Origin of the sequence: Streptomyces sp. NPDC047917 (assembly GCF_043204345.1) — a bacterium.
Lineage (GTDB): Bacteria > Actinomycetota > Actinomycetes > Streptomycetales > Streptomycetaceae > Streptomyces > Streptomyces sanglieri.
Genome location: NZ_JBIDCA010000009.1, coordinates 340,464 through 397,818, shown reverse-complemented (window position 1 = coordinate 397,818; position 57,355 = coordinate 340,464). Strand labels below are relative to the sequence as shown.

48 protein-coding genes and 1 pseudogene (1 of these 49 running past the window's edge) are annotated in these 57,355 nt (G+C 71.3%); 29 read left to right on the top strand and 20 right to left on the bottom strand.

Annotated elements, in window-relative coordinates; translation table 11 throughout:
* Window positions 1–1,190, bottom strand: partial view of a 3-oxoacyl-ACP reductase gene (locus tag ACGF8B_RS23810; RefSeq protein WP_392741883.1) — the 5' portion only. Its footprint begins 130 nt before the window's first position; only the first 1,190 of its 1,320 coding nucleotides appear in the window; it begins with the start codon at window positions 1,188–1,190; its stop codon lies off the left edge, out of view.
* Window positions 1,191–1,261: 71 nt separating this feature from the next.
* Here ACGF8B_RS23810 and ACGF8B_RS23805 point away from each other — a divergent pair, with 71 nt between their 5' ends.
* The 6 genes from ACGF8B_RS23805 (at window position 1,262) to ACGF8B_RS23780 (ending at window position 8,302) form a co-directional block, all read left to right on the top strand.
* Window positions 1,262–2,530, top strand: a complete 1,269-nt coding sequence (locus tag ACGF8B_RS23805) for an acetyl-CoA C-acetyltransferase (protein WP_392741880.1) — start codon at window positions 1,262–1,264, stop codon at window positions 2,528–2,530.
* Between the two features lie 232 nt (window positions 2,531–2,762).
* Window positions 2,763–4,676 (top strand): AMP-dependent synthetase/ligase, encoded by a 1,914-nt coding sequence (locus tag ACGF8B_RS23800; RefSeq protein ID WP_392741877.1) that lies wholly within the window; start codon window positions 2,763–2,765, stop codon window positions 4,674–4,676.
* Entirely contained in the window at window positions 4,673–4,849 is a 177-nt protein-coding gene (locus ACGF8B_RS23795; protein ID WP_392741874.1) for a hypothetical protein, read from the top strand. Before ACGF8B_RS23800 ends, ACGF8B_RS23795 begins: the two co-directional genes overlap by 4 nt.
* A gap of 495 nt (window positions 4,850–5,344) precedes the next feature.
* Window positions 5,345–6,208: an oxaloacetate decarboxylase gene (locus tag ACGF8B_RS23790; RefSeq protein ID WP_392741871.1), complete on the top strand. Its 864-nt coding sequence runs from the start codon at window positions 5,345–5,347 to the stop codon at window positions 6,206–6,208.
* Between the two features lie 140 nt (window positions 6,209–6,348).
* Complete coding sequence (locus ACGF8B_RS23785; RefSeq protein ID WP_392741868.1) at window positions 6,349–6,786, top strand: hypothetical protein; 438 nt, start codon at window positions 6,349–6,351, stop codon at window positions 6,784–6,786.
* Window positions 6,787–7,168: 382 nt separating this feature from the next.
* A complete protein-coding gene (locus ACGF8B_RS23780; protein ID WP_392741865.1) occupies window positions 7,169–8,302 on the top strand; it encodes a PP2C family protein-serine/threonine phosphatase in 1,134 nt (377 codons plus the stop codon).
* Window positions 8,303–8,380: 78 nt separating this feature from the next.
* Here ACGF8B_RS23780 and ACGF8B_RS23775 read toward each other — a convergent pair whose 3' ends face one another.
* Both ACGF8B_RS23775 and ACGF8B_RS23770 read right to left on the bottom strand, forming a co-directional pair.
* Window positions 8,381–9,187 carry a hypothetical protein gene (locus ACGF8B_RS23775; protein ID WP_392741862.1) on the bottom strand — a complete coding sequence of 269 codons (807 nt, stop codon included), beginning with the start codon at window positions 9,185–9,187 and terminating at the stop codon, window positions 8,381–8,383.
* Between the two features lie 231 nt (window positions 9,188–9,418).
* Window positions 9,419–9,637: a VOC family protein gene (locus ACGF8B_RS23770; protein ID WP_392741859.1), complete on the bottom strand. Its 219-nt coding sequence runs from the start codon at window positions 9,635–9,637 to the stop codon at window positions 9,419–9,421.
* A gap of 112 nt (window positions 9,638–9,749) precedes the next feature.
* On the opposite strand from ACGF8B_RS23770, the gene ACGF8B_RS23765 reads away from it, so the two are divergent.
* From ACGF8B_RS23765 to ACGF8B_RS23735, 7 genes are all read left to right on the top strand, one after another.
* Window positions 9,750–10,694, top strand: a complete 945-nt coding sequence (locus ACGF8B_RS23765; protein ID WP_392741856.1) for an LLM class F420-dependent oxidoreductase — start codon at window positions 9,750–9,752, stop codon at window positions 10,692–10,694.
* A gap of 10 nt (window positions 10,695–10,704) precedes the next feature.
* Window positions 10,705–11,502 (top strand): SDR family NAD(P)-dependent oxidoreductase, encoded by a 798-nt coding sequence (locus tag ACGF8B_RS23760; RefSeq protein WP_392741852.1) that lies wholly within the window; start codon window positions 10,705–10,707, stop codon window positions 11,500–11,502.
* Window positions 11,503–11,610: 108 nt separating this feature from the next.
* Window positions 11,611–12,732, top strand: a complete 1,122-nt coding sequence (locus ACGF8B_RS23755) for an LLM class flavin-dependent oxidoreductase (protein ID WP_392741849.1) — start codon at window positions 11,611–11,613, stop codon at window positions 12,730–12,732.
* A gap of 164 nt (window positions 12,733–12,896) precedes the next feature.
* Window positions 12,897–14,636 carry an amidohydrolase family protein gene (locus ACGF8B_RS23750; protein ID WP_392741846.1) on the top strand — a complete coding sequence of 580 codons (1,740 nt, stop codon included), beginning with the start codon at window positions 12,897–12,899 and terminating at the stop codon, window positions 14,634–14,636.
* A gap of 14 nt (window positions 14,637–14,650) precedes the next feature.
* On the top strand, window positions 14,651–16,111 hold the full coding sequence (locus ACGF8B_RS23745) for an aldehyde dehydrogenase family protein (RefSeq protein WP_392741843.1): 1,461 nt from the start codon (window positions 14,651–14,653) through the stop codon (window positions 16,109–16,111).
* A gap of 247 nt (window positions 16,112–16,358) precedes the next feature.
* Window positions 16,359–17,924: an APC family permease gene (locus ACGF8B_RS23740; protein ID WP_392741840.1), complete on the top strand. Its 1,566-nt coding sequence runs from the start codon at window positions 16,359–16,361 to the stop codon at window positions 17,922–17,924.
* A 328-nt stretch (window positions 17,925–18,252) separates the two neighbouring features.
* Window positions 18,253–19,434: a macrolide family glycosyltransferase gene (locus tag ACGF8B_RS23735; RefSeq protein ID WP_392741837.1), complete on the top strand. Its 1,182-nt coding sequence runs from the start codon at window positions 18,253–18,255 to the stop codon at window positions 19,432–19,434.
* Window positions 19,435–19,456: 22 nt separating this feature from the next.
* Here the strand turns inward: ACGF8B_RS23735 and ACGF8B_RS23730 are convergent, their stop codons facing one another.
* Together ACGF8B_RS23730 and ACGF8B_RS23725 are read right to left on the bottom strand one after the other, a co-directional pair.
* Window positions 19,457–20,200 carry a siderophore-interacting protein gene (locus tag ACGF8B_RS23730; protein WP_392741834.1) on the bottom strand — a complete coding sequence of 248 codons (744 nt, stop codon included), beginning with the start codon at window positions 20,198–20,200 and terminating at the stop codon, window positions 19,457–19,459.
* Between the two features lie 70 nt (window positions 20,201–20,270).
* Window positions 20,271–20,840, bottom strand: a complete 570-nt coding sequence (locus ACGF8B_RS23725; protein WP_392741832.1) for a DNA polymerase ligase N-terminal domain-containing protein — start codon at window positions 20,838–20,840, stop codon at window positions 20,271–20,273.
* A 267-nt stretch (window positions 20,841–21,107) separates the two neighbouring features.
* Between ACGF8B_RS23725 and ACGF8B_RS23720 the strand changes: the two genes are divergently transcribed.
* Genes ACGF8B_RS23720 through ACGF8B_RS23710 form a run of 3 tightly spaced genes read left to right on the top strand, consistent with a single transcriptional unit; the run spans window position 21,108 to window position 24,152 of the window.
* Window positions 21,108–22,451: an MFS transporter gene (locus tag ACGF8B_RS23720; RefSeq protein ID WP_392741829.1), complete on the top strand. Its 1,344-nt coding sequence runs from the start codon at window positions 21,108–21,110 to the stop codon at window positions 22,449–22,451.
* A 43-nt stretch (window positions 22,452–22,494) separates the two neighbouring features.
* Window positions 22,495–23,112, top strand: coding sequence for a TetR/AcrR family transcriptional regulator (locus ACGF8B_RS23715; protein WP_392741826.1), 618 nt, complete (start codon window positions 22,495–22,497; stop codon window positions 23,110–23,112).
* Window positions 23,109–24,152 (top strand): DMT family transporter, encoded by a 1,044-nt coding sequence (locus tag ACGF8B_RS23710; RefSeq protein WP_392741823.1) that lies wholly within the window; start codon window positions 23,109–23,111, stop codon window positions 24,150–24,152. Before ACGF8B_RS23715 ends, ACGF8B_RS23710 begins: the two co-directional genes overlap by 4 nt.
* A gap of 315 nt (window positions 24,153–24,467) precedes the next feature.
* Here ACGF8B_RS23710 and ACGF8B_RS23705 read toward each other — a convergent pair whose 3' ends face one another.
* On the bottom strand, window positions 24,468–25,973 hold the full coding sequence (locus ACGF8B_RS23705; protein ID WP_392742039.1) for a CehA/McbA family metallohydrolase: 1,506 nt from the start codon (window positions 25,971–25,973) through the stop codon (window positions 24,468–24,470).
* Window positions 25,974–26,163: 190 nt separating this feature from the next.
* On the opposite strand from ACGF8B_RS23705, the gene ACGF8B_RS23700 reads away from it, so the two are divergent.
* Both ACGF8B_RS23700 and ACGF8B_RS23695 read left to right on the top strand, forming a co-directional pair.
* Window positions 26,164–27,009, top strand: coding sequence for an LLM class F420-dependent oxidoreductase (locus ACGF8B_RS23700; protein WP_392741820.1), 846 nt, complete (start codon window positions 26,164–26,166; stop codon window positions 27,007–27,009).
* A 297-nt stretch (window positions 27,010–27,306) separates the two neighbouring features.
* Entirely contained in the window at window positions 27,307–28,788 is a 1,482-nt protein-coding gene (locus ACGF8B_RS23695; RefSeq protein WP_392741817.1) for a peptidoglycan D,D-transpeptidase FtsI family protein, read from the top strand.
* A gap of 103 nt (window positions 28,789–28,891) precedes the next feature.
* Here ACGF8B_RS23695 and ACGF8B_RS23690 read toward each other — a convergent pair whose 3' ends face one another.
* Window positions 28,892–29,767, bottom strand: coding sequence for an alpha/beta fold hydrolase (locus ACGF8B_RS23690; RefSeq protein ID WP_392741814.1), 876 nt, complete (start codon window positions 29,765–29,767; stop codon window positions 28,892–28,894).
* On the bottom strand, window positions 29,764–30,588 hold the full coding sequence (locus tag ACGF8B_RS23685) for a class I SAM-dependent methyltransferase (RefSeq protein WP_392741811.1): 825 nt from the start codon (window positions 30,586–30,588) through the stop codon (window positions 29,764–29,766). The genes ACGF8B_RS23690 and ACGF8B_RS23685 overlap by 4 nt, the downstream gene beginning before the upstream one ends.
* A 319-nt stretch (window positions 30,589–30,907) precedes the next feature.
* Between ACGF8B_RS23685 and ACGF8B_RS23680 the strand changes: the two genes are divergently transcribed.
* The 5 genes from ACGF8B_RS23680 (at window position 30,908) to ACGF8B_RS23660 (ending at window position 41,080) form a co-directional block, all read left to right on the top strand.
* A complete protein-coding gene (locus ACGF8B_RS23680) occupies window positions 30,908–34,429 on the top strand; it encodes a hypothetical protein (RefSeq protein WP_392741808.1) in 3,522 nt (1,173 codons plus the stop codon).
* 382 nt (window positions 34,430–34,811) lie between these two features.
* Window positions 34,812–38,321 (top strand): hypothetical protein, encoded by a 3,510-nt coding sequence (locus ACGF8B_RS23675; protein ID WP_392741805.1) that lies wholly within the window; start codon window positions 34,812–34,814, stop codon window positions 38,319–38,321.
* 744 nt (window positions 38,322–39,065) lie between these two features.
* On the top strand, window positions 39,066–39,536 hold the full coding sequence (locus ACGF8B_RS23670) for an ArsR/SmtB family transcription factor (protein WP_392741802.1): 471 nt from the start codon (window positions 39,066–39,068) through the stop codon (window positions 39,534–39,536).
* Between the two features lie 154 nt (window positions 39,537–39,690).
* Window positions 39,691–40,116 (top strand): hypothetical protein, encoded by a 426-nt coding sequence (locus ACGF8B_RS23665; protein WP_392741800.1) that lies wholly within the window; start codon window positions 39,691–39,693, stop codon window positions 40,114–40,116.
* A 256-nt stretch (window positions 40,117–40,372) separates the two neighbouring features.
* Window positions 40,373–41,080 carry a hypothetical protein gene (locus tag ACGF8B_RS23660; protein WP_392741797.1) on the top strand — a complete coding sequence of 236 codons (708 nt, stop codon included), beginning with the start codon at window positions 40,373–40,375 and terminating at the stop codon, window positions 41,078–41,080.
* A gap of 123 nt (window positions 41,081–41,203) precedes the next feature.
* On the opposite strand, the gene ACGF8B_RS23655 is transcribed toward ACGF8B_RS23660, so the two are convergent.
* A complete protein-coding gene (locus ACGF8B_RS23655) occupies window positions 41,204–41,851 on the bottom strand; it encodes an HAD family hydrolase (protein ID WP_392741794.1) in 648 nt (215 codons plus the stop codon).
* Between the two features lie 163 nt (window positions 41,852–42,014).
* Between ACGF8B_RS23655 and ACGF8B_RS23650 the strand changes: the two genes are divergently transcribed.
* A complete protein-coding gene (locus ACGF8B_RS23650) occupies window positions 42,015–42,548 on the top strand; it encodes a hypothetical protein (RefSeq protein WP_392741791.1) in 534 nt (177 codons plus the stop codon).
* 56 nt (window positions 42,549–42,604) lie between these two features.
* Here the strand turns inward: ACGF8B_RS23650 and ACGF8B_RS23645 are convergent, their stop codons facing one another.
* The 3 genes from ACGF8B_RS23645 to ACGF8B_RS23635 form a co-directional block, all read right to left on the bottom strand.
* The gene (locus ACGF8B_RS23645) at window positions 42,605–43,555 is read right to left on the bottom strand and encodes a helix-turn-helix domain-containing protein (protein ID WP_392741788.1); all 951 of its coding nucleotides are present in this window, start codon (window positions 43,553–43,555) and stop codon (window positions 42,605–42,607) included.
* 339 nt (window positions 43,556–43,894) lie between these two features.
* On the bottom strand, window positions 43,895–44,200 hold the full coding sequence (locus tag ACGF8B_RS23640; protein ID WP_392741786.1) for a DUF397 domain-containing protein: 306 nt from the start codon (window positions 44,198–44,200) through the stop codon (window positions 43,895–43,897).
* On the bottom strand, window positions 44,197–45,054 hold the full coding sequence (locus ACGF8B_RS23635) for a helix-turn-helix transcriptional regulator (protein ID WP_392741783.1): 858 nt from the start codon (window positions 45,052–45,054) through the stop codon (window positions 44,197–44,199). The genes ACGF8B_RS23640 and ACGF8B_RS23635 overlap by 4 nt, the downstream gene beginning before the upstream one ends.
* Before the next feature lie 134 nt (window positions 45,055–45,188).
* Between ACGF8B_RS23635 and ACGF8B_RS23630 the strand changes: the two genes are divergently transcribed.
* Window positions 45,189–45,608 (top strand): ATP-binding protein, encoded by a 420-nt coding sequence (locus tag ACGF8B_RS23630; RefSeq protein WP_392741780.1) that lies wholly within the window; start codon window positions 45,189–45,191, stop codon window positions 45,606–45,608.
* Between the two features lie 263 nt (window positions 45,609–45,871).
* The gene (aac(6'), locus tag ACGF8B_RS23625; RefSeq protein ID WP_392741777.1) at window positions 45,872–46,345 is read left to right on the top strand and encodes an aminoglycoside 6'-N-acetyltransferase; all 474 of its coding nucleotides are present in this window, start codon (window positions 45,872–45,874) and stop codon (window positions 46,343–46,345) included.
* A gap of 49 nt (window positions 46,346–46,394) precedes the next feature.
* Here the strand turns inward: aac(6') and ACGF8B_RS23620 are convergent, their stop codons facing one another.
* The 4 genes from ACGF8B_RS23620 to ACGF8B_RS23605 form a co-directional block, all read right to left on the bottom strand.
* Window positions 46,395–47,198: a MerR family transcriptional regulator gene (locus tag ACGF8B_RS23620; RefSeq protein WP_392741774.1), complete on the bottom strand. Its 804-nt coding sequence runs from the start codon at window positions 47,196–47,198 to the stop codon at window positions 46,395–46,397.
* Entirely contained in the window at window positions 47,191–47,745 is a 555-nt protein-coding gene (locus ACGF8B_RS23615; protein ID WP_392741771.1) for a VOC family protein, read from the bottom strand. Before ACGF8B_RS23615 ends, ACGF8B_RS23620 begins: the two co-directional genes overlap by 8 nt.
* A gap of 456 nt (window positions 47,746–48,201) precedes the next feature.
* On the bottom strand, window positions 48,202–48,426 hold the full coding sequence (locus ACGF8B_RS23610; protein ID WP_392741768.1) for a hypothetical protein: 225 nt from the start codon (window positions 48,424–48,426) through the stop codon (window positions 48,202–48,204).
* A gap of 54 nt (window positions 48,427–48,480) precedes the next feature.
* The gene (locus ACGF8B_RS23605) at window positions 48,481–48,930 is read right to left on the bottom strand and encodes a hypothetical protein (protein WP_392741765.1); all 450 of its coding nucleotides are present in this window, start codon (window positions 48,928–48,930) and stop codon (window positions 48,481–48,483) included.
* A 202-nt stretch (window positions 48,931–49,132) separates the two neighbouring features.
* Between ACGF8B_RS23605 and ACGF8B_RS23600 the strand changes: the two are divergent.
* Window positions 49,133–49,357, top strand: a pseudogene (locus ACGF8B_RS23600) (helix-turn-helix domain-containing protein); the annotation flags it as partial.
* Between the two features lie 87 nt (window positions 49,358–49,444).
* Window positions 49,445–52,027: a bifunctional FO biosynthesis protein CofGH gene (locus tag ACGF8B_RS23595; RefSeq protein ID WP_392742036.1), complete on the top strand. Its 2,583-nt coding sequence runs from the start codon at window positions 49,445–49,447 to the stop codon at window positions 52,025–52,027.
* 171 nt (window positions 52,028–52,198) lie between these two features.
* Here the strand turns inward: ACGF8B_RS23595 and ACGF8B_RS23590 are convergent, their stop codons facing one another.
* Together ACGF8B_RS23590 and ACGF8B_RS23585 are read right to left on the bottom strand one after the other, a co-directional pair.
* Window positions 52,199–52,597, bottom strand: a complete 399-nt coding sequence (locus ACGF8B_RS23590; RefSeq protein WP_392741762.1) for a hypothetical protein — start codon at window positions 52,595–52,597, stop codon at window positions 52,199–52,201.
* Entirely contained in the window at window positions 52,594–52,878 is a 285-nt protein-coding gene (locus tag ACGF8B_RS23585; protein WP_392741759.1) for a hypothetical protein, read from the bottom strand. The genes ACGF8B_RS23590 and ACGF8B_RS23585 overlap by 4 nt, the downstream gene beginning before the upstream one ends.
* Before the next feature lie 201 nt (window positions 52,879–53,079).
* Here ACGF8B_RS23585 and ACGF8B_RS23580 point away from each other — a divergent pair, with 201 nt between their 5' ends.
* Entirely contained in the window at window positions 53,080–54,195 is a 1,116-nt protein-coding gene (locus tag ACGF8B_RS23580) for an ADP-ribosylglycohydrolase family protein (protein WP_392741757.1), read from the top strand.
* Window positions 54,196–54,373: 178 nt separating this feature from the next.
* Here the strand turns inward: ACGF8B_RS23580 and ACGF8B_RS23575 are convergent, their stop codons facing one another.
* Window positions 54,374–55,978, bottom strand: coding sequence for a sodium:solute symporter family protein (locus ACGF8B_RS23575; RefSeq protein WP_392741755.1), 1,605 nt, complete (start codon window positions 55,976–55,978; stop codon window positions 54,374–54,376).
* A 537-nt stretch (window positions 55,979–56,515) separates the two neighbouring features.
* Entirely contained in the window at window positions 56,516–57,298 is a 783-nt protein-coding gene (locus tag ACGF8B_RS23570; RefSeq protein ID WP_392741753.1) for an SDR family oxidoreductase, read from the bottom strand.
* Window positions 57,299–57,355: the final 57 nt, after the last annotated feature.

The window sequence follows — 57,355 nt, the reverse complement described above, 5'->3', positions numbered from 1 at the left end:
ATCCGGCGGCCCGCCTCCCGGATGAGGAGGGGGACGGCCGCGGTCATCTTCGTCTCGATGAAGCCGGGGGCCACCGCGTTGACCGTGACGTCGTGGTCGGCGGCGGCGCGCGGGGCCAGTGCGCGGACCAGCCCGATGATGCCCGCCTTGCTCGCCGCGTAGTTCGTCTGGCCGTTGTTGCCCGCGATGCCGGCGATGGACGCGGTGGCGACGATCCGGCCGCCGCGGTTGACGGTGCCCGCCTTGAGCAGGGCGTCGGTGGTGCGCAGCACGCTGTCGAGGTTCACGTCGACGACCGAGGCCCAGCGTTCGGCCGGCATGTTGGCGAGGCGGCGATCGCGGGTGATGCCCGCGTTGTGGACGAGGACGTCGAGGCCGCCGGGGGCCGCGGCGGCGATCCGTTCCGCGGCGTCGTCCGCGGTGATGTCCAGCGGCAGCGCGGTGGCGCCGAGCGCGTCGGCGGTCCGGGCCAGTTCGTCCCCGGTCCCCGGGACGTCCAGGCAGATCACCCGGGCGCCGTCGCGGGCCAGCACCGAGGCGACCGAGGCGCCGATGCCGCGCGCCGCGCCGGTGACCAGGGCGGTGCGCCCGGCGAGCGGGGCGGTCCAGTCGGCGACCGGGCCGGGGACGGCGGCGGTCAGCTCGATCACCTGGCCGCTGATGTACGCGGAGCGGGGCGAGAACAGGAATCGCAGGGTGGATTCGGCGGCGCCGACGGCTTCCGGGGCGATGCGGAGCAGTTGTACGGTGGCGCCCCCGCCGATCTCCTTGCCCAGCGAGCGTACGAACCCCTCCAGCGCCTGCTGGGCGGCGGCCTGATGGTGGTCGTCGGCCGACGGCCGCACCCCCAGCACCACGACGCGCCCGCCCGGGGCGAGGGAACGGATCACCGGGTGCAGCGCCGCGTGGACCCCGGCCAGCTTGCCGGGGGTGTCGACGGCCGTCGCGTCCAGCACGATCCCGGCGGGGCGTTCGGCGCGCGCGGTGACGTCGAGGCCGGTGGCGGCGAGGAGCGCGCCGAGCTCGCCGGTGGCCGCGGAGTCCCCGGCGGTGAGGTGCAGCAGTGGGCCGTCCAGCGCCGGGGTCCGCGGTGACCAGCGGCGCAGCGGGGCGGGCTGCGGGAGTCCGAGCCTCCGGGTGAGAAATCGGCCGGGTGCTGTGCCGGTGAAGTGCAGATAGCGGTCGGCCATTGTCCTGACTCCCTGCTCGGTCGTAGATTTACTCCAGAGTAAGGTTACTCAAGAGTCAGGAGCTGGTCGAGATGATTCCCCTCGAACTCCCGCGGCCCCGCAGGGTCGCGGTCATCGGCGGCAGCCGCGTCCCGTTCGCGCGCTCGGACGGCCCCTACGCGCACTCCTCCAACCAGCAGCTGCTCACGGCCGCGCTGGGCGGGCTGGTCGAGCGGTTCGGGCTCCAGGGGGAGCGGGTCGGTGAGTTCGTGGCGGGCGCCGTGCTCAAGCACAGCCGCGACTTCAACCTGGCCCGGGAGACCGTGCTCGGCTCGGCGCTCGACCCGCGCACCCCCGCGTACGACATCCAGCAGGCGTGCGGCACCGGTCTCCAGGCGGTCGTCGCCGCGGCGGACAAGATCATGCTCGGGGCGGTCGACTCGGCGATCGCGGGCGGCACCGACACCACCAGCGACGCTCCCCTCGGCGTCAACGACGAGCTGCGCCGGCTGCTGCTCGACGCCCGGCGGGCGAAGTCGGCGGGGGCCAGGATCAAGGCGCTCGCGGGCGTACGCCCCCGGCACCTGGTCCCGGACATGCCGCGCAACGCGGAACCCCGCACCGGCCTCTCGATGGGCGAGCACGCGGCGGTCACGGCCCGCCGGTGGGGCATCACCCGCGAGGACCAGGACCTCCTCGCCGCCACCAGCCACCAGCGGCTCGCGGCCGCGTACGAGCGTGGCTTCCTGGACGGCCTCGTGGTCCCGTTCCGGGGGTTGACCCGTGACCAGAACCTCCGCCCCGGCTCCACCGCCGCGAAACTCGCCACGCTGAAGCCGGTGTTCGGCACCGGCCACCCCGACGCGACGATGACCGCGGGCAACTCCACCCCGCTCACCGACGGCGCCGCGACCGTACTGCTGGCGAGCGAGGAGTGGGCCCGCGCGCACGGCCTGGAGCCGCTCGCCTACCTGTCCATGTACGAGACGGCGGCTGTGGATCATGTGAACGGCGACGACGGACTCCTGATGGCTCCGGCGTACGCCGTGCCGCGCATGCTGGAGCGCGCCGGGCTCACCATCGAGGACTTCGACCTGTTCGAGATCCACGAGGCCTTCGCCTCCCAGGTGCTGGCCACCCTCGCGGCCTGGGAGAAACAGGGCCTGGCCCCGGTCGACCGGGACCGGCTCAACGTCGCCGGATCCTCGCTCGCCACCGGCCACCCGTTCGCCGCGACCGGCGCCCGGATCGTCGCCACCCTCGCCGAGCTCCTGGCGGAGCGCGGCGGACCGTCCCGGGGCCTGATCTCGATCTGCGCGGCGGGCGGCCAGGGCGTCACGGCGATCCTCGAACGCCCCTGACACCCCTCGCACCCCTGACACACCCCCTCTCCGAGCCGCTGACACACCCCTCTCCGCACCCCTGGTGCACCCACTTTCCGCACCCCTGATACCGCCCCGCCCCGCCCCCCGGCGTCTGTCACGCCTCCGACGCCTCCACGTCCCCACGCCTCCGACGCCCATGACGCCTCATACGCACCGGCCGCCGGACGGACCCGGCGAGATCACCCGACCCCACGTTGAGGAGCCGCACGTGTCCACGCCATCCACCGCCCCCGCCACTGCCGCCGCCCCCGTCCTCGTCGAGCCGACGAAAGTCAGGGCCGCCGACGGCTCGGTGCGACAGGTCTCCGTACCGCCGGCCGCGCCGCCCGTGCGCCGCGGCTCGCTCGCCGAGATCCCGTTCGACAACGCCCGCGAGGCCCCCGCCGACGCCGTGCTCAGCCGCAAGCAGCCGGACGGCGACTGGCGGGACGTGAACGCGGCGGACTTCGCGGCTGAGGTGCTCGCCGTCGCCAAGGGGCTGATCGCGGAGGGCCTCGGTGCCGGCGACCGGATCGCGATCATGGCCCGTACCACCTACGAGTGGACCCTGCTCGACTTCGCGGCCTGGGCCGCCGGCCTCGTCACCGTCCCCATCTACCCGACCTCCTCCGCCTTCCAGACCCGCTGGATCCTCCAGGACTCCGGCGCCGTCGCGTGCGCCGTCGAGACCGCGGACCAGGGTCGGCTGATCAGTCAGGAGCGCAGGCAGCTCGGCGACCTGGCCCACCTGTGGCAGTTCGACACGGGCGCGCTGGGCCGGCTGAAGACCCTCGGCCGGGACGTCCCCGACGACGTCGTCGCCGCCCGCCGCGCCACGCTGGAGCCGGAGACCCCCGCCACCCTCATCTACACCTCCGGCACCACCGGCCGCCCCAAGGGCTGTGTGCTCAGCCACGGCAACTTCTTCGCCGAGGTCGACAACGCGATCGAGCTGCTCCACCCGGTCTTCAAATCGGTCAGCAAGGATCCCGCCTCCACCCTGCTCTTCCTCCCGCTCTCCCATGTCTTCGGGCGGATGGTCGCGATCGGCTGCCTGCGTGCCCGGGTCCGCCTCGGCCACGCCCCGTCCATACGGACCGAGGACCTGCTCGCCGACCTGGCGGGGTTCGGGCCGACGTTCCTGCTGGCCATCCCGTACGTGCTGGAGAAGGTCTACAACACCGGCCGCGCCACCGCCGAGAAGATGGGCCGCGCCTCGTCGTTCGACCGCGCCGCGCGGATCGCCCAGCGGTACGGGGAGGCCGTCGAGGCCGCCGAACACGGCACCGGCCCCGGTCCGGGGCTGGGCCTGCGGGCCGCCCGCGCACTGTACGACCCGCTGGTCTACCGCCGGATCCGGGCCGCGCTCGGCGGCCACGTCCGGTACGCGATCTGCGGCGGCTCCCCGCTGGGCCACCGGCTCGCGGCGTTCTACGCGGGCGCGGGCATCGAGATCTTCGAGGGATACGGCCTTACCGAGACCACCGCCGCCGCCACCGTCACCCCGCCGCTCAAGCCGCGCCTGGGCACCGTCGGCTGGCCGCTGCCGGGCACCGCCGTGCGGATCGCGGACGACGGCGAGGTGCTGCTCAGCGGCGGTCAGGTGTGTCAGGGCTACTGGGACGCCGAACAGGGCCGGCCGGTGTCCGTGCAGGAGGGCGGCTGGTTCGCCACCGGAGACCTGGGCGCGCTCGACGAGGACGGCTACCTCACGATCACCGGCCGCAAGAAGGACATCATCATCACCTCCGGCGGCAAGAACGTCACCCCGGCGCCCCTGGAGGACTGGCTGCGCGCCCACCCTCTGGTCAGCCAGTGCATGGTGGTCGGCGACAACCGCTCCTTCATCACCGCACTGATCACCCTGGAGCCCGACGGGCTCGCCCACTGGCGGCAGATGAAGAAGAAGCAGAACGTGCCGATGCGGGAACTCGTCGACGACGAGGAGCTGCGCACCGCGCTGCAACGCGCCGTCGACGAGGCCAACCGGCTGGTCTCCCGCGCGGAGTCGATCCGCAAATTCGCCGTCCTGCCCGTGGACTTCACCGAGGAGAGCGGGCATCTGACCCCCTCGCTGAAGCTGAAGCGAGCCGCGATCGCCCGGGACTTCGAGGCGGAGATCGAGGCGCTGTACCGGAAGTGAGCGACACCGGAGCGGCGCCCGCCCAGCACCGCGGGCGGGCGCCCGCGCACGTCGTCGCGCACCCGGAGAGGTGCGGTTCGACGACGCCGGAGCGGACCGGCCCGACGCCCGGGGCGCTCACGGAGCGACTGGAAAACTATGTGGTGCATCTGCTCGAACAGTTCGACCGGTAGATCCGCCGCCGGCGTTCCCCGGAGAGGTGGAACGTTCCTGCTCAAGCGGTCCCGCGAAACGCCGGACGACGCTCTTCCGCGCTTTCGTCATGGCGATCCCGTAAAACGTCAACACAGCGTGTACACAGGGAATTCGATGCTTTCCCGAGTTGCTGTTTCGGATGATCCGAAAGGAAGCAACCGCCGGATTCCGCGCGCCTCCGACAAGCCCCCGGCGCACTCCTGAGAAGCCTCGCACGCAGGGTAAAAAGCGGCGCGTCCCTGAGTAAAGACACAGTCATGGCTGTATAGATATACGCGTCTTCGCAAGAGGGCAGCCTTTTGCGTCCTGTGCGGGCGGCTGGAATGCCGCTGCCTCTTTTTGGTGGGCGAGTCCGCGCGCGGTGTTCCCGCACCCGCGCCGTCAGAGACTCGGGGGTCGGTATCGACGGAGCCCGCAGCACCCGGGACGACATCGCTCAACACCCGTTCATCCATTGGTCAAGGAGAGACGCTGTGAGTTACGGAACTGCGCTGAGGGACGAAGTCCGGTCCCCGGGAACGACTCCGCTCATCGGTATCTACGACATGTACTCGGCCTCCGTCGTGGCCCGGCACTACGAAGGGTTCTTCGTGTCCGGCTTCGGCTTCGCCGCCTCCCACTACGGGCTCCCCGACATCGGCTTCATCGCCTGGCCGGACATGGTGGCCTTCGTGGAGCGGCTGCGGCTGGCCTTCCCCACCCACCACCTGCTGGTGGACATCGACGACGGCTATGTCGACCCCGAGGTGGCCTGCCACGTGGTGCAGCGGCTGGAGCGGATCGGCGCCTCCGGCGTGATCCTGGAGGACCAGAAGCGTCCGCGCAGGTGCGGCCACGCGGACGGCAAGCAGGTGCTGCCGCTGGAGGAGTACCTGGAGAAGCTCAACCTCGTACTGGAGAGCAGGCGGGACCTGGTGGTCGTGGCCCGCACGGACGCCACGGAGGAGTCGGACATCCTGCGCCGCGCCGAGGCGCTGGCCTCGACGGACGCCGATGTCGTCCTGGTCGACGGGGTGCGCAGCATCGAGTGGATCAAGCGGATCCGGGAGGTGGTCGGTGACAAGCCGCTGCTCTTCAACCAGATCGCGGGCGGCAAGTCGCCCAGGCTCTCGCTCTCCGAACTCACCGACCTGGACTGCCAGGTGGCCATCTACAGCACGCCCTGTCTCTTCGCCGCGCACGCGGCCATCGACAGCGCGCTGACGGACCTCAAGCGGTCCGACGGGCGGCTTCCGGAGTTCGTGCCCGCCGAGGGGATCGGGGTGCAGCGCTCGACGGAACTGCTGGAGAAGAACATCAGCAGGCACCACCCCGCCCGCGAGTCCGTGACCGTCTGATCCGGACGCCCGCCGGGTGCGGTCGGCCCGGCTGGTCACCGAAGGTCCGAATGCCGGGCCTCGACGGTGCGTCACCGCGCACCGCGGGGCCCCGGCTTGCTGTGCACCACAGGCACGAAGCGAGAAGGAAGAGCGGGAACATGGGATTCACCTCGTCGAAGGCGCGCGCGGCCCTGGTGGTCGTCCTCGGGGCGCTCTGCCAGGGCCAGTTGGCCGCCGGAGGGGCCTGGGCTGACGCCCCCGACGGCGGAATGGAGACGCACCACGGTCCGTCCCTGGTCACCATCGACAACTCCAACGCCGACTCCTGGCTGGAGGTGGACCGGACGCTCAATGTGCTGGGCCCCCTGAGCAAGGGCACGGCGGGCAGCGACCACGACGGCGGCGGGGGTGCCATCGACCAGAACGTGTCGACCTCGCAGGGTGTGGGCGTCCAGGCCGCGCCCGACGAGAGCGAGGACGAGGAAGAGGAGGAAGAGGGCGGGGCGGCGCCGGGGAGCGCGCGGGCTCCCGAGAGCGCGGCGACCGGTGGGGACGACGACGAGGGCGACGCCGACGACGACGCCGGCCGGCCGTAGCTGCTTCTTCGCCCCCTGCCCGATGGTGTGACGTCAGGTATCACGATGGCCCCGCGCCCGCGTCTCCGGTATCCGCCGCGACCGGCGGCGACGGCCGGAGGGCGACGCCGGCCGCGACACCGGCGGCCGCCCGGTTGTCCGAACCCCGGAGGCCGACCGGTGGGCGACGCCGGCCGTGACACCGGCGGCCGCCCGGTTGCCAGCACCCTGGAGGCCGGCCGGTGGGCGGAGACGGTGCGCCTCATCGGGGTGCGACGCCCCGCCGGCGCGGCGCGTCACGCTGTGCGACCGCTCCGGACCGGCGCGGCGGCATCCGGAGGCGGGTGCCGCGTAAATCCGACATGGTGTAGGTGGGATCTCACCGTGTCCAGGCGGGACAGTCATGAAGCAACCAGAGATCGATTACCGAGCGGTTTTCCAGGCGCTTCCGGGGGCGGTGGCCCTCCTGACCCCGGAGCTGTACTTCGCGGACGTCAACGAGGAGTGGCTGCGCGTGGTGAGCCGCAGCCGTGCGGATGTCATCGGCCACTACATGCCCGATGACTACGCCGACCGGCCGAACCATCCCAACGCGGCCGTGGCGCGCAACATCGGGGAGTCGCTGCGGCGGGTCGTGCGGACCGGACGGGCCGAGACCATGGAGCTCCAGCGGTTCGACCCGCCGGACGACGACATCGCCACCGTCCGGCCCAGGGCGGTGGAGGAACGCTTCTGGAGCATGACCAACATTCCCGTCCCCGGCGCGGACGGCCGGGTCGCGCTGCTGCTGCACCGGGTGGCGGAGGTGACCGAGCTGATCCAGGCCCGTGCGGTCGCGCTCAGCCTCCAGGAGGCGATGCTGCCCGCCCCGCGTACGGTCGGACGTCACCCGGTGGCCGTGCGCTACCGGCCGGCCGTCCGGGCACTGGAGGTGGGCGGCGACTGGTACGACCTGGTGGAGCTGCCGGACGGGCGCCTCGGGGTCGCGGTGGGCGACGTGGTCGGTCACGGACTGTCGGCGGCCACCGTCATGGGGCAGTTGCGCAGCGCTCTCAGTGCCGCCTCCCGCTCCTGCGGCGGCCCGGCCCGCGCTCTGGAGATCCTGGAGCTGTACGCCGACTCCGTGGTGGGGGCCGAGAACACGACGGTGGCCAGCGCGCTCATCGACTGGGACGCCCGCCGCATCACGTACAGCGTCGCCGGTCACCTGCCGCCGGCCCTGCTGCGGGGCGACGGCACCGTGGAGTTCCTGGACCGGGCCACCGATCCGCCGCTCGGCGCCCGCTGTGAACCGGGACCCTGGCCTCAGGCGACGGTGCCCTTCACCGAGGGCGCCTTCCTCGTGCTCTACACCGACGGCCTGATCGAGCGCCGGAACGAGGACATCGACACCGGCCTCTCCCGGCTCGCCGCCGCGCTGACCCGCCACCACGGGGCGGGGGGCGGGGCCGAGACGCTCGCCGACGCGCTGTCGGCGGACCTCCTGCCGGCGGCGGGCGCCGATGACGACACGGCCCTCGTCGTCGTCCCGCTGTAGGAGCCTGTCCGCCCGCGTCCCGGGCCCCGGACGCCGGGCCCGGGACGCGGGACGTGACAGGTCTGCGCGCCCACCTGCCTACTCGGGCGCCTCGATCGTCACCGGCTTGCCCAGGTCGTAGAAGTGCTGCGTGGTCGTGCTCATCACGCCGCCCGCCTGGGACTCGGCCTGACCGCCGTAGGGCGTGAAGTCGTCCCCGAACCAGAGAATGTGCTCCCGCACGGCCGCGCCCAGGAACGTGTACGGCTTCTTGTTCACGATCCGCCATGCCGTGACGTCCTCCCCGTTCTCCAGGGAGATCACGGGCCGCTCCTGCTCGACGGTCCACTCCGGCGCCGACGCGATCATCTGGGCCGTCATCTCCGGATCGGCGAGCGCGCGGTAGAGCTTCCCCGTGGCGGCCACGATCTGCTCCTGCGGGTCACTGCTGCTCTTGTCCCCCTTGACCCACTTGCCGAGCCCCGGTGTCTTGATCCACTCGTCCTCGCCCTTGAAGACGTACGCCTTCTCCCCCTCCGGCCCCGTCATCGAGCCGGCCAGCGCGGACTCGTCTCCGAAGATGAACCGCGAGGTCCCCGACTCGTCCCCCGACTGCACGGACTCGGTCCCCGATCCGTACGCCTTGAGGGCGGCCACCAGACACTTCGACAGGGCCGAGCCGGCGAGGGTCGTACCGCCCTTGAGCTGGAGTCCGTCGCACTCGGCCGGGGTGGCGAAGGCCGGGGACGACTCCTTCGGGCTGTCGCTCGCGTGCGTGGGCCGGTCGGACGACGATTCCGGGCGCGTCGGCTCGGCCGACCCGTCCGACGAGGAGCAGCCGGCCAGGAGGCCGACTGCGAGGAGGGTGCCTATGCACACGTAGGGGCGAAGACGTCGAGGTCTCATGTTGTTCGAACTCCACTGGTCACGGACGGCCCGCGACCGCAGACCGTCTTATGGGCTCTCGCAAGTGAATCCACAGCCCCGCACCACTGGTCGTGAAGGTGTTCGCCTCACGGACCGCAGGTGCGGGCCCTGGAATCCTAACGACCGGGGCAGACATCCCATTTCACCGGCCGGTCCGGCCGGTCGGACCGCCGGGGAGCCGCCTGAACGGCCAGGAGCGGCCGAGGGCGGTCAGGGGCGGTCGGCGGCCGGTTCGGGCGGGCCGGCCACGCCGACGCGTGCCTCGTTGCCCTCGGGGTCGGCCAGTACCCGGTTCGAGGGTGCGCCTGCGTTGTTCACCGGGCGGCGGCCGCCCGCGAGCGCCGCGGCCGTCCGGGCCTCGGCCTCGTCGCACGGCACCCATGCACAGGCATGGCCCCGGTCGCGCTGCGGGCGCGGGTCCGACAGCACCCGCTGCCGGGCGGCCCCTCCCCGCCTCTTGTCTGATGCAGCATCAGGTACGACGATGGCCCCGCGCCGTCATGTGACGGTGTGTCAGATCAGTTCGGGAGGAGGCCGTACGGTGCCGATATCGACCGCCGGGCCGCTGTCGTACGGGATGCAGCTGCCGATCCAGTCGCAGAGCACCATCTATGCCGAGGGGTGGGAGGCGGCGGCCGGTGCGGCCGATCTCGCCGAGATCGCCCGCACCGCCGACCGCACCGGCTTCGCCTACCTGGCGAGCTGCGACCACGTAGCCATCCCCCGGCGGCTCGCCGCGGTCATGGGTACCGTCTGGTACGACCCGGTCGCCACGCTCGCCTTCCTCGCCGGGATCACCGAGCGGGTGCTGCTGATGAGCCATGTCGCCGTCGTCGGCCTGCGGCACCCGCTGGCCACCGCCAAGCAGTACGCCACCCTCGACCACCTCAGCGGCGGCCGGCTGATCCTCGGGGTCGGCGCCGGGCACGTGAAGGAGGAGTTCGAGGCGCTCGGGGCGGACTTCGACGGGCGGGGCGGGGTGCTGGACGAGACCATCGACGCGCTGAAGTCGGCGCTCGGCCCCGATGAGTACCCGGAGTTCGCGGGGGAGCGGTTCGCCTTCTCCGGGCTCGGGCAGCTGCCGCGCCCGGCCCGGGAGCGGGTGCCGGTCTGGGTGGGCGGCTCCTCGCCGGCCGCGGTGCGCCGGGCGGCCGTACGGGGAGACGGCTGGCTGCCGCAGGGCGACCCGAGGGAGAAGCTGCCCGCGCAGATCGCCCGGCTGAAGGAGCTGCGGGAGGCGGCCGGGGTCGGGGCGCCGATCGTCATCGGCGCGATCACCGAGCCGCTGTACGTCGGTGAGCCGGACTGGTCCGTCGGGCGGCGCACCCTCACCGGGAAGCCGGAGGCCCTCGCGGAGTCGCTGCGCGCGTACGCGGCCATGGGCGTCCACCAGATCCAGGTGCGGTTCCGCAGCCGGAGCCGCAGCGAACTGACCGACCAGATGGCGGCGTTCGCCGCCGAGGTCGCACCCCATCTCGACAGGTAGGAGTCAGGCCATGGGCAAGCTGGACGGGCGGACCGTACTCATCAGCGGTGCGGCGCGCGGGCAGGGCGAGCAGGAGGCGCGGCTCTTCGCCGCGGAGGGCGCGCGGGTGGTGATCGCCGATGTGCTCGACGAGCAGGGCGAGGCGCTGGCCGAGGAGCTGCGGGGCGAGCTGGGGAAGGACGCCGCCCGCTTCGTCCACCTGGACGTGAGCCGGGAGGAGGACTGGCAGGGCGCGGTCGCCGCCGCGAAGGACGCCTTCGGCCGGATCGACGGGCTGGTCAACAACGCGGGGATCCTGCGGTTCAACGAGCTGGTGAGCACGCCGCTGGAGGAGTTCCAGCAGGTGGTGCAGGTCAATCAGGTGGGCGCGTTCCTCGGGATCAAGAACGTCGCGCCCGAGATCGAGGCCGCGGGCGGCGGGACCATCGTCAACACCGCCTCGTACACCGGGCTGACCGGCATGGCGTTCGTGGGCGCCTACGCCGCCACCAAGCACGCGGTGCTCGGCCTGACCCGGGTGGCCGCGATGGAGCTGGCCGGGAAGGGGATCCGGGTCAACGCCGTCTGCCCCGGCGCCGTGGACACCGCGATGACCAACCCGGCGGCGCTGGACCCGGCCGCGGACCCGGAGGAGTCCAAGGCGGCGGTGGCCGAGCTGTACCGGAAGCTGGTGCCGCTGGGGCGGATCGGGCGGCCGGAGGAGGTGGCGGCGCTGGCGCTCTTCCTGAGCTCGGAGGACTCCTCGTACATCACCGGACAGCCGTTCGTCATCGACGGGGGATGGCTGGCGGGCGTCAGCCTGTTCTGAGCCGAGCTGACGATGCGTCAGCTATTGACGGGTAACGGTGCCGGTGGAACAGTCGGACGCATCAAGATCTGACGGAGTGTCAGAAACGATTGAGGACGGTGAACCCCCTTGGAATTCGGGCTCTTTGTACAGGGGTATGTGCCCGCCGCACGGGCCAAGGTCGACCCCGGGGCAGAGCACAAGGCGCTGATCGAGGAGACCGAGTACGTCATCCAGGCGGACAAGTCCGGCTTCAAGTACGCCTGGGCCTCCGAGCACCACTTCCTGGAGGAGTACTCGCACATCTCGGCCAACGACGTGTACCTGGGATACCTGGCCCACGCCACCGACCGCATCCACCTCGGATCAGGCATCTTCAACCCGCTGGCCCCGGTCAACCACCCGGTGAAGGTGGCCGAGAAGGTCGCCATGCTCGACCACCTCTCGGAGGGACGCTTCGAGTTCGGCTCGGGGCGCGGGGCCGGCAGCCACGAGATCCTCGGGTTCATGCCGGGCATCACCGACATGAACCACACCAAGGAACTCTGGGAGGAGACCATCGCCGAGTTCCCCAAGATGTGGCTCCAGGACGAGTACGTCGGCTTCCAGGGCAAGCACTGGTCGCTGCCGCCCCGCAAGATCCTGCCCAAGCCGTACGGGAAGTCGCACCCGGCGATGTGGTACGCGGCCGGCTCGCCGTCCTCGTACGCGATGGCGGGGAAGAAGGGGCTCGGCGTGCTGGGCTTCAGCGTGCAGAAGGTCTCCGACATGGAGTGGGTCGTCGAGTCGTACAAGACGGCCGTCAAGGACGCCGAACCCGTCGGGGACTTCGTCAACGACAACGTCATGGTCACCTCCACGGCCATCTGCGCCGAGACGCACGCCAAGGCCGTCGAGATCGCGGTGGGCGGCGGACTGAACTACCTCCAGTCGCTGCTCTTCCGCTACCACGACACCTTCCCCCGGCCCGACGGCATCCCGGAGTGGCCCGAGCTGCTCCCGGAGTACACCGAGGAGATCATCGAGCTGCTGATCGCCGAGGAGCTGATGATCTGCGGCGACCCGGACGAGGTGCTGGCGCAGTGCAGGCGGTGGGAGCAGGCGGGGGCGGACCAGCTGAGCTTCGGGCTGCCGATCGGGGTGAGCCGTCAGGACACGCTGAACTCGATCAAGCTGATCGGTGAGCACGTGATCCCGAAGATCGACACGGACCCGGTGCACCGGACCTCACGGTTCCGCGACGCGGCGTAGCGGTCGCCCGGGGCACTGCCCCGGACCCACGCTCCCCGGCCACCGGAGGGGCCCGATCGGACCAGCGGCGTCTTCCCGGACCGCCGCTCCGTGGAGCCGGGGTGCGTACCGCGGCCGTGCGCACCCCGGCTGCACATCCACCCACCACAGAAGGGACCCCCGTCATGCTCGACCACCTCATCCGCGGAGCGACCGTCGTGGACGGCACCGGCGGGCCCTCGTACCCCGCCGACCTCGGCATCCGTGACGGCCGCATCGCCGTCGTCGCCGAGCCGGGCACGCTCACCGAGGAGGCCGTCACCACCGAGGACGCCACCGGTCTGGTCCTCGCGCCCGGGTTCGTCGACCCGCACACCCACTACGACGCCCAGCTCTTCTGGGACCCGTACGCCACCCCGTCCATGAACCACGGCGTCACCACCGTCGCCGGCGGCAACTGCGGGTTCACCCTCGCCCCGCTGCACCCCGGGCGCCCCGAGGACGCCGACTACACCCGGCGCATGATGTCGCGGGTGGAGGGCATGGCCCTCAAGGCGCTGGAGGAGGGCGTGGACTGGAGCTGGTCCAGCTTCCGCGAGTACCTCGACGCCCTCGAAGGGCGGATCGCCGTCAACGCCGGGTTCATGGTCGGGCACTGCGCCCTGCGCAGGCACGTCATGGGCGCCGACGCGATCGGCGGACAGCCCACCCCCGAGCAGCTCGACGCGATGCTCGCGCTGTTCCACGACGCGATGGACGCCGGGGCCTGGGGGCTGTCCACCACCCAGTCCGCCACCCACTCCGACGGCGACGGGCAGCCCGTCGCCTCCCGGCACGCCCTGCCCGAGGAGCTCCTCGCCCTCTCCCGGGCCGTCGGCGAGCACGAGGGCACCCAGCTCGAAGCGATCGTGGCCGGCTGCCTCGATCAGTTCGCCGACGAGGAGATCGAGCTGCTCGTCGACATGAGCGCCACCGCCGGACGCCCGCTGAACTGGAACGTCCTCACCATCGACGCCGCCGTCCCCGAACGTGTACCGCGCCAGCTCGTACCCAGCGAACGGGCCCGCCGGGCCGGGGGCCGGATCGTCGCGCTGACCATGCCGATCCTCACCCCGATGAACATGTCGCTCGGCACCTTCTGCGCCCTCAACCTCATACCCGGCTGGGGCGACATCCTCGCCCTCCCCGTCCCCGAGCGCATCGAACGGCTCCGCGACGCCGCCACCCGCGCCGAGCTGCTCCGCCGCGCCGACAGCAAGGAGGCCGGCGTCTTCCGCCGCCTCGCCGACTTCGGCCGGTACGTCATCGGCGACACCTACAGCACGGCCAACGAAGGACTGACCGGCCGCGTGGTGCGCGACATCGCCGCCGAACGCGGCCTCGACCCCTTCCACTGCCTGGTCGAGATCTGCGCCGCCGACGAGCTGCGCACCGTGCTGTGGCCGATGCCCACCGACAACGACCCCGCTTCCTGGGCGCTGCGCCGGGAGACCTGGGAGCACGAGGACGTCATGCTCGGCGGCTCCGACGCGGGCGCGCACCTGGACCGGATGTGCGGCGCCCCGTACACCACCCGGTTCATCGGGGACTGCCTGCGCGGTCGGAAGCTCGTCACCCTGGAGCGGGCGGTGAAGATGCTCACCGACGACCCCGCCCGGCTCTTCGGCCTCCGTGAGCGGGGCCGGATCGAGGAGGGCTTCCACGCCGACCTCGTCCTCTTCGACCCGGAACGCATCGACGCCGGTCCCGCCACCCTCGTCCACGACCTGCCCGGCGACAGCCCCCGGCTCGACTCCCGGGCCATCGGCATCGTCTCGGTCCGGGTCAACGGGGTGGAGACACTGCGCGACGACAAGGTGACCGGCGCGGTCCCCGGCACGGTGCTCCGCTCAGGCCGCGACACCCGGACGGTGAGCACGGTATGAGCGGTGAGCACGGTATGAACGGAGACCGGAAACTGCTCATCGGGGGCCGGTGGACCGAGCCCGACCACGGCCACTACGAGGTGATCGACCCGGCCACCGAGGAGGTGGTCGGCCGCGCCCCGGAGGCGAGCCGCGAGCAGGTGTACGCGGCGGCCGCCGCGGCCCGGGAGGCCTTCGCCACCTGGTCCCGGACCCGCCCCGGGGAGCGGGCCGAGATCCTGGACCGGGCGGCCGGTCTGATGCTGCGCGACCTCGACGGCAACGCCGCGCTCGCCCGCGCGGAGAGCGGCGCCACCACGGGGACGGCCCGGGGCATGCAGGTCGCGGTGGGCGCCTCCCGCTTCCGCCGGTACGCCAGGGGCGCCCTGGAACCGGTCGAGGAGGCGATCACGCCGCAGATCAACGAGGCCGGGCCGATGGGGCGGGCAGGGGTCTTCGGGGCGCTGGCCGTCCGCCAGCCGGTCGGCGTCGTCACCTGCATCACCTCGTACAACAACCCCTGGGCCAACCCGGCCGGCAAGGTGGCGCCCGCGCTGGCCATGGGGAACACGGTCGTCGTGAAGCCCGCCCCGCAGGACCCGCTCTCCGTCTACCGGATGGCCGAGGCGCTCGAAGCGGCGGGCGTTCCGCCGGGCGTCGTCAATGTCGTCACCGGGTCGGGCCCGGAGGCGGGCGAGGCAGCCGTCGACTCCCCGGACGTCGACATGGTCAGCTTCACCGGCTCCACGGCGGTCGGGCAGCGCATCGCGGAGGTGTGCGGGCGCGGGATGAAGCGGCAGCTGATGGAGCTGGGCGGGAAGGGCGCCGCGGTCGTCCTCGACGACGCGGACCTCGACTCCGCGGCGGCGGGCATCGGCACCACGTTCTCCTTCTACAGCGGCCAGATCTGTACGGCCCCGACCAGGGTCCTGGTCCAGCGTGATGTCCATGACGCGCTGATCGGGAAACTCGCCGCCTACGCCGGTCATCTGAAGGTGGGCGATCCGGCGGCCAGGGGCACGGTGGTCGGCCCGGTCATCTCGGCCGCCCACCGCGACCGCGTCGAGTCGTACGTCGAGCTGGGCCGGAAGGAGGGGGCGAGGGTGGTCACGGGCGGCGAACGCCCGGCCGGGCTCGACCGCGGTTTCTACGTCGCCCCCACCCTCCTCGCCGACTGCACCAACGAGATGCGCGTCGTCCGCGAGGAGATCTTCGGACCGGTCGTCGTGGTCGTGCCCTTCGACGACGAGGAGGAGGGCATCGCGCTCGCCAACGACAGCGACTACGGGCTGATCGACTACGTCTGGTCCTCGGACGTGGCCCGCGCCTTCCGGGTGGCCCGGCGGCTGCGGGCCGGCGGGGTCGGCGTGAACACCATCGGGCGGAACATGGAGGCCCCGTTCGGCGGGTTCAAGAAGAGCGGTGTCGGGCGCGACGTCGGTTCGTACGCCCTGCACGCGTACAGCGAACTCCAGTCGATCGTCTGGCCCGGCTGAACCGGCACACGACCGTGGGTGTCCGCTGAGCGGACACCCACGGGAAAATTTGAAACACCATAAAACGGGCACTGTTGCGATTCCCGTACGGTGCTGCGATCGAGCCTCGACCTCGCATAGAAAGGCTGTGTTCGCGAACGGCCTTCAATTAATCAAGGTCTTTCCGTATTGTTGCCCGGAATTCAAGGATGAGACGGCGGAGTCTCATCCTCCGGATGTGGAAATCGCAGCGTTTATCGTCCTTTTCATGACTCAGCTGGACGTGCGGCCGCAGGCCGGAGACACGGCGAGCGGCGCCGCCCCGGCCGGCGGCGGCGTACGCGGCAAGGGCCTCGGCGGGAACTCCGTCGGCCTGATGGGCAGCGCCGTCATCGGCATCTCCACCGTCGCTCCGGTCTACTGCCTCACCTCCACCCTCGGCTCCACCGCGGGAGAGGTCGGCGTGCAGATGCCCGCCGTCTTCCTGGCCGGCTTCCTGCCGATGCTGCTCGTCGCCTTCGCGTACCGCGAGCTCAACAAGGCCATGCCGGACTGCGGCACCTCGTTCACCTGGACGGTCAAGGCGTTCGGCCCGCGCATCGGCTGGATGTGCGGCTGGGGTCTGGTCATCGCGACGATCATCGTCCTGTCGAACCTGGCCGGCGTCGCCACCTCGTACTTCTGGCTGCTGGCCGGCGAGATCACCGGCAACGACTCGATCGCCGCCCTGGACGACAGCAAACCCGTCCACATCCTCACCTGCCTCGCCCTGATCGCGGTCGCCACGGCGATCAGCTACCGGGGGATGACGGCCACCAAGGGCCTCCAGTACGCGCTGGTGGGCCTCCAGCTGGTGGTCCTCGCGCTGTTCGTGGCGATGGCCGTGCAGAAGTCGCGGAGCGGGGAGTTCGCCTCGTCGCTGGACTTCTCCTGGTCCTGGCTGAACCCGTTCGCCGTGCAGTCGTTCGCCGCGTTCACCGCCGGTCTGTCGCTGTCGATCTTCATGTTCTGGGGCTGGGACGCCTGTCTGACCGCCAACGAGGAGACCACCGGCAGCGAGAAGACCCCCGGGCGGGCCGCCCTCATCGCGATGGTCGTGCTCGTCGGCTCCTACCTGGCGACCGGTGTCGCCGCCCAGATGGCCGTCGGCTCCGGCACCTCCGGGCTCGGCCTCGCCAACCCCGGCACCTCCGACAACGTCTTCGCCGCGCTCGCCGGCCCGGTCATGGGCCCCGGCCTCGGCATCCTGCTCTTCGTCGCGGTGCTCGCCTCGGCCGCGGCGAGCCTGCAGACCACCTTCATCCCGGTGGCCCGCACGGTGCTCGCGATGTCCACGTACGAGGCCCTGCCCGCCTCGTACGCCCGGGTCCACCCGCGCTTCCGGACCCCGGGCAGGGCCACGATCACGGCGGGCGTCGCGACCGGCGTCTTCTACACGGTGATGACCCTGGTCAGCGAGCACGTCCTGGTCGACACGATCTACGCGCTCGGCCTCATGATCTGCTTCTACTACGCGCTGACCGCGTTCGCCTGCGCCTGGTTCTTCCGCGCCGATCTGACCCGCTCCTTCCGCGACCTGGTCTTCAAGGGCCTGTTCCCGGGCGTCGGCGGCATCCTGCTCACCGCGGTCTTCGGCAAGACCCTCTACGACATGTGGGATCCGGCCTACGGCTCCGGCTCCTCGGTCTTCGGGGTCGGCTCGGTGTTCGTCATCGGCGTCGGACTGCTGCTGCTCGGCGTGGTGCTGATGCTGGTGATGCGGCGCCGCAGCCCGGCGTTCTTCCGCGGCGAGGTACTGACCAAGGAGACCCCGGCCCTGGTGGTGGAGGACTGAGGGCTGTCCCGCCAGGAATTGCGGGACGGCCCTCAGGGCCCTGCGTCTGGATCGGGCCGGATCGGGCGCCGGGGCACGCGAGCCCGGCACGGTCCGGACGAGAGGCCCCGGGGCCGCGCGGGTCCGCCCGGCGGAAAACCCCGTGCGAACGGGTCCGGGGCCGGGCTATGGTCCCCGGCATGTACTTCATGCATCAGATCTACGGCTGACACACGGGCGGGGCGAGTACCCCGCCGCACCCGAGTGCGCGCCACGGTGTTGCGTCCCGTGGCCGGCGCACCGGTTCGTCGTGTCCCATTCCCCGTAGACCTGAAACGAGTGGTCATCCATGTCACGTCGCCGTGCCCATGTCTCGATGATCGGCATTCCCGCCGTCAGTCATGTCCTGCCCAGCCTTGAGATCATCCGGGAGCTGGTGGCCCGGGGCCACCGGGTGAGCTACGCCAACGACCCGGCGGTGGCCGGTCTGATCGAGGCCACCGGCGCCGAGTTCGTTCCCTACGGCTCCGTGCTGCCGGTCGCCGACAACAACTGGCCCGAGGACCCCATCGGGGCGATGGGCGTCTTCCTCGACGAGGGGGTCCAGGCCCTCCCGCAGCTGCGGGCCGTCTACGACCACGACCCCGCGGACCTCTATCTGTACGACATCGGCGCCTACGCCGCACGCGCCCTCGGCGAGGCGCAGGGCCGTCCCCTCATGCAGCTGTCCCCGACGTACGTGGGCTGGGAGGGCTACGCCGAGGAGGTCGCGGCACCCATGTGGCAGCTGCCGGGCGCCGACGCCTACCGGGCGAGGTTCGCCCGCTGGCTCGCCGGGTGCGGGGCGACCACCCTCGAAGTGGACACCTTCTGCGGACCGCCCGCGCGGTCCCTGGCGCTCATCCCGAAGGCGATGCAGCCGAACGCGGACCGGGTCGACACCGGCACGGTCACCTTCGTCGGTCCCTGCTTCGGCGGCCGGAAGGACAAGGAGACCTGGACGCGCCCCGAGGGCGCCGGGAAGGTGCTCCTGGTCTCGCTGGGCTCGGCGTTCACCAAGCAGCCGGAGTTCTACCGCCGGTGCCTGGCCGCCTACGGCGACCTGCCCGGCTGGCACGTGGTGCTCCAGATCGGGAAGTACACGGACCCGGCGGAGCTCGGCGACATCCCGTCCAACGTCGAAGTGCACTCCTGGGTGCCCCAGTTGGCGATCCTCGGACAGGCCGACGCCTTCGTCACCCACGCCGGGATGGGCGGCAGCAGCGAGGGGCTGTTCACCGGTGTGCCGATGATCGCCGTCCCTCAGGCCGCCGACCAGTTCAACAACGCCGACCGGCTCGTCGAACTGGGCGTGGCCCGGCGCATCGACACCGAACAGGCGACCGCCGAGGCGCTGCGGACCGCCCTGACCGAACTCGTCGCCGATCCGGAGGTCGCCCGCCGCTCGGCGCTGCTCCGGGCCGGGGCACGGGCCGAGGGCGGCACACCGCGGGCCGCCGACCTGATCGAGGAGCTGCTGCCCCGGGGCTGATCCGGCGTCGGGCGGACGGCGGTCAGTCCGCCGTCCGGCCGGCGCGCCAGTAACCCAGCGCGTTCACCCGCTCCCTGGGGACGGCCAGGTCCTTGCGTACGTACGCGGACAGGGACCTGGTCGTCGCCGTGTCGCAGGCGATCCAGACGTACGCGTCGGAGGCGTCGGACCCCAGCAGGCCGGGCAGCGATTCCTTGACCCCGGTGACCAGTCCGGCGCCCCGGTCCCGGCGCGGTATCCGGTGCAGGGTGTGGTGGTCCGGGTCCAGCCGGAGCGGCAGCTTCTCGTCGGAGGCGTGCGCCGTCTCGAACCAGATGGTGGCGGGGGTCTGCGGGACCGCGTCCAGCAGCGAGTTGATCGCGGGCAGCGAGGCCCGGTCACCGATCACGAAGAGCCGGTCGGGGCGGGGTTCGGGCAGCTCGAAGCCGGTGCCCTGGAGGGTCGCGTCGATCGTGTCGCCCGGCCCGGCCGTGCGCGCCCAGTCGCTGGCGGCTCCGTCGTGCAGGGCGAATTCCAGGCTGAACGTCCCGGCGTCCGGGTCGGGGTCGACCAGGGTGTAGGCGCGCTGATGCGGTCTGCCGCCCCGCTCGAACCAGATCCTGACCCACATCGTCGGATGCGCGCCGCCGGTCGCGGCCAGCAGCCCGCCGTCGGTGAGGTGCACCCGGCGGAAGCCCTCGGTGACCTGCTCGGCGCCGGTCACGGTGAACGTGAAGTCCCGTCCCCGCATGAGCTTGAGGACAACGCCCTCCCAGCCGTGACCCACAGCTGCCCCTCCCCGCCCTCGATATCATTTTAGGTGAGGCTAACCTAAGTTTCGAGGTGCGGGAAGTGTGTCACGGGGAGCCGCTTCCCTCCTCGGCCGCGACCTGGGCCAGGGTGCGGCCGGTGCGGGCCGAGCGGGCGAGGTACGGGTCGGGTGTCTCGGGACCTTCCCGGGTGGCCCGGCCGTCCTTGGCCTTGATCAGCAGCCACACCTCTGCGCCCGGGGCGTCGCCGCCCTTGAAGCGGGTGAGGGCGAACTCGCCGTGCAGCTTGGCTCCGTCGAGCCAGAACGTCGCGTGCCCGTCCTCCAGGGACTGCTCGAACGGTACGGGCGCGCCCCACCGGTCGTGGCTGAGCGGGCGGTAGGTGCCCTGGTCCCAGACGATCACCGTGCCGCCGCCGTACTCGCCCTTCGCGATGACGCCCTCGAAGGTGCGGTACTCCAGCGGATGGTCCTCGGTGGGCACGGCCAGTCGCCGCACGCGCGGATTCTCCGAAGGTCCGCACGGCACCGCCCAGGACTTCAGTACGCCGTCGACCTCCAGCCGGAAGTCGAAGTGCATGCGCCGCGCCTGGTGGATCTGTACGACGAAGCAGGGCGCCTGGCCCGCGCGTCCGCCGTTGTCGCCGGTCACATCCATCCGGACACCTCCTCCGGCAGCCCCCGCCCGGTACTCCCCACTCCCTTCCACTGTGACGCCCCCGGCCCCGACGCGCACCGGGACGGGTTCCGGGGCCGGTGCGGACCGGCGGGTGCTCGTGCGGAGAGGTGCGGGCGGGGGTGGGCCGGTGTGCGCTCGTGCGGCCGGTGCGGGCCAAGGTATCTCGCCATCAAGTATCTTGACGTCGAGAGTATTTTTGCGGCAGTCTTCGTCCCGTTCGAGATCTCTGCCCGAGGGGGGCGCGTGATGCGGCGAGGCGAAGCGCGAGGAAAAGGGCGCGGGCAGGGTCTGCCGGCCCAGTTGCGCAATCCGCCGGGCGGCCGCGACGCGCGGATCATGCTGCTCGCCCTGGCCGTGGACCGGACCGGCTCGGGGCTCTGGGCCGCGTCCTCGGTCCTCTACCTCACCTTTGTCACGCATCTGAGCGCCCAGCAGATCGGCGTACTGCTGGGCGTGGCCGGAGTCGCGGGCATCGCCGGATCGCCGCTGGCCGGGCGGCTGGCCGGCCGCTTTCCGGTGCGCCCGCTGCTGATCGGCTGCCATCTGCTGCGGCTGGTGACGCTCGTACTGGTCCTGGTGTGCACGGGCTTCGACGCGCTGCTCCCGGTCGTCGCCGTGACCTACCTGGGCGACCGGGCGGCGAAGACGCTGGAGATGCTCTTCGCCACCAGGGCGGCGGGCGAGCGCCGCGCCGCGTACCAGGCGCTCTCGCGCAGCGCGGCCAACGCGGGCTACGGAGTCGGCGCCGGGATCGCGGCGATCGGCCTGCTGGTGGGGACCACGGGCGCCTACCGCGTCCTGATCCTGGGCAACGCGCTGTCGTTCGTCGTCGCCGCGGTGCTGGTGTGGCGTACCGGCGAGCCGTCGGGAAGCGCCGTCGAGGTGGCACGTTCCGGGGGAGCGGAGCCGGCCGCCCGGGGCGAGGGCGAGGGCGCGGACGCGGGGGCGCGGGGCTCCGCGCGCGGGGGCGGTCCGTGGCGGGACCGGGGCTATCTCACGTTCGTCCTGCTGGACATCCCGATGAATCTCGACGACTCGATCCTCGCGGTCGGTCTGCCGCTGTGGCTGGTGAATCGCACCTCCGCACCGCACGCCCTCGTCCCGGCCTTCCTCGTCATCAACACCGTGCTGGTCGTGGTGCTCCAGCTGAGCGTGTCGAGGCGGGCCGAAGGGCCGCGCCGGGTGGCCCGGGCGGTGCTGCTGTACGGAGTCCTGATGCTCGTCTGCTGCGGCTTCCTGGCCGTGGCCACCCGGGGCGGGGCCTGGGTGGCCGGGGCCGTTCTGCTCACCGCCGCGCTGCTGGTCACGCTGGCGGAGCTGATGCGGTCGGTGAGCTCCTGGGAGCTCGCGGTCCTGCTCGCGCCGCAGGACGCCCGTGCCGCGTACCTGGGGGTGGCCGGGATGTCGCAGTCCATCCAGAAGTCCGCCGGGCCGCCGCTGCTGACCGGGGTGGTGATGGCCGCCGGTCCGGCCGGCTGGCTGGTGCTCGGGGCGGCGGTCGCGGGCCTGGCGGTCGTGCAGAGCCGGAGCTGCGCGCGGCGGCTCGGTCTCGGCACGGACCGTGCGGGGGCCGCCCTCGCCGCCCAATGAAAATTAGGTAGACTGACCTACCTAATCAAGGAGGCGGGCAGTCATGGGCGACGCAGGGGCCGAGGAGAAGCAGCGGCAGCCGGTGAAGCGGCGGCGCGGGGCGGCGCGCGGGCGGATCCTGGACGCCGCCGCGCGCCGGTTCTACGCCGACGGCGTGGCGGCGACCGGCATCGACACGATCACGGCCGAGGCCGGCGTCGCGAAGATGAGCCTCTACAACAACTTCGACTCCAAGGCCGACCTGGTCTGCGCCTATCTCCAGGCCCGGCACGAGGAGTGGCTCGACCTCTACCGGCGGCGGCTGGCCGACGCGCCGGGACCGGTGGCGGGCGTACTGGCGGTCTTCGACGCCTACGCCGACCACGCCGACCTCGCCTACGAGCACGGCTTCCGGGGCTGCGGCCTGCTCAACGCGGCCGCCGAACTGCCCACCGGGCACGAGGGCCGGACCGTGGTCCGCCGGCACAAGGAACAGGTCGAGGGCCTGCTCGCCGCCCACCTCCGCGAACTGCTGCCCGGCCGCGACGAGCAGGCCCGGTCCGTGGCGGAGCACCTGGCGTTCCTGCTCGAAGGGGCCATCGTGCGCGCCGGTCTCGAAGGGGACGGCACCCGCATGCGGCGCGCCCGGGACCTGGCCGCATCCCTGCTGGACACCCTGTGACCGGCCCCGCCCGCACGGCCGCCTCCGCCCGCACCACCCGGCCCGCCGCCGGACCGGGCCTGGGCGCGCTCGCGGTCCTGCTGGCCTCGGTGCTCTGGGGCACCACGGGCACCGCCGCGACCTTCGCGCCCCAGGTGGGCCCGCTGGCCATCGGCGCCGCCGCGATGGGTCTGGGCGGACTGCTCCAGGCCCTGCTGGCCGGACGCCGGATCGCGAGGGCCCGTCCGGAGCTGAGGGCGCAGTGGCGGATCGTGCTCGTCGGGGGCGCGGGCGTGGCGCTGTATCCGCCGGCGTTCTACACCTCCATGCATCTGGCCGGGGTCGCGGTCGGAACGGTCGTCTCCATCGGCTCGGCCCCGCTGGCCTCGGCCCTGATCGAGCGGTTCGCCGACGGCCGGCGCCTGTCCCGGAGGTGGCTGGCGGGGGCCGCCCTGGGGCTGGCCGGCACGGTGCTGCTCTGTGCGGCCGAGGCCGCGCAGGCCGGTACCGGGGCGGGCGCCGGCTCCGTGCGGGGGACCGTCGTCGGCGTGGCGCTCGGGCTGGTCGCGGGCCTGACCTACGCCGTGTACGCGTGGGCGGCGCACCGCCTCATCACCCACTCGGTCACCTCGCGGGCGGCCATGGGCGCGGTGTTCGGCCTCGGCGGGCTGATGCTCGTACCGGTGCTGCTGGCCACCGGCGCGCCGCTGGTCGACTCCTGGACGAACGCGGGTGTCGGGATCTACATGGCGCTGGTGCCGATGTTCACCGGGTACGTCCTGTTCGGCTACGGCCTGTCCCGGATCCCCGTCAGCACCGCGACGACCCTGTCCCTGCTGGAGCCCGCCGTGGCGGCGGTGTTCGCGGTGCTGGTCGTGGGCGAACACCTGCCGGTGCTCGGCTGGACCGGCATCGCGCTGGTCATCGCCTGTCTCGGCGTACTGACCGTCCCCTCCCGCCGCCTCCGCAGCGCGGAAGCGCCGAAGGGGGCGCGGGGGGAGGCGCGGGAGCACGACCCGGATGCGCCGGAGTCCCGCGACGGACTGGCCCTGAACGCCTGACGGCCGCCGCGCGGGGCCGGGGAGCCCCGGCGGTGCGTGGTCCGGCAGGCGGACGAGCAGCCGCACGAGCCGCCCGCGTCCGGCCGGGACGCGGGCGCGAGCAGCGCACGGCCGCACGGCCGGGTCCGGCAGCCCGAACAGTGCGCAGCCCCCCCCGGGACGCGGGCGCGAGCAGCCCACGGCCGCACGGCCGGGTCCGGCAGTCCGAACAGTGCACCGCCACCTGCTCTCCTCCCCTCCCCGCGCTCTCCCTCCCTGCGCTCTCCCCCCTCGCCCTCTCCCTCCCGGACCGTGCAGCGGTGAGCGCCCGAGTGCTCAGCGCCCTTCCAGGAAGACCGGATTGGTGAGCGCGGCCAGTGCGCCCGGCAGCCCCGGCACCGCCGCCGGATGCCGGACCTCGGCCCGTACGTAGGCGGCGTAGGCCGGCGTCGTACGCCACTGGACCGTCCCCGTGCCCGACTCGGGCAGCCCGGCCGTGAACAGCGTGCCCTGGTCGGTGACGAAGTGTGCCGTGCAGCCGGGCGCCCCGGTCACCTCAAGCCGCACGGTGACCGGGGTGTCGTCCCCGTCCACCCGCAGCCGCTCGCCGATCCCGGCGTGCAGCCCGCGCCCGCCGAAGACGCCGAAGGAGAGCGTGAGCGCGGACGACTCCGCGACGTACGAGTGCCCGGCCCGGATCCCGGCCACGATCGCCTCGCGCGACAGCTCGTCGGCCAGCACGACGGTCTGCGGCAGCCCCACCTCGTCCGGCTCCCGGTGCGCGTCGCTGCTGCCCATCGCCGGAACCCACGGCTTGGACCAACGGGCGGCGGCGACCAGGGAGTTGTCCCACTCGGCGAGGGCGATCTCGTCATCCGGGGTGTACGCCCCGTTCCACACCTCCACCGCGTCCGCCTCGCCGAAGCCGAACTTCCAGTGGCAGCCGATGCAGGTGGCGTGCGGGTGGGCGGGCACGACCAGGCCACCGGCCCGGCGCACGGCCTTCGCGTAGTGCCCGAACCGGTTGTCGCGGGCCCGGTAGCGCCAGTCCACGAACGTGCCCGGATCGGTGGCCACCGCGAGCACGTGCCCGTTGCGGGTGGTGATCTCCTCGCCGGTGAGGACGAGCAGGTCGTCGCCCCACAGTCCGCCCCACGCCCCGTGCGCGGAGTACGTGTTGTGCTCGCTGCTGTTGATGAAGTCGAGCCCGGCCGCGCGGGCGGCGGCGGCGATCTCGGCGGGGGTACGCCTGCCGTCCGAGTGCACGGAGTGCAGATGGCAGTCCCCCCGGTACCAGGCCCGTCCGCGCCCCTTCGCGCGCTCCGGCGGATACACCGGCTCCGGCGTCGGCCCGGCGGGACCGAACCGCAGGGTGACCGTCACCTCGTACGGCAGCCCCTCGGGGGCGACGGTGTACGGACCGAGCGCGATGTTCCACGTACCGGCCCGCACCGGCCCCGCGATGTAGCCGGGCGTCGCCTCGTCCGCCCGGATGAAGAAGCTCGCGCGCGCCCCGCCGGACCACCCGCGGAACCCGCGCCCGCCCAGTTCGGTGCCGCGCTCGTCGAAGATGCCGATGTCGAGGGCGTTGCCCTGCGTCCCGGCCGGCACGGGAGTCCTCTCGTACGCGTACGAGACGGCTATCTCCCTCACCCCGCGCGGTACTTCGACCGGCAGGTACACGAAGTCCGGCGACCCGGTCGGCAGGGTGCCGCGCACGGTCCTGGTCCGTTCCGGACCGGCGTCGGTGCCGTCGTTCGGGGGCGTGGCGTCGGCGAAGCTCACAGTGCCCAACGTTAGAGCGGTGGCGGCCGTCCCGACGAGAAGGCCGCGCCTGGCCATCGGGTGGCCGTGGGCGGAATGCGATACGGACATGCGAATGGCTCCCCGGGTGTCGTGAGTGGCAACGGGTCTCGCCCCCGAACCCTGACGGCACCCGATGAACTACGGAAGAACGCCGATGGACCGGACCGCACGGCACGCGACGGCATACGTTGGGGCCCTCACCGGATCACGACGGAGGTGTCCTCGTATGCGGATCAGCACAACGATCTTCCTCACCGACGAGACGATCACGCCGCTGCGGCTCGCCCGCGAGCTCGAACAGCGCGGCTTCGCAGGGCTCTACCTGCCCGAACACACCCACATCCCGGTGAGCAGGGACACCCCCTACCCGGCCGGCGGTGAACTGCCGCCCGAGTACGGTCGCACCCTGGACCCCTTCGTCGCGCTCGCCCAGGCCGCCGCCGTCACCGAGCACCTGACCCTGGGCACCGGCATCACGCTCGTCGCCCAGCACGACCCGATCGACCTGGCCAAGCAGATCGCCACCCTGGACCACCTCTCCGGCGGCCGCTTCACGCTGGGCATCGGCTACGGCTGGAACGTGGAGGAGGCCGCCGACCACGGCGTGGACTGGCCGGCCCGCCGTGACCTGGTCCGCGACCGGATGGCCCAGATGCGCGCCCTGTGGGCGGACGAACCCACCGCGTACGAAGGTGAGTTCGGCTCGGTCCGGGCCAGCCACGCGTACCCGAAGCCGGTCCGGCGGCCGCGCGGCCCGGTGAACGGCCCCCGCACCCTGATCGGCGGCGCGGCGGGCCCGAAACTGTTCTCCCACATCGCCGAGTACGCCGACGGCTGGCTCCCCATCGGCGGCCGCGGCCTGACCGAGTCGGTCCCGACCCTCCGTGCGGCCTGGGACGCGGCGGGCCGCGACCCGAAGAACCTCCAGATCGTCCCGTACGCGGTCCTCCCGAGCGCGGGCAAGCTGACGCACTACGCGGACCTGGGCATCGAGGAGGTCGTCCTGCAGCTGCCCCCGGCCGGCGAGGCGGAGGTACTGCGGACGCTGGACGGGTACGCGGAGTACCTCTGACGGCGGGGCGGGTGTCGGCCGGGTCGGTTGGAGGGGTTCGCTGCCGGACGGGTGGCGGAGGCCGATGCGGCCGCTGCCCAGGTGCCCGTGTGCGGGTCGGTGGCAATTGTCGCAGTTGTGCCCCACGGCTGTGGTGAGCCCGAGGCGTCGGGCCCGCCGCTGCGGCAGCGCGGGCCGGACGAGCTCGTCGTGCTCGGTCTGCGGCGCCGGGTTGGTTGTGAGTGCAACCATTTGGCCGCAATCGGTATCTTTCTCAGTTGAGGATCACGCACGCGCGAGCACGGGAGTGGATCGACGATGAACAGGCCGTTGCGGCACATAGCCATATTTTGCGGGCTGCTGGTGATGGCGCTGCTGGTGCGGGCGAACTGGATCCAGTACGTCAAGAGCGAGCCCCTGGCCAACCACGAGAACAACCGCCGGGTGAAGATCGCCCAGTTCGCCACCCCGCGCGGCGACATCATCGTGGGCAGCGACGCGGTCACCGGTTCCAAGGCGGTCGAAGGGACGGACTTCAAGTACCGGCGGACCTTCAAGGAGGGGCCGATGTACGCCCCCGTCACCGGATACGCCTCGCAGGCGCAGGGCATGTCCCTGCTGGAGAAGACGTACGACAGCATCCTCAGCGGCCAGGACGACCGGTTCGCGTTCCGGCACGCCAAGGACATCATCACCGGCGAGCCGCGGCGCGGCGGTTCCGTGATCACCACGATCGACCCGAAGGCGCAGAAGGCCGGCTACAAGGGGCTGACCGACCTCAAGGCGCGCGGCGCGGTCGTCGCGCTGGAGCCGGAGACGGGGAAGGTCCTGGCTCTCGTCTCGACGCCCTCGTACGATCCGTCCGTCTTCGCCGGGAACTCGTTCAAGGAGGGCGACAAGTTCCAGGCCCTCGTCAAGGACAAGAGCAAGCCGCTGGCCAACCGCCCGCTGCGGGAGACCTTCCCGCCCGGCTCGACGTTCAAGATCCTCACGGCGGCCGCGGCCCTGGAGAACGGCGTGGTCTCCGATGTCGACGCCCGGACCGACGCCGTCTCCCCGTACCCCCTGCCGCTCTCCACGAACAAGATCGGCAGCGAGGCCGGCGACGCGGTGTGCAACAAGGCGTCCATGAAGACCGCGATGCAGTACTCCTGCAACAACGTCTTCCTCGACGCGGCGTCCAAGGTCGGCGACAAGAAGATGCGTGAGACCGCGGAGAAGTTCGGCTTCAACGCCGATGTCTACTCCGAGGAGTTCGGTGACATGCTCGCCACCAAGAGCCTCTACCCGGAGAAGCTGGACAAGCCCGGGACCGCGCTGACGGGCATGGGGCAGGGCAGCCTCACCAGCACGCCGATGCAGATGGCGATGGTGACCGCCGCCCTCGCCAACGACGGCAAGCTGATGCAGCCGTACATCGTCGACGAGCTGCGCGGCCCCGACCTGTCGGTCCTGGAGAAGAACGAGCCGAAGCTCAAGAGCCAGGCCGTTTCCTCGGAGACCGCGAAGAAGGTCCAGGAGATGATGGAGTTCACGGCCAAGGAGGGCAGCGCCCAGCGTGCCCTGATCGACGGCGTCACGGTCGGTGGCAAGACCGGTACGGCGCAGCGCGGCGTCAATGTGAACGACGAGGTGCCGTACGGCTGGTTCGTCTCGTACGGCAAGGCCGGCGGGAAGTCGGTGGCGGTCGCGGTGTTCATCGACCCGACGGACATGGACATCTCCCGGTCGGACATCTCCGGTGGCCGGCTGGGCGCGCCGATCGCGAAGAGCGTGATGAAGGCGGTGCTGGGCAAGTAGCCCGCAGCCCCTGTGGCCCCGTAACCCCTGTGGCCCCCGTTGCGGTCCGAGCGTCCCCGCGTCCGAGCGTCCGAGCGTCCCCGCGTCCCCGCGTTCCCGCGCCTCAGTCCGGCAGCAGGGCCAGGGTCTCGCGGATGACAACCTCGGGTTCGGTCAGCGGGATGTAGTGGCCCGAGCCTTCCGCGATGACGTGCCTGCCCCGCGGCGCCCGGCCCGCGCGGTGGGCGTGTGAGGCGTTCGCCGCGGCGCGCAGGGTGCTGTCCATGCCGTCCCCGGGGAGGCCGCCGGAGATCACCGTGACCGGGATGTCTCCGGTGTCCGGCGGGGCGTCGCGCCAGGCGGCCAGCTCGTCCAGGTAGGTACGGGCCTGGCGGCGCTGGGTGCGCAGCACTCCCGTGGTGAAGCCCTCCCGGGCCATGTCCCGGGCGGCGTCCGCCGGGAGCAGGGCGAGTTGGCCGCGGAACAGCGGACGCAGCAGGCGCAGGGCGGCGAGGGTGTGGCCGAGGCGGAGGGCCGTCCGTTCCATCCGCCGGAACCTGCTGCCGAACAGCACGTCGGCGGCCTCGTCGGTGGGGTCCACCAGGACCAGGCCCGCGATCCGTCCGGGCCCGCGTGCGGCGGCGAGCCGGACCAGCGGGCCGCCCGCGCTGTGCCCGACGAGGACGTACGGGCCGGGGCCGAAGTGGTCGAGCAGTGCGCCGAGGTCGTCGGCCATGCGGGTCAGGGTGCGGCCGGCCGGGTCGGGGGCGCTGCGGCCGAGGCCGGAGCGGTCGTACACGACGGCCCGCGCCCGGGGTGCGACGGCCGACTGCACCAGCGCCCACGAGGACCGGCCCGCAGCGGCCCCGGCCTCGAACACGACGGTCGGTCCGTCCGGCCGCTCACCTGGCAGGACCATCGCGTAGAGCCTTCGGCCGTCCGGCAGGGGGACCCACTCGGGGGTGCCTTGGACGTGTGTTCCATGGACCGGGGCGGTCATCGGGGCGGCTCCAGGGTGAAGAGGTTCATCCGGTACGCGTTGACGACGGGCGGGACCAGGCGCGCCAACAGGGGCATGCCGTAACGGTGGCGCCGTGGCCAGGTCCGGGCCACGTCCGGCTGCGGGGTGGCGAACGTCCTGCTCTCGCGCAGTCTCAGTCCCCAGCTCTCCAGGGCTTTCGGGTCGTCGCAGGTCCACGTCATGCGTGCGTCGACGGCCCTGAACACCGGGTTGCGGTCCTGGCTGCGCATCATGGTGCCGCCGCCGGTGTCGAAGCTCAGGTCGGCCCCGGGGAAGCGGTCCGCCAGGGCCCGTACGACGGAACGGACCTGCTCCTCGTCGAAGTAGAGGAGAACGGCCTCGCTGACGAAGAAGTACGGTCCACCGCTCTCCGCGACCCGCTCGAACCAGTCGGTGTCCAGCACCGAGGCCGCCAGGGTCGTAGTCCTCGCGGAGTCGGTGAAGAACCGCCGTCGCAGCTCCACCGTGTCGGGCAGGTCGAGGTCGAACCAGCGGGCCCGGCCGTTGTCGAGGCGGTGGGAACGGGTGCCGAGCCCGGCTCCGAGTTCGACCACCGTGCCGTCGGGGTGTTCCGCGAGGAACCGGCGCACCCACCCGTCGAAGATCGCGCTGCGCAGCACGGAGCCGCCGAGCGAGGGCCCGCGGAACTTCGCGAAGTCGTAGTCGATGCGCTCGACCATCCTCGACGCCTCGGCGTCCCCCAGGATCTGGCGGCGGGCCCGCGCGTCGAGCGCGCGCCCGTACAGCGGGATGAGCAGCGTCTCCTGGACGGTGCCCAGTCGCACGGTCTCCTTGGTCACCCGGTTCACCCAATTCACCCATCCATGCGAAGTTAGGGTTACCTAACCAAGCCTAGGGTGGGGTCGGCGGAACCTCAATGCCTTTGCGGCTGTGCGTCGCATTCCCGCGCCCGTGCCCCGGTGGATCGCCGCCCCGGAGCCGAGTCGCGGCACGGCCTCGGGCGTGTGTGCGATCATCATGTGCACTCAATCTTTTCAAGTCTTTTCATATCTCTTCGAGTTGTACACATCTCGCTTGTGTCCCGGGCCATCCCGCGTTCGCTCGCGGTTCGTGAAACCCCTGGCAGAAGCGCACACATCACCGGTCCGGGGGGAACGGATGCCCAACTACCCAAGCAAGTCCGCGAGATCCAGCAGATCCGCGAGATCCGCGAGATCCGGCAGATCGGCGGCGTACGCAACACTGTTGCTCGCGCTGTCGGTCCTGCTCTCGCTGCTGATACCGGCGGGAGCCGCTCAGGCGTACGTCCCCGCGGCGGCGGCCGATGCCCCGGCCGACGAGGACTGCGCCGCGCTGCCGCTCTCCGGCTTCGGCGAGGCCGCCCCGGCGGAGGGCAGGACGAAGGTCCCGGGCTACGGCACGGCCTGCTTCACCATCACGGCCGGGGCCGCCGGGCTGCACAAGGTCGTGCTCGCAGGCGGCGCCGAGACGTACGCCAATGTCTTCGACGGCGACACGGAGATCAACTGCTACGACTCCGAGTGGGGCGCCGGCTGGTGCCGACTGCCCCGCGCGGGCGAATTCACGCTCCGGCTGACGAACAACGGGTTCGACCCGAGCGAGCCCACCGTTGCCGTGGTCCCGCTCGCCACCACCGAGGGCTGCGCGCCGGAGATCGGCACGTCCTGGGACACCGCCCCCGTCGTCGGTTCGGCCGCCGGGCCGACCGCCGTCCAGTGCCGGCCGTTCACCGGCAAGCCGGGCGAGCGGATCACCACCGACATCAGGACGACCTCGTACGGCCAGAGCGTGGCCTGGATCACCGACGAGACCGGCGCCCGGATCTGCCCGCACTTCAACGAGGACGACAGCGAGGGCTGCGTGCTGCCCGGTGACGGCCCCTACCGGGTCCTCTCGCAGGTCACCGCGGCCGAGGGCGGCTTTCCCGCCGAGTACACCCTCACCGTCCGCCGCATCTCGGACCCGGCCGGCTGCGCCCATGTCCCCCTGAACGTGTACAACTCCGCGCCCACCACCGCGGCCCCGGCCAGTGGCTGCAAGACGTTCACCGCCCCGGCCGCCGGGCGCTACAACGTGTACTCCGTCAGCGACGGCGCCCGTTCGGCGCTCGCCGTGTACGACCGGGAGGGCAAGACCGTCTGCACCACCTGGGGCGGCGTCTGCGGCCTTCCCACCGCCGGTGACTACACCGTTTTCACCGACCACCCGACCCTCATCCTCGACAGCTCCGCCACCACTGGGTGCGAGCCCGTCGAACTCGGTCTCCACCAGGGCTCGTTCGCCACTGCCGGTGAGATCGACTGCCTCTCCCTGCCGCTTCCCGCGGGCGCCGGGCTGGCCGTGCTGAAGGCCCTCAACGGGCCCGAGCCGCGCCCCGAAGTGACCGTCGTCGACGCCGACGGCGCCCAGCGGTGCGACTGGTCGGATCTGTCGGCCGGCACGTGTGAGCTCACCGGCAAGGCCCCGTTCCGCGCCCTGGTCTCCACCGACGACTCGTCGGAGCCGACCGGCCCGTACGCCCTCGCCCTGCACCGCACCGACGTGGCGAGCGACTGCCCCGCCATTCCGGCGGGGAACTTCACCGCGACGAGTCCGGCGGCCCGGTTCTCCACCGGCGACGGTGTCTTCTCGCACTGCCTGAGCATCCCCGCCGACGACCACAGCGCACAGGAGAACCTCCAGCTCCAGGCGGCTCCCGGCACCAAGTCCACCGCCGAATTCACCGTCCTGGACCCCCACGGCAAGCGGGTCTGCTCGATCTACTCGTCCCTCTCCAGCTGGGCGAACTGCGCGCTGACCCCGGGCGTCGCGCACACCGTGCTGGTCACCGGCCGTGACACCGCCGCCGACTACACACTGACCCGCCGCGATGTCACCGCGACCGCGAAGGGATGCGTCGCGAACCCGGCGACGAAGCCCGGCGGCCCGTCCACCGGCGGCACCATGGGCGCCCCCGGCGAGCTGCGCTGCCGTCAGGTGACCACGGCCGACGCCCGGGACACCCTGCACATCAACGTCCGTGACGAGCTCGGCGCCGCGAACGCGGTGGTGTACGGGGCGGACGGCACCGCCCTCTGCAACCGGAACCAGGCGTGCGCCGTCACCGGCTCCACCCACTACCAGGTCCTGGTCACCGTCCCCACAACGCTGAAGGCCCCCGACGCGTACCGCTTCGACGCCCTGCGCATCGCGGGCCCGGACGGTCCGGCCGCCGAGTGCGAGAAGGCCGCGAGCATCGCGTACGGGTACGGCCCGGTCACCGGCACCCTCGACGAGCAGCACACCGCCGTCTGCGCCGCGCTGCCCACGGCGTACCACGACCGGTTCGACATGGCGATCAGCGACACCACGGGCGCCACCGAGACCGCGGTGCCCGCGCTGTACGACGCGAGCCTCGACAACGGCTGCATGCGCTTCATCCCCTCCGGCTACCAGTGCGCCGTGAGCGAGGACTACTCCACCGAGCCCACCCCGAGCATCCTGGTCCTGTCGCTGCCGGAGAAGGCGTCGAAGACCACGTACAAGGCCGAGGCGGTCTGCTCGTCCATCATCTGCGGCGCGGAGAAGGTGAGCATCGGAGAGGTCTCCCCGGCCACCGGGGCCGCCGGGGGCAAGGTCACGGTCCAGGTGACCGGCACGGCCCTGCACAAGGACGACAAGGTACGGATTCAGCTCTCCGGCAAGGAGATCGAATCGACCACCACCGAGGTGTCCGCGGACCGGAAGACCCTGACGGCCGTCCTCGACCTGACCGGGGCCACCGTCGGCACCTGGTCCCTCAGCGTCATCACCCACAACAACTGGGCGTACGGGCGCGGCTCCTTCGAGGTCACAGCGGCCCCGCTCCGCAACAGCGCACGGCCCACGATCGGCACCACGGCCCGCGTCGGCGACCGCCTCACCGCGTCCCCCGGCACCTGGGCCCCTACCCCGACGTCGTTCGTCTACCAGTGGAACGCGGACGGCAAGGCCATCAGCGGCGCGACCGCCGCCACGTACACCGTCCCGGCGTCGTTGCTCGGCAAGAAGGTCGACGTCACGGTCACGGCCCGCCGGACCGGCACGGCGGACGTCCCGGCCGCCTCGGCACAGCTCGCGGTCGCCAAGGGTGCGGCGCCCAAGGCGACGACCGCCCCGAAGATCACCGGCACTGCGAAGGTGGGTGCCAAGCTGACGGCCGAGAAGGGGAGTTGGTCGCCCGCCGCCACGTCCCACACCTACCAGTGGAAGTCCGACGGCAAGGACATCAAGGGGGCGACGGCGTCTTCGTACACCGTCCCGGCGTCGCTGCTCGGCAAGAAGGTCACGGTCACCGTCACGGCCCGCCGTACCGGTCACAGCGACGGCTCCGCGACCACCGCCGCGGTGAAGGTGGCCACCGGCAGCGCGCCCAAGGCGAGCAAGCAGCCGACGATCTCGGGCACGGCGAAGGTGGGCAAGGTCCTCAAGGCGGCGAAGGGCAGCTGGTCACCCGCGCCGACTTCGTACGGCTATCAGTGGTACGCGAACGGCAAGGCGATCTCGGGTGCGACCAAGTCCTCGCTGACCCTCAAGTCGGCCCAGCGCGGCAAGAAGATCACCGTGAAGGTGACCGCGCGCCGCACGGGCCACGCCAGTGGTTCCGCCACCAGCAAGGCGACGAAGGCGGTCGCCCGCTGACGCGGATGAGTGGATGAGGTGAACGCAAGGCAGGGGCCGGGCGCCCCGCACCAGATGGTGCAGGGCGCCCGGCCCTTCGCGCTGTCCGGGATGCCCGTCGCCGGGCGCGGCGTCAATTCAGAAACGGCGTCGATTCGGAAGCGGTTCCGTCCACGCCGCGAGACTTCAATGCCCCGCGCGCACGCCCGCGTATATTCCGATACGCGCTCTCCGTACGCGTGTGCGATCATCATGTGCGCTCTCCTTTACGAGTCGCACACATCTCGCATGTGCCCCCCGGGCTGTCTCGCCTGCGTGCGCCGTTCGCCGCTCGTCGTTCGTCGGTCATCGTTCGCGAACTCCGGGGCGCAGGCGCAGCCTTCACCGGTCCGGGGGGAGCGGAATGCCCAACCACCGTCCATACGCAGCCGCAAGACGGGGCAGATCGAGCGGTTCGGCGGCGTACGCCGTGCTGTTGCTCGCGCTGTCGGTCCTGCTCTCGTTGCTGATACCCGCCACCGCCGCGCAGGCGTACGCCCCTGCGGCGAAGGCGGCCGGTGCTCCGGCCGCCGAGGACTGTGTCGCGCTGCCGCTCTCCGGCTACAACGAGGCCGCCCCGGCCGGGGGCAAGCCGGTGATCCCGGGCGACGGCACGGTCTGCTACACGATCACCGCCGAGGCCGCCGGGATGCACCGGGTCGTCCTCGTCGGCGGCGCCGACGCCGGTACGTACGTCACCGTCTTCGACGGCGACACGCAGATCGACTGCTATGACGGCGACTGGGGCGCGGGCTGGTGCCGGCTGCCCCGCGCGGGCGAGTTCACGCTCCAGCTGTACAACAGCTGGTCCGAGACGAGCACGCCCACCATCGCCGTCACCCCCCTCGCCACCACCGAGGGCTGCGCGCCGGAGATCGGCACGTCCTGGGACACCGCCCCCGTCGTCGGTTCGGCCGCCGGGCCGACCGCCGTCCAGTGCCGGTTCTTCGACGGCAAGCCGGGCGAGCGGATCACCACCGACATCAGGACGACCTCGTACGGCCAGGGCGTGGCCTGGATCAGCGACGAGACCGGCGCCCGGATCTGCCCGTACCGCAACGAGGACGGCAGCAAGGGCTGCGTCCTGCCCGGTGACGGCCCCTACCGGGTCCTCTCGCAGGTCACCGACGCCGAGCACGGTTTCCCCACCGAGTACAGCCTCGCCGTCCGCCGCACCTCCGACCCGGCCGGCTGCGCGCACCCCCCGATGAACGGGTACGACTCCGGCCCCACCGCCGCCGACCCGGTCCACGGTTGCCGCACCTTCACCGCCCCGTCCGCCGGGCGCTACGACGCTTTCACGGTCCACGACGGCGTGCGCTCCGCGCTCACCGTGTACGACCGGAACGGCAAGACCGCCTGCGAGACCTGGGACGTCTGCACCCTCCCGGCCGCCGGTGACTACACCGTCTACACCGACGCCGCCACCCTCGTCATCGACCACACCGCCACCACCGGCTGCGAGCCGGTCGAACTCGGCGTGCACAAGTCGCAGCTCACCCACGGCGGTGAGATCGACTGCCTGTCCCTGCCGCTCCCCGAAGGCGCCCGGCTGGCCGCGCTGGCGCCGCTCTACGGGCCCGCGCCCCAGCCTGACGTGACGGTCGTCGACGCCGATGGCATCCAGCGCTGCTACCCGTCCAGCCTCGTGGACGGGACCTGCGGGCTCACCGGCAAGGCCCCGTTCCGGGCCCTGGTCTCCACCGACAGCGACTCGAAGCCGACCGGCCCGTACGCCCTCGCCCTGCACCGCACCGACGCGGCGGCCGACTGCCCGGCCCTCCCGGCGGGCGACTTCACCGTGACCGGCCCCACCGCCCGTGTCACCACCGGTGACGGCGTCTTCTCGCGCTGTCTGAGCATCCCGGCGAACGACCACAGCGCCGGGGAGAACATCCAGCTCCAGGCGGCACCGGGCACCGCGTCCCTCGCCCGGTTCACCGTCCTGGACGTCCAGGGCAAGCAGATCTGCTCGTCCCGCCCCTCGGTCTCCAGCTGGGCGAACTGCGCGCTGACCCCGGGCGTCGCGCACACCGTGCTGGTCACCGGCCGTGACACCGCCGCCGACTACACACTGACCCGCCGCGATGTCACCGCGACCGCGAAGGGATGCGTCGCGAACCCGGCGACGAAGCCCGGCGGCCCGTCCACCGGCGGCACCATGGGCGCCCCCGGCGAGCTGCGCTGCCGTCAGGTGACCACGGCCGACGCCCGGGACACCGTGCACATCAACGTCCGTGACGAGCTCGGCGCCGCGAACGCGGTGGTGTACGGGGCGGACGGCACCGAACTCTGCAACCGGAACCAGGCGTGCGCCGTCACCGGGTCCACCCACTACCAGGTCCTGGTCACCGTGCCTCCGACGCTGAAGGCCCCCGGCTCGTACCGCTTCGACGCCCTGCGCATCGCGGGCCCGGACGGTCCGGCCGCCGAGTGCGAGAAGGCCGCGAGCATCGCGTACGGGTACGGCCCGGTCACCGGCACCCTCGACGAGCAGCACACCGCCGTCTGCGCCGCGCTGCCGACCGCGTACAGCGACCGTTTCACGATGAAGATCAGCGACACGGAGGGAGCCGCCGACACGGCGGTGCCCGCGCTGTACGACCCGAGCCTGGACAACGGCTGCACGTACTCCGCCTCCGTCGGCTACACGTGCCGGGTGATCGAGAGCTACTCCAGGGAGCTGACCCCGAGCATCCTGGTCCTCTCCCTGCCGGAGAAGGCCGCGCGGACCTCGTACCAGGCCGAGGCGGTCTGCCCGGGGCTCTGCGGGCTGGAGCGGGTGACCGTCACGAAGCTCACCCCGGCCACCGGCGCCTCCGGTACGAAGACGACGGTCACGGTCACCGGCACGGCCCTGCACAAGGACCAGCGCCTCGTGCTGCGGAACTCCGGCCGGGAGATCACCGCGACCACCGTCTCCGTCTCGCCCGACCGTCGCACGCTGACCGCCGAGCTGGACCTGACCGGCGCGGCCGAGGGTGCCTGGAGCGCGCGCGTCATCACGCCCGCCGGAGCCGAGTACGCCCGGGGCGACTTCACCGTCACCTCGGCCCCGCTCCGCAACAGCGCACGGCCCACGATCGGCACCACGGCCCGCGTCGGTGACCGCCTCACCGCGTCCCCCGGCACCTGGGCCCCCGCCCCGACGTCGTACACCTACCAGTGGAACGCCGACGGGCAGCCGATCACCGGCGCGACCGCATCCGCCTACACCGTCCCGCTCTCGCTGCTCGGCAAGAAGATCGGCGTCACCGTCACGGCCCGCCGCGCCGGCACGGCGGACGTCCCGGCCGACTCGGCGGCGCTCACGGTCGCCAAGGGCGCGGCGCCCAGGGTGACGACCACTCCGAAGATCGGCGGAACCGTGAAGGTCGGCGCCAAGCTGACCACCACGAGCGGCAGTTGGACGCCCTCCGCGACCTCCTACGGCTACCAGTGGAAGGCCGACGGCAAGGCGATCAAGGGCGCGACCTCGTCCACGTACACCGTCCCGGCATCGCTGCTCGGCAAGTACGTCACCATCACCGTCACGGCCCACCGCACCGGTCACGCCGACGGTTCCGCGACGCCCGCCTCGGTGAAGGTCGCCACGGGCAGCGCGCCCAAGGCCACCAAGCAGCCCACGATCTCCGGCACCGCGAAGGTGGGCCGCACCCTCAAGGCGGCGAAGGGCAGCTGGACGCCCGCCCCGACCTCGTACGCCTACCAGTGGTACGCCAACGGCAAGGCGATCTCGGGCGCGACCAAGTCCTCGCTGACGCTCAAGTCGGCCCAGCGCGGCAAGAAGATCACGGTGAAGGTGACCGCCCGCCGCACGGGCCACGCCAGTGGCTCCGCCACCAGCAAGGCGACCAAGGCGGTCGCCCGCTGACGACGGCGAGCCGAACGGAACGGCCGGGCATCCCCTGACACGGGGACGCCCGGCCGTTCTGTCGTTACGCCGCCCCGCCGCCCCGCCGCCCCGCTGCCCGTCGGTCTGCTCGTCTGCCGGTCTGCCGGTCTGCCGGTCTGCCGGGCCGTCCTGCCGTCGCGCCGCCGTGGACCGGAGCCCCCCGCGTGCCAGGATCTCTGCCGATCGTCGGTGGCCAACGGGGGGAAGCCATGCTGCGTATCCACTTCACGGGCAGAGATCTGGAGAATGTGCGTCTCGCGCGCCGTCCCGACCCGCTGTGGGAGATCGTCTGTAGTCTGTGCCGCCTCCAGAACCCCGAGGGGGCCCTGGCCTTCGACCCGTGGCGGCAGGCGGCACACGGACTCCTCCGTCGGGGCGGCCCGGCCCGGGACGCGGCGTCGGCGCTGCGCAGTCTGGTGCCGCGCGCCGCCTACTTCCCGGACTTCCTCACCCCGCCCGCCGAGGACGGCCCCGACGACCTCCGCTCGGGCATCGACCGGGTGCTCGCCACCCCGAAACACCGATTGCGCGACGAACTCGCCCTGCTGACGGCGGGCGGCGGCCGGCCGTGGGCGGGTACGGAGCTGGCACGGGGCGAGGTCACGGCCCTGACCGCCCTGGGCGGCAACCTGCGCACGTACCACCAGGAGTTCATCGCGCCGCTGTGGCACCACATCGGCGCGGCCACGACGGCGGACACCGCCCCTGCGCACCCGCGCACTGGTGGACGGCGGAACACGGGCGCTGCTGGAGAGCCTGCGGCCGATGGCGGTGTGGGAGCCGCCCGTGCTGACCGTCGGCTATCCCGTCGAGCGCGATCTGTACCTGGAGGGCCGGGGCCTGCTCCTGGTCCCGTCGTACTTCTGCTGGCGGCAGCCGATCACCCTGGCGGACGACGGGTTGCGTCCGGTGCTCATCCACCCGGTCGACCGGACCACCGCCCAGCCGGGCACCTCCCCGGCCTCACTGGCCCGATTACTGGGCCCGGCCCGCGCCGCGCTGCTGTACGAGGCCGCCGTGCGCACCTGCGGCACCACGTCCGAACTCGCCGACGCGACCGGGCTGTCCCTGCCGAGCGTCAGCCAGCAGCTGGCCGTACTGCGGGAGGGCGGGCTCGTCGCGAGCCGACGGGACGGCAAACGGGTCCGGCACACGGCGACTCCGCTGGGCCGCCGCCTGCTCGACGGCTGCTGACGCCGCTGCCCCGGGCCTCTTCCGTACGGTGCGTACCAACGATTTGGCTGGGCCCAAAACGACGCGCGCACCGTTCTTCCGCCACCACAGACTGCTGGGGAACCGCACGGGAGCCGGCCGTCGACTCGGCCGCCAACAGGAGGAGTTCACCCAGATGCGCGTCAAATACTCTGCACTCGGCGCAGCCACCGCGCTGGCCTCGGTGATCGCCATGGGCGCTGTCGCCGTGCCCGCCCAGGCCGACACGCCGACGAGTCGCGTCGCTGCGGTCTCGCCGTCCATCTCGCCGGCCGCGCCGTACAAGTACTACCCCGACGGAACGCCCTCGCAGTGCGGGTACGAGAACCTGTGCCTGAGCGTGTGGGACTACACCAAGAACCAGTGGAAGGTGTACTCCCTCAAGACCTGCAACAAGTACTCCCTGTCCAACTTCGAGGGCGACGGCTTCTTCGACAACAACCAGACCAAGGGCACGGTCGCCACGTTCTACGGAAGCAGCGGCAACGTGCTGAGGAAGAGCACCGCCCGCGAGCAGGGTTCCATCGGCTGGAGCCCCGTCTGGTCGGTCCGCAACTGCTGACGCCCGGCCCGGGGCCGACAGCCCGCCCGGGGGCCGGAGTGCTCGGCTTCCGGGCAGCGGCAGCGGCGGCGGCTCGACCGCGGCGCAGTCGCAACAGCCGCAGCCGTGTGGATATGCGTCGAACGCCCTCTTTCTACCCGACCGGTCCTGTGGCGTCACGCTCTGGACTTGTCTGAAATGACAGGTATGTGACTCCTCGGTACGTTCGCCGAAGGTCGGCCGTCCGGTCGGCGTTTCTGAGACGGAGAGAAGTGCCATGCCCTCGCGTACCTTCACCGCGGCCGCCGGCGTAGTCAGCGCCGCAGTCCTTGCCGCCGGCATCACCTATGCCTCGGCCGACGAATCCACCCAAGCCGCACCGGCCGCCGGGAGAGCCGAGCAACCCGCTCACCAGGCCGCCCCGCCCGCTCACCAGGCCGCCCCGCCCGCACGGCAGGCCGATCCCGCACCGGCTCCCCTCGGCAGCGAAGGCGGAACGGAGGCCAAGGGGGACCAGGGGAACAAGGACGGCGGCGACGAGGGCTCCGACAACGGTGGGCGCGGCGACGAAGGCTCCGACAACGGTGGGCGCGGCGACGAAGGCGGCGACCGCGGTGGGCGCGGTGGCGAAGGCGGCGACCGCGGTGGGCGCGGTGGCGAGGGCGGCGACCGGGGCGGTCGCGGCCACGACCGGAAGAAGGAGGAGCGGATCTACTTCAACGAACGGTCCTACTCCGGCCTTTCGGAGGGCTGCAACTCCGCGGCCAGCGGGCTGGGCTCCACCAGCTTCAGCATCTTCAACGACAGCCGGAACGTCGTCGAGGTCTATCGGGGGTTCGCCTGTGACGGCGGTGCCCCGGTCGCCACGGTCGGCCCCTACGGCAGCACGTACGGTGTCGCGGCCCGTACCGTCCAGGGCGCCGGGTTCCTCGACAACGCCGTCGTGGGCAGCTTCCGGGTGATCGGCCACGACGACGAGTGGTGACGGTCCGGAGCGTCGCGCGGCACGGGGGGACGGGCTGTGACCGGACGCCTCCGGGCTTGTCCCGTACGCGATGCTCCGTACCCCGTGCCCCGTACCCCGTACTCCCGGGCGCGGCGGGGACTCTCAGCTCCCGGACAGCAGCGACGGCAGCTTGCGCATGTCGTCGAAGACCACGGTGTCCGGGCCTTCCAGCCAGTGCGCCGGAGTCAGTCCGCCCGCGTAGCCGAACGCTCGCATCCCGGCCGAACGGGCGGCCTGCACCCCGTACTTGCTGTCCTCGACGACCACGCAGGCGGCTGGGTCGACCCCCATCCGCCGGGCCGCGTGAAGAAAGAGATCGGGGGCGGGCTTTCCGTGTGCGACCTCGGTGGCGCTGAAGATGCGTCCCTCGAAGTGCGCGTAGAGCCCGGTGTGGCCCAGGGTGTGGCGCATCTTCTCGTGGCTGCCGCTGGACGCCACGCAGGTGGGGAGCGTGAGGGTGGCCAGCGCTTCGTGGATCCCCTCCACCGCGACGAGTTCACGGTCGACGGCCTCGCGGTGGAGGGCCTCGTAGCGCTGCTGCCAGGCGGCGGACTTGCCGGGCAGCCGGGCGTCGACCAGTTCGCTGATGGACTTGTTCGACCGGCCCACGAACTTCTCCATGACCTCGTCCGCCGTCAGCGGCCATCCCAGCTCGGCGCCGATCTGGACCTCGATGCGTACGGCGATCCGTTCGCTGTCGACGAGAACGCCGTCGCAGTCGAATATGACGAGCTCAGGGGTTGTGAACATCCGGTAAGGATACGGAGGCCGGCCGAGACCGCACCCGTTCGGTCCGACGCCATGGCGGCCCGGCGCCTTTGGTAGCGTGCGCGGCACCCCCGCCACCCCACCAGCTGACAGCGGGCCGGCGCGTAGTCGCCCGCCCGCTGGGCATCCTGATGAAGGAAAAGCCGTGAACACGACTTCCCGCACGATATCCGGCATAGTGGCCGCCACCGCAGTGCTCGGCGGCGCCATGGTGGTCGCCGCCGGCCCGGCCGCCGCCGCGAGCTATCACTGCACCACCAGCAAGCACTCCGTCGACAACCCGGCCTATGGCGGCGTCTACGCCGACAACTTCGACTTCACCGTGCAGCTCTGCGCGAAGCGGTCCAGCGGCAGCATCTACACCTACGCCAAGATCAGCTGGGACGGTCCGGCCTGGTTCGTCGACGGACCCAGCGAGTTCGACGCCGCCCGCTTCCACCTTCAGACCAAGAAGAGCGTGTCCGGCCCCGACAAGGTCGTGAAATGGGCCAACTACACCGGCATCAAGTCCCGTCTTGAGCACGGTGACTACAAGGGCAACGGCAGTTACACGACCGGCGTCCTCAAGTACGCCGCCGGATCCGGCCGTTACCTCGCCGACGGATTCCTCCAGCTGGACTGGGACAAGGACGGCAAGGGCTACCGGAACACGACGTTCTCGGCCTCCCCGACCGTCTGACCCGGACGGCTCACCCCGCACCGGGTCGTGGATTCCCGCGGCCCGGTGCGGTGCGTTCAGCCCTGTGCGGAGGCCAGTGGAAATCCGGTGGAGGTCCGGTGGCGATCGGCCGCGCAGTCGTGGCAGTCACCCGGGACGGGGGAGCGGAAGGCCCGGTCGCAGCGGTCGCAGTTCTGGAGTGGCACCGCGGGCAGGTCCAGGGTCGGTGGGGGTGGCAGGAGAGCCGTGAGCCGGTGCCGGAGCAGCTTCGCGGGGTGCTTGAGGGGCTCGGGGAGGTCGGCGGTGAGCGCCTGCCGGAGAGCGGCGGGCGTGGCGCCGCGTTCGAACCAGGTGGCGGCGGCGGGGGCGAGGAGGACGACGTCCTTCTCGGTGAGGGTGATCCGGGGCGCGTGGCGCGGGAGATCGGTGAGCAGCGCGGTGGCGGCACGGAGGAGCTGAGGGAGCTCCTTGCGCGGCTGGGGAAGCGGGGGCGGCGGGGCCTTGGCGGGTGCCGGTGCGGGCGCGGACGCCGGCGCGGGTGTCAGTGCGATGGCCGGTGCGGGCGCTGGTGCCGGGGTGCTGGGCCTGTGGGGCGGCTTGGGCTCCGGAGCCGGGGCCGGGGCCGGGGTCGGCTTGGGCTCCGGGTGGTGTTGCGCGGTGCGGGTCGGCTGGTTGTAGGAGCACGTGCGCGTGACGATACGGCCGTTGGGCAGCCGCTCACGGGTACGGCTCAGATAGCCGTGGGCCTCCAGTTCGCGCAGTGCGGCGGCGATGCGGGCCTCGCTCTCGGGGAAGCGCCCGGCGAGCTTCTTGATGCTGATCTGTGCACCGGCGGGAAGCGACTGGATGTACGTGGAGAGCCCGATCGCGATCAGCGACAGTTCGAGGTGCTGGGGGAGGTGGTTGCCGATGACCGTGAACCGTCTGGTCTGGCGGGTGTTGACGTGGCGGATGCCGGAATCCGGCGAGCCGCCCCTGCGAACGTTGGGCGCGGAGCGTGCGGGCGCGCTAACCTGCTGTGTATCCATCGGGAAGGTGCTACTTCCTTGGTGGTCAGGCCCTCGTTCGGGATCTCTAGTCCCGGCCGAGGGCCGACGTACGTGTGGGGTTGTGTTGGCGTGAGCATATGCCCGCAAGCTGCCCCGAAATCCAGCTGAGTTGCCCGATGTCACCCGCGCGAGTGACAGGGACCCGCAGGTGAAAGACAAGGGTTGGGTTGGGTTTTTCGTACGTCCTCAAGACAAAGACTTACAAGCTTTTACGTCGCTGTGCACCGCGACCCGGTCAGCCGCGTCCCGGTCCACCGGGTCGCGGTCCACCGGGTCGCGGCTGTCACGACCCGGCGGACGCCGGTCGCAGCAGGGCGCTCAGCCCTGCTGCGCGTACGAGACGAACGCCGCCCAGGCGCCGGGGGCGATGTCGAGCCGGGGCCCCTGGACGTTCTTGGAGTCACGGACGTGGACGGCGGCGGCACAGGTTGCGACCTCGACGCACTCGCCACCCCCGCCGCTGCTGTGGCTGGACTTGTGCCAGTGGGCAGCGACCTCGACGCACTCGCCGCCCTCGCCGCTGCTGTAACTGCTCTTACGCCACTCGTAGGCGACCTCGATGCAGTTACCCCCACCGCCGCTGCTGTAGCTGCTCTTGAACCAGTGCAGTTGCCCGGTGCTCATCGCTCTCCCAGCATCTTCTCGATCGCGGCCATGGACTCCCCCGGAGCGAGAGCCACTGACTGCATAATTCCATAGCGGACAGCCAGCACCCGGACCTCCTCCGGCTCGGTGATGAGCTTCGGGTTCCCGTGAATCTCCAGGTACGCGAGCTGCTGCTTCCCCCGGGGGGTGACCAGGGTGAACGGACCGTCGATGCTGGGCTGTTCGATGCGATCGAGCGGCACCACCTGAAGCTGCACCGTCCTCAGGTGGCCGATGTGCAGGAGCCTCCGCAACTGCTCTTCAAGTACGTCCCGGCCCCCGATGGGGCGCATCAGCACGCTCTCATCCAGGATGAAGTGGAACGTGGGGGAAGGCCATGGCTCGAAGATCTTCTGCCGGTCGAGCCGGTCGGCGACGCGCTTCTCGATGGTCTCCTCGCTGAGCAGCGGTCGCCGCTGGGCGAAGATTGCCCGGGCATACGCCTCGGTCTGGAGCAGTCCGGGCACCGCCTGATTGCTGTAGACGTAGAGCTGTGACGCAGCGGCCTCCAGATTCGCGTAGCCGCGATACCACTCCGGATGTCGCGTACGCGCCCTCGCCAGCGCCTCCCGTACCTCCCCGATCGTCGCGCGGAGCAGGCCGCCCGCGCCGAGCACGTCATCCGCGAGTGCGAGGAACTCCGGCTGAGGTGTCCGTACCCCCCGTTCCATCGCGGAGATCAGGTCCTCCCCGCAGTGCGTGGCGACGGCCAGCTCCCGCTGGCTCATGCCCGCGCGCTCGCGCAGCACCTTGATCATTTTTCCGAGCGCCCTGAAAAGGTGCGCCGTTCCGTCCGATTCGGCCGGCCGCTCGGGCCGCACTTCCTTCTCCATGTGTCCCGCACCGCTCTCTGTCCACCCGGTCACGGCCGACGCCCCGTACAGCCGACCGGGCGTGCCCGTACAACTGCTCGGCGTCGTGGTGTCACTCCTGGTCAGCGTACGAGCAACCGGACACGCTGAGTCACATGAACGCCGAAATCACCCTTGCGGGCGCCGAGTTCGTCCAACGCTTCAGCGCCACCCGTCGGGGCGCGCGGCTGGCCCGCCACCTGGCGGTGCATCAACTCGACACGTGGGGTGTGCCATACGGGTCGGGGCTCTCCGACGACATCGCGGTGATCGTGTCCGAGCTGGCGGCCAACGCGGTGCTGCACGGGCTCGTACCGGGCCGGGACTTCGAGCTGCGGCTGATCGCCCTCGCGGACACGCTCCGTATCGAGGTGTCGGACGCGCGGGGCGAGCGGGGGCCGGAGGTCCGGCCCTCCCGGCCCGGCGCGGAATCGGGGTTCGGCCTGCATCTGGTCGCGGCGCTGGCGACGTCGTGGGGCGTGAAGGACCGGGTCGTCGGCAAGACGGTCTGGGCCGAGCTGGCCACGGCCCGGTGAGGGGCAGCCGACGCGGCCGACGTGGATCACGATGATGGTGACCCGGGCCTCCGCGATCTCGTACAGCACGCGGCAGCGCCCTACGTGCACACGCCGCAGGACGGGCGAGCCGTACGGTGTCGAACCTTGAGGTAGGGGGTTGTCGGCGAGCAGGCCGACGGCATCCATTACGCGTCTTGTGTTCAGTTGGCTCCTCTGTGTGAGCCGACCTTCCAGTCCGACAGGCGTCGACCGGGCCTTCGCCGCTCGGGGAGAATGAGCGCATGGAGCTGCGTGGGGACAGGGTCGTGCTGCGGCCGGTGGCAGATGGCGATGGTGAGATCCTCGACAGGGTCGTGAGGGAACCCGAAGTCGCGGCGTGGTGGTCGCCCCCGGACGACTACGAGGACATGCTGGCCGTCGTCTTCGACGGTGAGGTCATCGGGGCCGCCCAGTTCGACGAAGAGACCGATCCGGAGTTCCGCCGCGCGGGCATCGACATATTCCTGACGGCGAGGCACCACGGGAAGGGACTCGGTGCCGATACGGTGCGCACGCTGGCCCGGTGGCTGGTGCGGGAGCGCGGCCATCACCGGCTGACCATCGACCCCGCCGCGGCCAACTCCGCGGCGATCCGCTGCTACGGCAAGGTCGGGTTCAAGCCCGTGGGAATCATGCGGGCGTACTGGCGGAACCACCGGACGGGCGTCTGGGAGGACGGTCTGCTGATGGATCTGCTCGCGGACGAGCTGGTATGAACTCCGCCGTGGTCCCAGGCACGTTGAAGGACGCACCCGGCGCCTCGCCCTACTGCCAGACCGCGGTGTCGGGGTCGATGCCATGGGCTCGCGCGTCGGCGTCGACGATGTGACGGAACCACGTGGCAAGGCCGGTGCGGATGCCGTCGTAGTGGGCGGCGAACGCCGGATCGGCCTCGTACATGCGGCCCAGGCAGACCTGCATCTGCCTGGTGAGGGGAAAGTACGAGGCAAAGACCTCGCGATGCCGTTCGACGAGCCGATTCGCCTCCGGGCTACCGGGTGTGACGCCGGCGTCCATCGCGTCCGCGAGGGCGCGGTCGAGGGCGGCGACGGCGTCGGCGACGGCCTGCCATTCCTCCGGACCCCGCGACGCGGAGCGTTCGGCGTACTGCCGCCACTGCTCCGTGTCTCCCCAGCGCTGACGGGCCAGGGCGGGCCCTTCCGGATCCCACTGGGGGCCGAAGACCGCGGCCTGCTCCTCCGCGGAAAGCAGCAGGCCGCGCTCGTGGGCCTCGATCATCCGGGCCAGCCCGGCGCCGAGCTGCCGGAGACGGTCGATCCGTTCCTCGACCTGGGCGCGCTGCACGCGCAGCGCACCGGGTACGTCCGCGCTCGCGTCGTCCAGGACGGCCCTGATCCTGTCCAGGCCGAGACCGAGCTCGCGGTAGACGACGATGCGGTGCAGGCGGTCCAGGTCACCGGCGGTGTAGAGCCGGTATCCGGCAGGCGTGCGCATCGACGGTCGCGCGAGACCGATCTCGTCCCAGTGGTGCAGCGCGCGGACCGTCACGCCCAGGCGTGCCGAGACCTGACCGACGGGCAGGCCATCGGCGTCAGTGGCATCAGACATGCTCCTGATTGTCGCCGCGACCGGCATTGTCGCCGCGACCGGTGTCCGGCGGGGTGATCCCCATGGCCTCAAGGTTCCGTGCCTCCTGACTGGCCGGATCGAAGGGCTTCGCCGCGGTGAGGACGATCCGTGCGTTCTCGGGGGTGATCACCTCCACGTCGCGGGTGTTCCAGGGAGTGTCCCGGGGGCCGTCGACCGAGTCCGGGCGCAGCGCGCGGCAGGCCCCCACCAGGGAATCCACCTGGCCGAGCACGCACGAGAAGCTGAAGCTCATCGCCGGTGCCTGCTCCGGAACGCTCTCCGCCCGGAGGAGGAGTACGTCCTGGAACGCCCATCGGCGCAGATGCACCAGCGTGCCGGGGATGGAGAACAGCTCGAAGAACCCGAGCCCACGGACCCAGAAGTCCACCGACGCCGCCAGATCGGTCGTGGGGATCGTCGCGAACGCGGGCATTCCGTAGATGCCGCGGAACAGCTCGGGCGGAACCGCATCCGGGCCGGGAGTGGGTACGGGGCTGATGTCGAACGCGTTGTAGTGGTCGCTCATGCATCCCACCCTTCGGCCTCACGCAACGTGAGGGTCAAGTCGAATTCAGAAGTGCCCGAGCGGACCGGGCGGAGCAGGGGAACGTACCGCCTCGCCCAGGAGCGTTGGGTAGATGCGTTGATGTTGTCGAGCCATGCCGAGCATGGCTGTGCGGGTGACGGTGCCGTTCATACCGGTGTCGGCCCGCTGAGTGGTGATCCGCACGGCCACCCCGTCCGGCTGGGCCGCGTCCTGGCCGCCCGAACTCGATCGGCGGACGCGAAAGTGGACTGCCGCGGTCGCGTTTCCGCTGATTGCAGAGGCCGACGCCGCGCACGTTCAGTGGTGACAAGGGTTCCAGCGAGAGGTATGCGATTCTTTTCTTCTCGCAGCTCAACAATTCAACTAGACCGTTGCCCGGCTTGTGGAGGGCGTTGAGGGCGGTGGCTGCTGCACCCTTGAACGCGGGGGAATGAGTCAGCGAACCATGTGGTGGCTGTGCGCAACGTCGAACCTTGGGCAATCCTTTTCGACCCGCAGTGCGATGAAAGATCGACTGCCGGAGCGTCTCTCGGAAACGTTCAGGCTGCCGGTGCGTGCCGACAGTTTATCGATCAGCGAGGAGCTGTAGTGATCAGCTACTGAAGCCGAGAGATGGCTGCCGAGCTTTTTGCGTCTCCGCTTCAAAATGGTGGATTGCATGTTGGTGGTTTGGTTGGCCGCTCCTTCCGGTGGTGGGGCGGCCAACCTCCCGGTCTACTTGTGGATCGTGGCACAAGCCTTAGTTCCAGGGAACTTGCTGAACCAACCGCAGACCTTGCTGCCGTCCTTCGCGGTGAGCCCCCACTGGGTGCCCACTCTCTTGGTTTCAGTACGAGCGGCGTTCACGCTTCCACTCGTATATCCACCCGACCCGTCCGAGAATTCGATCCGCCCGTAATCCGTCCACGAGGTGTTGTTCGATCTCTTCTCGACGTAGACGCTATTGACCTTGAGGCCGGTACCGTTGACGATTATGCAGACCTCTCCGGAGCCATCTGTCATGCCGGCGTTCCCCGTGCAATTTGTTGCGCTCAACAGATTTACGTCAGCCGCCTGGGCGCTGCCTGCAAGGGAAAAGCCGGTCATCACGGCGGCCGCCATTACTGCAATATATTTTCGCACAATTCCACCTTCGCGATTTGATAATGAAGCAATCAAGATCATGGAAACAAAAAAAGAGAATCATGACCACTGATTTCAAGTCGCACATCTGGCTCAAATTGGCATGTCTTCGATCTGGTTCTTGTGGGACACGATGTTGGCTGCCGCAGCCGAAAAGGTAGTGCGCTCCCGGTGGTTGGCTGGTGGGCAAGGACCGCAGCGTGATGAGCCAGCCACCTGTGGTGGTGATTTCAGGTGAACGAAGATGGGACCGGCTTCTGGGGGAGACGGTCGAGAAGTCGTCCGTTGCACCGAGGCCGGGTACCCCTTCGCGCGGGGGCAGGCCGTCGGCGACCGGCGGACCGAGCTCGGGCTGTCGCAGACCGAGTCTGCCCGTCGTGCAGGGATGACGCAGCCGCAGATCTCCCATGCCGAGGGCGGCGATTCCATTCCGGCCCTGGCTCTTCCGACGCGCCTGGCCAGGGCTCTGGACGCTTCGCTCACGGCCCGAGCCGCCGAAGCCTCCGCGCCAGATGCCCTGGTCCGGGGCGCGGGCGCCGCTCGTATGCTCGGGTTCATGACCGATCCTCAGCGCGGACGTCCGACGACCAATTCCATGCGGCGTGCCCTCAAGCGGGCCCGTGACGGTGTCGCTCTCGATGTGGCCGAGGCAGCCGTACTGCTCCAGGCGCGGGGCGAGGACCTGACCGACCTCGCCGCCTCGGCCGCCCGGGTGCGGGACGCCGGGCTCGACGCCGCGGGGCGGCCCGGTGTGATCACGTACTCGCGCAAGGTCTTCATCCCGCTGACCCGGCTCTGCCGCGACAAGTGCCACTACTGCACCTTCGTCACCGTCCCCGGCAAGCTCCGGCGGGCCGGGCACGGGATGTTCCTGTCGCCGGACGAGGTGCTGGACATCGCCCGCGAGGGCGCCGCCATGGGGTGCAAGGAGGCGCTGTTCACGCTCGGCGACCGGCCGGAGGACCGGTGGCCCGAGGCGCGGGAGTGGCTGGAGGCCGAGGGGTACGACGACACCCTCGCGTACGTACGCGCCATGGCGATCCGGGTCCTTGAGGAGACCGGGCTGCTGCCCCACCTGAACCCGGGCGTCATGACCTGGACCGACCTTCAGCGGCTCAAGCCCGTCGCCCCGTCCATGGGGATGATGCTGGAGACGACGGCCACCCGCCTGTGGTCCGAGCCCGGCGGCCCGCACCACGGTTCCCCGGACAAGGAACCGGCCGTGCGGCTGCGGGTGCTGGAGGACGCGGGGCGGTCCAACGTCCCGTTCACCACCGGAATCCTGATCGGCATCGGGGAGTCGTACGAGGAGCGCGCCGACTCGCTCTTCGAGCTGCGCAAGACCGCCCGCGCCTACCACGGCATCCAGGAAGTCATCGTCCAGAACTTCCGCGCCAAGCCGGACACCGCGATGCGCGCCATGCCGGACGCCGAGCTGGAGGAGCTGGCCGCCGCCATCGCGGTGGCCCGGCACATCCTCGGCCCGTCCGCCCGCATCCAGGCACCGCCGAACCTCGTCGACGCCGAGTACGCGATGATCATCGGCGCCGGGATCGACGACTGGGGCGGCATCTCGCCGCTCACGCCCGACCACGTGAACCCCGAGCGGCCCTGGCCGCACATCGACGAACTCTCGACGAGGACCGCCGAGTCCGGCTTCACGCTGCGGGAACGGCTCACCATCTACCCGGAGTTCATCCGGCGCGGCGAGCCGTGGCTCGACCCCCGGCTCCTCCCGCACGTCCGCGCCCTCGCCGATCCGGAGACGGGGCTCGCGAAGGAGGGCACGATCCCCACCGGGCTGCCCTGGCAGGAGCCCGACGAGGGATTCGGCGCCACCGGCCGCACCGATCTGCACCGCACCATCGACACCGACGGCCGCACCGGCGACCGCCGCGAGGACTTCGACGAGGTGTACGGGGACTGGGAGGCGCTGCGCGAGGCCGCCGCGCCCGGCATGGTGCCCTCCCGGATCGACGGCGATGTGCGCGAGGCGCTGAGCCAGGCCGCCGACGACCCGACCAAGCTCACCGACGAGCAGGCACTCGCCCTGCTCCACGCGGACGGGCCGGCGCTCGACGAGCTGTGCCGGATCGCGGACACGCTGCGCCGCGACGTGGTCGGCGACGACGTCACCTACATCGTCACCAGGAACATCAACTTCACCAATGTCTGCTACACCGGCTGCCGGTTCTGCGCCTTCGCCCAGCGGCGCACCGACGCCGACGCGTACACCCTCTCCCTGGACCAGGTCGCGGACCGTGCCGCGCAGGCGTGGGACGTCGGCGCGGTCGAGGTCTGCATGCAGGGCGGCATCCACCCGGACCTGCCCGGCACCGCCTACTTCGACATCGCGAAGGCGGTACGCGAACGCGTGCCCGGCATGCATGTGCACGCCTTCTCGCCGATGGAGGTCGTCAACGGCGCCACCCGCACCGGGATGTCCATCCGGGACTGGCTGATCGCGGCGAAGGAGGCCGGGCTCGGCTCGATCCCCGGCACGGCGGCCGAGATCCTGGACGACGAGGTCCGCTGGGTCCTCACCAAGGGCAAGCTGCCCACGGCGACCTGGCTGGAGGTCATCCGCACCGCCCACGAGGTGGGCCTGCGCTCGTCCTCGACGATGATGTACGGGCACGTCGACCAGCCGCGCCACTGGCTCGGCCATCTGCGGACGCTGGCCCGGCTCCAGCAGGAGACCGGCGGCTTCACGGAGTTCGTGACCCTGCCGTTCATCCACACCAACGCACCGGTCTACCTCGCGGGCATCGCCCGCCCCGGCCCGACCGACCGCGACAACCGGGCCGTCACGGCCATGGCCCGGCTGCTGCTCCACCCGCACATCACCAACATCCAGACCAGCTGGGTCAAGCTCGGCACGGAGGGCGCGGCCGAGATGCTCCGCTCGGGCGCCAACGACCTGGGCGGCACGCTGATGGAGGAGACCATCTCCCGGATGGCCGGGTCGAGTTACGGCTCGTACCGTTCCATCCAGGACCTCATCGCCATCGCGGAGCTCGCCGGGCGACCGGCGAAGCCGCGTACGACGCTGTACGGGGAGGTCCCCGCGGAGCGGGTGGCGGCGGCGGTGGCGTCCGACGGGCACCTTCCGGAGCTGCTGCCGGTGCTGCCGGACTGAGCGTGGGCCGTACGTCGGCCCGTATGCCGGCCCGGTCCCTGTTCGTCCGGGCCGTGTGCGGTGTGTCCGGGGTCTTGCATGTCGAGGCTCCGGCGCCCGCTCGATGAACCGCACCGCCCGGCCCGCTCCGGCGGTCAAAGCACCTGCGGAGGTTCGTGACCTCCGGGGGGCTCAGTGGAAGCCGAGCATGCCGGGCGAGTCGATGTCCACGGTCAGGATGCCGGGTGGATAGCCGGCCTCCCGCCCGGTAAGGATGATCGACATGCCCCCGCTCTCCTGGTGCGGCGTCGCCACGTACAGCGCGTGACACACGTCCGGCCCTCCCCAGCCGTCACGCACCATGCCGCCGACGGTGGCCGCTGCCGTCTGGTCGAGCGGGTCGACGAATACCCCCGGGAGAGCCAGCACATCTCGTGCCAGTCCCTCCGATGCCGCTTCGCCCTCCAGGAGGCACAGGGCAGGGATGTGCAGCCAGTCCCCGGGTGTGTGGGCGACGTTGCCGGCGAGAAGATGCAGGGCGCGATGCCCTTGCGCGAGTGCCGTGACCGCACTCGTGTCGAGGATGATCACGCGGCCTTGTCCCGCCCGGCACGCATCTTCTCGGCAGCCATCGCGTACACATTGGCCAGTACGTCCGGGCCCTGCTCGAATTCCTCGTCGGTCAGAGTGCACCCCATGCGTTCTCGCAGAACTCGTCGGGTGGTGGCGACGCGCTCGGCGATCTGGGCGGCGGTGGGCTGCTGTGCGGCCAGTTGATCGACGAGCCGGCCCAGGCTCACGCCGCGCTCCTTGGCGAGCTGGGCGAGGTGATCGCGGGTCTCTTTGGGAACCTGGATGGTCGTAGTAGCCATAGTCTCACTATAGAGTACTTATGGTCCAGGGATGGTGGATATCCCCGACCGGTCCCCGACCAGTCAAAAACGACCTGCGGGACGTCCGCCCACATACCCACGCGTACCTGTTTCCGCTCTCTCTACCGACCGTTCCCGTTCGATTACAGTGCTGCGCAGTCGCAGACGGGCCGGCCTGCCGGCCGACGGGGGAGGGGCACGGTGAGCACAGGGACCACGGCTGTGTGGGGCCGTGTCGAGCAGCAGGACTTCCGCAGCCGGGTGCGTGGCGCGCTGCTGGGCGGGGCCATCGGTGACGCGCTGGGGGCGGGGGTCGACGGGCTCACGCTCGAAGAGATCCGCGAGGCCCACGGCGCCGACGCGGTCACCGAACTCGTACCCGCGTACGGCGGACGCGGCACCGTCACCGCCCTCACCCAGCTCACCCTGTTCACCGTCGACGGGCTGATCCGCGCCCAGGTCCGCCGTGACACCGGGGCCTGGCACCCGCCCACCGATGTGCACCGGGCCCATCTGCGGTGGGCGGCCACCCAGCACGACTGGGGGCCCGACGAACGCCGCGCGGACAACGGCTGGCTGGCACAGCAGGAGTGGCTCTACGCCCGTCGCGGCCCGGCCCGGGAATGCCTGACGGGGTTCGGCGACACCACCATGGGCACCCTCGACCAGCCCAAGAACCCCCAGGCACGGGACTCGGCCGCACTCACCCGGTCCGTGCCGTTCGGGCTGCTCGTCGGCTGGGAACCACAGCTCGTCCTCCAGCTCGCCGTCGAGTGCGCCGCCCAGACCCACGGCCACCCCACCGCCCTGCTCTCCGCGGGCGCCCTCGCCGTCATGGTGCACGGCCTGGCCCGGGGCGAGACCCTGGACGGCTCCGTCCAGCACGCGCTGGCCCTGCTCGCGGAGCGCCCGGGGCACGAACCGGTCACCGAGGCGCTGAAGCAGGCCCTCGGCACGGTGCGCCAGGGCATCCCGGGGCCCGCCCTGATCGAGTCGCTGGGGGCCACGGACGCGGCGGAGGAGGTCCTCGCCGTCGCCGTGTACTGCGCGCTGGTCGGTGAGGACATACGCCACGGGCTGCGGCTGGCCGTCAACCACGGCGGGCCCTCCCGGGCCACCGGGGCCCTGTGCGGGGCGCTGCTCGGCGCGCTGCACGGCGAGACGGCGCTGCCGCCCGCCTGGTTGGCCGAACTGGAGGGCCGGCCGACGGTGCTGGAGCTCGCGGACGACTTCGCCATGGAGATGACGCAGGGGCCGGCCCTGCACAGCCCGTCCGCCGCCGCACCGGGCTGGCTGGCCCGCTACCCGCGCGCCTGAGGCGAGGGGAGCGTGCGGGGCGGCAGGGAGCGTACGAGCGGGCAGGGAGCGAACGGGCGGACGGGGAGCGAGCGGGTGCGCACGGGCAGCGGGGGAGCGTACGGCGGGCGGGCATGGTCCACTCCCGCCCGCCGTACGGCGTCGCCTGCCGGTCGTGTGCCGGTCGTGTGCCGGCCGGTCAGTCCTTCGCGCCCTCGGTGAGGCCGGTGTCCGCGGGGCCGGGCTGCGTCGGCACACCCGCGCCGGCCGCCGCGCCACCGACATGACCGTCCCCGCCGCCCCCGTGACCGTCGCCGTCCGAGTTGATCTGCTCGATGACCGCGTCGCGCTCGGGGGTGTCCTCCGGCCTGATGAAGCCGATCACGATGTAGAGGACCAGCGAGATCGCCAGCGGCAGGGCGACCTGGTACTGGAGCGCGACATCCGTCTTCACCGAACCGTCGAAGTTGTAGTTGGTGAAGTAGAACGCCAGCAGCCCCGCCGCCCAGCTGGTGAGCGCAGCCGTCGGGCCGGACCTGCGGAAGCCGCGCAGCAGGCCGAGCATGAACGGGATCGCGATCGGGCCCATCAGACCGGCCACCCACTTGATGACGACCGAGATGATGTCCTTGAACGTCGGTGAGTTGATCTGGGTGGCGAGCGCCATCGACAGGGCGAGGAAGCCGAGCGTCGAGAGCCGCGCCGCCAGCAGACCGGCCCGGCTTCCCCACTCACGTGCCGACTTGGACAGGACCGGGGCGATGTCCCGGGTGAAGACCGCCGAGATGGCGTTGGCGTCCGAGGAGCACATGGCCATCGTGTGCGAGAAGAACCCGACGACGACCAGCCCCAACAGCCCGTGCGGCAGCAGCTGTTCGGTCATCAGGGCGTAGCTGTCCGAGGCGTCCGGCTTCTGCGCGTGCACCAGCAGCGGGGCACACCACATCGGGAAGAACAGCACCGTCGGCCAGACCAGCCACAGCACGGCGGAGAGCCGGGCCGAACGCTTCGCGGCCGCGGCGGACTCCGTGGCCATGTAGCGCTGCGCCTGGTTCCACATGCCGCCGTTGTACTCGAAGGTCTTGATGAAGAGATACGCCAGCAGGAAGGTCACGGTGTACGGACCGGCCGTCGGGTCCGTGTGCCCCTCGGGCAGCTTGTCCCAGACGGTCCACAGGGTGCTGAAGCCGTCGAGCTCGCTCATGGCGGTCACGAGCATCGCGACGCCGGCGAGGAGCTGGATGATGAACTGGCCCAGCTCCGTGAGCGCGTCCGCCCAGAGACCGCCGACCGTGCAGTAGACGGCGGTGATACAGCCGGTGATGAAGATGCCCTGGGTGATCGAGATGCCGGTGAAGACGGAGAGCAGGGTGGCGATGGCCGCCCACTTGGCGCCGACGTCCACGATCTTCAGCAGCAGCCCGGACCAGGCGAGCGCCTGCTGCGTCTGGATGTTGTAGCGGTTCTTCAGGTATTCGAGCGGGGAGGCGACATGCAGCCGCGAGCGCAGCCGGTTGAGCCGGGGAGCGAAGAGCTGGGCGCCGATGCCGATGCCGATGGCGATCGGCAGCGACCAGGTGACGAAGGACGTCACACCGTACTGGTAGGCGATACCGGCGTAACCGGTGAACATCACCGCGCTGTAGCCGGACATGTGGTGCGAGATTCCGGAGAGCCACCACGGCATCTTGCCGCCCGCGGTGAAGAAGTCACTGACGTTGTCCACACGCTTGTGGGACCAGAGCCCGATCGCGACCATCACACCGAAGTAGCCGATGAGCACGACCCAGTCGAGACTGTTCATGTGCCCCCTCCTGGGGTCCGCCTTGTGAACGGGGAACGCACTTCGCCAGTACGGCCGTTCAGCGGGGCCCCGTGCGGGAGCGGGGACATCGGGGATTGAACCGCCTGCCCGGTACCCCGGTCAAGGTATTCGCGGTCAGGGATGTGAACGCAGATCAGCGGTTCGAACGATTTTGCTCGCTCTTGACTTGCGCGGTCGTTGTCGCCGACGTGACGGCGGACACACGATGAGCGGGCACTTCGTCAGGTTGTGCAGAGAGTGCTGTGCAGGGAGCGCTCCCTGTGCGGGGAGCGCTGCGCCGGGCTCGCTGCGCGGAGAATGCATCGTGGAGAACGAGGAACGCCGCACGGGATGCGGGTCCCGTGCGGCGGAGAAGGGGAGGCTCATCGCGCCAGCCGCCAGCCGCCAGCCGCCAGCCGCCAGCCGCCAGCCGCCAGCCGCCAGTCGCCAGCCGCGTCAGTCGTGTCGGTCGCGCGCCGTGGCGGTTGCCTGTCGCGTCAGTCGCGCACCGTGGCGGTCGCCTGTCACATCTGTCGTCTACCGCATCAGCTCGCCCGCGTTGACCAGGAGCGACTGTCCGGTGATCGCCCGCGCCCGGTCCGAGGCCAGGAAGGTGACGGCGTCGGCGACATCGCCGTCGGTGGCCGGCTCCGGGAGCGCCATGCGTTCGGTGAGCCTGCCCAGCACCTCGTCCTCCGGCACACCCTCGCTGTGTGCTGTGAACCGTACGAACGCCTGCACCGGCGGTCCCCACATCCAGCCCGGCAGCACGGTGTTCACCCTGATCCGGTGCGGGCCCAGCTCCTGCGCCATGGAGTACATGGCCGAGGTGAGCGCCCCCTTCGAGGCCGCGTACGCCGCCTGCCGGACCTGGGTCGGCGCGGCCACCGAGGACTGCGTACCGATGATCACGACCGAGCCGCCGCGCTCCTTGAGGGCGGGCAGGCAGGCGCGGGTCATCCGCAGCGTGCCGAGCAGATTGACGTCGATCACCGACTGCCAGGTGGCGAAGTCGGCGTCCTCGATCCCACCGAAGTAGCTGTCCCAGGCGGCGACATGGGCCACCGCGTCGATCCGCCCGAACCGCTCCAGCGCCAGCGCGGCGAGCGCCTCGCACTGCGCCTCGTCGGTGATGTCGGTGGCCAGCCGGGCGGTGTGCCGGCCGTCCGGGTCGATCTCGGCCGCCGACTTGGCGAGATTCGCGGCGGTACGCGCCCCGAGCACCGCGTTGCCTCCGTCCCGCACGACCGCCGCCGCGACCCGGTGCCCGAGCCCGGCGCCCACCCCGGACACGATGACGGTCTTCCCCGCTAACAACATCGGTGGCCTCCCGGCTCTGGCAGAACGTCTGACGGGGCGTCAGAGTAGGACGCCGCT

Bases quoted from the DNA above. Each gene is read 5' to 3' on its own strand.
- ACGF8B_RS23805 (WP_392741880.1), top strand. From the start codon at position 1,262: ATGATTCCCCTCGAACTCCCGCGGCCCCGCAGGGTCGCGGTCATCGGC.
- ACGF8B_RS23690 (WP_392741814.1), bottom strand. From the start codon at position 29,767: ATGACCGCCCCGGTCCATGGAACACACGTCCAAGGCACCCCCGAGTGG.
- ACGF8B_RS23605 (WP_392741765.1), bottom strand. From the start codon at position 48,930: ATGATCTTGATTGCTTCATTATCAAATCGCGAAGGTGGAATTGTGCGA.
- ACGF8B_RS23680 (WP_392741808.1), top strand. From the start codon at position 30,908: ATGCCCAACTACCCAAGCAAGTCCGCGAGATCCAGCAGATCCGCGAGA.
- ACGF8B_RS23760 (WP_392741852.1), top strand. From the start codon at position 10,705: ATGGGCAAGCTGGACGGGCGGACCGTACTCATCAGCGGTGCGGCGCGC.
- ACGF8B_RS23745 (WP_392741843.1), top strand. From the start codon at position 14,651: ATGAACGGAGACCGGAAACTGCTCATCGGGGGCCGGTGGACCGAGCCC.
- ACGF8B_RS23750 (WP_392741846.1), top strand. From the start codon at position 12,897: ATGCTCGACCACCTCATCCGCGGAGCGACCGTCGTGGACGGCACCGGC.
- ACGF8B_RS23725 (WP_392741832.1), bottom strand. From the start codon at position 20,840: ATGGATGTGACCGGCGACAACGGCGGACGCGCGGGCCAGGCGCCCTGC.
- ACGF8B_RS23610 (WP_392741768.1), bottom strand. From the start codon at position 48,426: ATGCAATCCACCATTTTGAAGCGGAGACGCAAAAAGCTCGGCAGCCAT.
- ACGF8B_RS23715 (WP_392741826.1), top strand. From the start codon at position 22,495: ATGGGCGACGCAGGGGCCGAGGAGAAGCAGCGGCAGCCGGTGAAGCGG.
- ACGF8B_RS23645 (WP_392741788.1), bottom strand. From the start codon at position 43,555: ATGGATACACAGCAGGTTAGCGCGCCCGCACGCTCCGCGCCCAACGTT.
- ACGF8B_RS23620 (WP_392741774.1), bottom strand. From the start codon at position 47,198: ATGTCTGATGCCACTGACGCCGATGGCCTGCCCGTCGGTCAGGTCTCG.
- ACGF8B_RS23635 (WP_392741783.1), bottom strand. From the start codon at position 45,054: ATGGAGAAGGAAGTGCGGCCCGAGCGGCCGGCCGAATCGGACGGAACG.
- ACGF8B_RS23675 (WP_392741805.1), top strand. From the start codon at position 34,812: ATGCCCAACCACCGTCCATACGCAGCCGCAAGACGGGGCAGATCGAGC.
- ACGF8B_RS23775 (WP_392741862.1), bottom strand. From the start codon at position 9,187: ATGAGACCTCGACGTCTTCGCCCCTACGTGTGCATAGGCACCCTCCTC.
- ACGF8B_RS23615 (WP_392741771.1), bottom strand. From the start codon at position 47,745: ATGAGCGACCACTACAACGCGTTCGACATCAGCCCCGTACCCACTCCC.
- ACGF8B_RS23695 (WP_392741817.1), top strand. From the start codon at position 27,307: ATGAACAGGCCGTTGCGGCACATAGCCATATTTTGCGGGCTGCTGGTG.
- ACGF8B_RS23660 (WP_392741797.1), top strand. From the start codon at position 40,373: ATGCCCTCGCGTACCTTCACCGCGGCCGCCGGCGTAGTCAGCGCCGCA.
- ACGF8B_RS23740 (WP_392741840.1), top strand. From the start codon at position 16,359: ATGACTCAGCTGGACGTGCGGCCGCAGGCCGGAGACACGGCGAGCGGC.
- ACGF8B_RS23720 (WP_392741829.1), top strand. From the start codon at position 21,108: ATGCGGCGAGGCGAAGCGCGAGGAAAAGGGCGCGGGCAGGGTCTGCCG.
- ACGF8B_RS23655 (WP_392741794.1), bottom strand. From the start codon at position 41,851: ATGTTCACAACCCCTGAGCTCGTCATATTCGACTGCGACGGCGTTCTC.
- ACGF8B_RS23640 (WP_392741786.1), bottom strand. From the start codon at position 44,200: ATGAGCACCGGGCAACTGCACTGGTTCAAGAGCAGCTACAGCAGCGGC.
- ACGF8B_RS23585 (WP_392741759.1), bottom strand. From the start codon at position 52,878: ATGGCTACTACGACCATCCAGGTTCCCAAAGAGACCCGCGATCACCTC.
- ACGF8B_RS23570 (WP_392741753.1), bottom strand. From the start codon at position 57,298: ATGTTGTTAGCGGGGAAGACCGTCATCGTGTCCGGGGTGGGCGCCGGG.
- ACGF8B_RS23700 (WP_392741820.1), top strand. From the start codon at position 26,164: ATGCGGATCAGCACAACGATCTTCCTCACCGACGAGACGATCACGCCG.
- ACGF8B_RS23705 (WP_392742039.1), bottom strand. From the start codon at position 25,973: ATGGCCAGGCGCGGCCTTCTCGTCGGGACGGCCGCCACCGCTCTAACG.
- ACGF8B_RS23785 (WP_392741868.1), top strand. From the start codon at position 6,349: ATGGGATTCACCTCGTCGAAGGCGCGCGCGGCCCTGGTGGTCGTCCTC.
- ACGF8B_RS23780 (WP_392741865.1), top strand. From the start codon at position 7,169: ATGAAGCAACCAGAGATCGATTACCGAGCGGTTTTCCAGGCGCTTCCG.
- ACGF8B_RS23630 (WP_392741780.1), top strand. From the start codon at position 45,189: ATGAACGCCGAAATCACCCTTGCGGGCGCCGAGTTCGTCCAACGCTTC.
- ACGF8B_RS23665 (WP_392741800.1), top strand. From the start codon at position 39,691: ATGCGCGTCAAATACTCTGCACTCGGCGCAGCCACCGCGCTGGCCTCG.
- ACGF8B_RS23595 (WP_392742036.1), top strand. From the start codon at position 49,445: ATGACCGATCCTCAGCGCGGACGTCCGACGACCAATTCCATGCGGCGT.
- ACGF8B_RS23735 (WP_392741837.1), top strand. From the start codon at position 18,253: ATGTCACGTCGCCGTGCCCATGTCTCGATGATCGGCATTCCCGCCGTC.
- ACGF8B_RS23575 (WP_392741755.1), bottom strand. From the start codon at position 55,978: ATGAACAGTCTCGACTGGGTCGTGCTCATCGGCTACTTCGGTGTGATG.